Here is a 56,299-nt window from a genome sequence, read left to right on the forward strand (position 1 = left end):
CCGACACTGACCGCTCCAGTTGCAACGCCTGCTGCGCAACGCCCCGTCGCCGGATCCGACTCGGCCGCCGTGGGCACTGCTGCGCTCAGCGAAGCAGAGCCCACCGCACCGGCCCACGCCGCCTCGGCAGCCACCACCAGGGAAGCGTCCGCGCCAGTCCGTAGCCTGGCTCAACGCTGTCCGCACCAGGTAAAGCCGGTTTTCCCGCCTCTGGCCCTGGAGGATGGCGTGGAGACCGGCCGCGTCACCGTGCGCCTGCATCTGGACAGCGAGGGTCGGGTGCGTGAAGTCAGCCTCGTGGAGGCCAGCCCACAAGGCTATTTCGAAGCGGCCACACGCCGCGCGGCCCTGCAGTGGCGCTGTCTGCCACCGGCCGAGGCGGGCGAAACGCTGCGGGTGCCCTTCGAGTTCGGGATCGCTGCACACTGAGACTGACGCGGCTGAATGCACCTGGCGGGTGCTACGTCTGGCAGACCGGTGACGCCACCGACGACGATGAGTTGATCAATGCCGGCATCGAGCGTGCTCATGGCGTGTTTGCCGTTACCAATGACGAAGCCCAAAATATGATGATCACATTCACGGCGCGTCAATTCACCGAGTACCACGCCCGCTCACTCTGGGAACTGAGCCTGCGCAGCCCGGAATACATCCTCGTGGCGATCCGCGTAGGACGCGACTGGCGCTTCAATCTACAGAACGACTTCGAACTGCAACCGGGCCATATCCTGGTTGCGAAGGCCACACTGGCAAGCCGGTACGAGTTCGAGGCCGCCGTGGGTGGCATCTGACGCCAAACGCAAGAAAGCCGCCCGAAGGCGGCCCCTATCATCCTGCAAGCGCTTCAGCGCAGCGCTTGCACAGTCATCCGCTCATCCACAGTCCGGATGGGTACATCCGCCTCTCGATCATGCCGCCCGATTCTGGCCGAACGCGTCAGCGCAAAACCTATTGCCAAAACAGCCAGCGCGCAGAGCAGGAAGGTCATCCGCCCCCATAAGGGGTTCGGAATCAGCAACATAGCCAGCATGCCGACACCGCCAACCGTTACGATACGGCCCAGCTTGCTGCGCTGATGCAGGTCGGCCTCGGTAGGTCGATCATCCGACAGCTCCGGCCGCTCCAGATCGGCAAAGAAGGCGTCCGTCTCGCGCTGCACCGGCGTTTCCTCACGCTTGTAAAACAAAGTGGTGAGGCAGAAGAAACCGCCTGTCAGCACCAGATGCGCAGCGATGTTGATCATCACCGAGAGATCAGCCATCTCGCGCCTGGTAAAGGCAATCCCCAGCCACTCGGCAAGCAGCGCCGGCTTGAGCCAGCTCACCAGCATCCAGGATACGCACAGCCCCACCACCACCGTGGCCCAGGGCGCCCACTTCGGCGTACGACGGACGAAGACGCCGAAGAACAGCGGCACCAAGATAGGCGATTGCAGCAGCGTAGCCACTTGCATCATCAAATCGAATAGCGACAAATGCTTGAGCGACTGGAAGAACTGCGCCATCAGGATCACCAGGATGCCGTTGACGATGGTGACCAGCTGCCCCACGCGCAGCAGCTGGGCATCCGTCACATCCCGCTTCTTTGCCAGGATTGGCTTGAAGAAAGAGCGTACGAAAATGCCTGAGTTGCGGTTGAGCGCCGAATCCATGGAGCTCATGGTGGCCGCGAAGAGGCCCGCCAGAAGCAGGCCGACCGTTCCCAGCGGCATGAACTTCTCGGCAAAAGCCAGATACACGCCATCGGCAGCCTTGGCGCCCAGTTCAACCGCGTGGAGGCTTGCTGCGTCCGGCATCAGCGAAGCGGATACCCAGGGCGGTACGAACCAGATGAAGGAGCCAATCAGCATCATGCCCAGCGCCATCAACGCAGCCTTGCGCGCATGACGCGAATCCTTGGCGGAAAGGAAACGGTAGGACTCCTGCAGATTGTTGATGCTCTGCATCTGCTTGACGACGAAGAACAGGAAAGTTCCCACGGTCAGCAGCGGGTAGTTCATGTCCGGCCCTGTCACAAACCCGCCGGGGAAGTTCGCCACCATTTCGCCCGGGCCACCCACCGCGATCAAGCCCACCACCGCACAGGCAATCGACAGCACAGCCACGATCAGCGATTGCACGAAATCACTGGCCACCACACCCCAGGCTCCGGAAAGCAGAGAGATCAGCAGCACCACGAGGCCCGTGCCCCAGATGGTCAGCACGATATCCACCTTGAATACCGCGCTGACAAAGATGGCCAGGCTGTTGAGCCACACCCCTGCATTGATGACAGAGAGCGGAATGATCACCCAGGTGAAGAACTGCTCATTGCCCGGCCCGAAGCGCCGCCGCACACCCTCGGTGGGCGTATCCACGCGGATCTGGCGCATGCGCGCCGAAAACCAGGCCCAGGACACGGCATACGCAATCACGTTGCCGACGAATACCGCAATTGCTGCAAGCCCATCGCTATAGGCCTTGCCCGCCGCGCCGGTAAAGGTCCAGGCGGAGAACTGGGTCATGAAGGCCGAGGCGCCCACCATCCACCACAGCATCTTTCCACCGCCACGAAAGTAGTCACTCGCCGAATTGCTGGCCATTTTCCGGAAAGCCAGACCGATGCCGATCATGAAGGCGAAATACGCCAGCACGACGGCTGCATTGATATCCAGATTCATTAAAACACTCCTGCCCGATATGAAATCGATGTTGCTTAAGGGACCGGACTCTGCGGACGGGGTTCCAGAAAAGTTCATCTCCAGCTCTATTTCTGGATCTGGATCAACCCCGTTTCATCGCCTCGCCCGTTTCAGTCTCACCCCCTCAACGGAGCCTGAACATGAAGCCACGCCTTGCATTCGCCCTCCTCGCCACCCTCCTGGCAGCCTGCGTCAGCACCCAATCCGAAAACCCACCCTCGTCACAGACTGCAACAAACACACAGGCCCCCAGTGATCCGGCAAGAACGCCGACAGCGCCCCCCGCGCCTGCTGCCGCCAAAGTGGCCGAAACACGCTCAGTCAGCGCCGACATGGTCCGCATGATCGCCATGCCGGCGCCCATTCTGATGCAGGCGCCAGCACCGGATCGCGAACGCTATGGCGCGCTCACAGACAACCCGGTGAAGCGGGTGGCGGAAGCCCCGGTCTCCACCTTCTCCATAGACGTGGATACCGGCAGCTACAGCAATGTGCGCCGCATGCTGAACGCCGGGCGCCTGCCGCCTGCCGACGCCGTGCGGGTCGAAGAGCTGATCAACTACTTCCCGTATGACTACGCTCAGCCACAGGATGGCCGCCCGTTTGCGGTGCACACCGAACTCGCGCCGGCGCCGTGGAATTCCGAGCGGGTGCTGCTGCGAATCGGCATCAAGGGCATGGATGTAGCCAAGGCCAGCCTGCCGCCCGCCAACTTGGTTTTTCTGGTCGATGTTTCCGGCTCGATGAACAGCCCCGATAAGCTCCCGCTGCTCAAGTCTTCACTGAAGCTGCTGGTGAATGAACTGCGCCCGCAGGACCGCATTTCCCTCGTCACCTACGCTTCGGGCACTCAGGTGGTGTTGCCCCCGACTGCGGGCAGCGACAAGGCCACGCTCATTGCCGCCATCGATGGCCTGCGTGCCGGCGGCAGCACGGCGGGCGCCTCAGGCATCCAGCTCGCTTACACGGCTGCGCAGCAAAGCTTCATCCCGAACGGCATCAATCGCATCCTGCTCGCCACCGATGGCGACTTCAACGTCGGCCTCAACGACACACGCCAGCTCAAAAGCCTGATCGAAGAAAAGCGCCAGAGCGGCATCTCGCTCTCCACGCTGGGCTTCGGCACAGGCAACTACAACGAAGCCATGATGGAGCAGATTGCCGATGTGGGCGACGGGGCGTACTCCTACATCGACAGCCTGATGGAAGGCCACAAGGTGCTGGTGAACGAGATGACGTCCACGCTCGCCACCATCGCCCGCGATGTGAAAGTGCAGATCGAATTCAACCCGGCCGTGGTGCGCGAGTACCGCCAGATCGGCTACGAAAACCGCCAGCTGGCACGCGAGGATTTCAACAATGACAAGGTCGATGCCGGCGACATTGGCGCGGGGCATACGGTCACAGCGCTGTATGAACTCACCCTAGTCGAGGGCAAGCCCAGTGTGGATGACCTGCGCTACGCACCGCAGCCGCCACGCGAAGGCCCACTCGCCAATGAACTGGGGCATCTCAAGCTGCGCTACAAGCTGCCCGCAGCCTCCAGCAGCCAGCTGATTGACTTCGCCCTCCAGCGCAGCGCGATCAAGCCGCTCGCCGCCGCCAGCAGCGAGTTCCGCTTTGCCACCGCCGTGGCCGGTGTCGGCCAACTTATGCGCGGCGGCAAGTACACCGGTGACTGGGGCTACGCGCAAGCGCGCGCGCTGGCTGCAACGAATCTGGGCCAGGACCGCTTCGGCTACCGTGGTGAATTCCTGCGCCTGCTGGATCTGGCGACGGCACTGGGGACGAGACCGGTGCAGTAAGCGTGCGGCCTTGGGGCGCGAGCCGATGCCGGAGCGAGCAATCCCTCGACCAGCGCAGGGCAGGCTTCCAGTCGCGCGCAGCCAGAGGCCGCGCCTACAAGAGGAAAGGCGCGGTCTATACTCGCGCCATGAGCACCGCCGCCCCCGCCGATCTCGCTGCCCTGCCCGATGAAGACCTGATGCTGCTGGTAGCCAGCGGCATCATCGAAGCACCGGCCACCGAGCTGTTCCGCCGCCACAACCGCGCCCTGTTCAACTTCATTGCCTGGCAATGCCAGGGCAATCTCGCTGAGGCGGAAGACATCGCCCAACGCAGCTGGGAGAAGCTCATGACGCGCTGTGCCGATTACCGCCCACAGGCCGCCTTCCGCACCTTCCTGTTCCAGATCGCCCGCAACCTGTGGCTGGACCTGCGCCGCTCAGCGGGCGAGAGCCTGCGCGAAGAACTCGACGAGCAGCAGCCCGACATTCCCGCCGACTACCTCGATCCGGAGGCTGAACTGGCCCTGCATCAGGATCTGGGGCGGGTGCATGAAGCCCTGCTGGCCCTGCCCGCCAATCAACGCGAAGTGGTGGTACTGCGCTTCTTTGCCGAAATGAGTCTGGAAGAAGTTGCGCATACCGTCGGCGAAGGTTTCGAAACCGTGAAAAGCCGCCTGCGCTATGCCTTCGCCCGCCTGCGCCGTGAGCTGGAGGGTGCCACGTGAGCGAGGCCTGCGAAGACTTCCTGCGCGGTCAAGGCCGCCTCGCCGGCCTGCTCTGGGAGCTGCCGCCCTATGAGCCGCCGGCCAGCCTGGAAGCCCGCTTCCTCGCCGCCGCCCGGGCGGCTCAGGCTTCTGCAGGCGCGGCCTCTGGCCGCTCCTCCGCAAACCAGATACCCCCCGCCGCATTTGAAGCCCCGCCGCAGATGGCTGCCCGTTTCGGTCAGCTTGCCGCTACGCTGGAGGCCGCCCAGGCGCCACGCCGCGAGGCCGTACTGACCCAGATTGCCCAAGGCGAAGCGCCACAGGACGTGCTCGGTGCGCCGATCCAGCCTGCCACCGCAGCCTGGCTCCAGGCGCAGGCTGCCAGCAAAGCCCCGGTACGAGCAGCCAAGCCTGCCCGCAAACCAGTGCTCTGGGGCTTTTCCTGGTTCGATCTACGCCTGGCCGCACTGGCTACCGTGCTGGCGGCGGTCAGCACCCAGTGGCTGCAGCAGCATGCGCCCTCCTCGGTCGAGCTGGCCCTGCTCGAAGCCTTCCAGCGGACCCGCCAGCCTCTCGCTGAAGCTCAGCCGGATCAACCGCAGAACCCGCTCAGCGCGGCTCGTGCAAAATCGATCAGACCACCTGCCGCCCTGCCCGCTGCCCCGCCACCGCCGGCCCCCGAGCTGGCCCGCGAAGAGATCGGCCCGCCGGCACATCTGGTGACACCGATCGAACTGGCCAACCCGTCCACCGCAGAATCCATCCATGCTCAGCAGGCGGAAAACCGGGCCGCCGCCCCAGTCATTAGCAGCGAGCAGCTCCGCGAGCACAGCCCGCTCGCCGATGCACAACCCGCCCCGCTGATGGCGGCAAGGAAAGCAGCGCCCCCCGCCCCGCGCCTGGAGGAGGCCAGCCCCCCGCCACCCGCCTTGGCTGCGGCTGAAAAGCAACTCGCTGAACCGAAGCCTATGGCCTCAAGATCCGCGCCCCTCGTCGCCGCGCCGCCCCCGGCCAAACCTGCAGCCCCCATGCCGGCAGCCTCCCCATCCACCAGCAGCGCTGGCCCGGCGCGTATCGAGGCCTCCCTCCAGGACGATCCCGCCCTCATCGCCGCCCGCCTGCCAACCCGCCCCGCCAGCCACAGCTGGCTGGTCTTCAGCGCCACACCGGCCGCACCCGAAGTGCAGGCCTGGCTAAGCAAGCTGCGCGCCGCCCTGTCCGCCAGCCCGGCCCTGTTCGAGCCGCGCCTCGACCCACGCCTGCCGCCCGGCCAGTTACGCATCGTAGTGCCGGCCGAGGCTCCCTGACGCGCTGCGCGAGATTGCGCCGCATCAGGGGGAGCGAATCTTGATCGGTCTTTTAAGGCCACAACACCTTTTAACGTTTCTGAATCGGAAAATACGCGCCTGTGTCACCCTGAACGCGCGCAATGAGAAGCAGATTGTCCGGCCCCACCAGCGGCCTGAAATACACGCAATGGACCGCCGCAACCCTGCTCGGGCTGAGTGCCTGCGCTCAGGATCCGTCCCTGGTGCGCGGCCCCACGACCAACCGGCCGCAGGCCCAGATGGCCAGCGTGGAGCGCACCGTGAACCCAGGCTCGATCTTCCAGCCTGGCAACCCGAACGGCATGGTGATGTTTCAGGAAGAGAGCAAACCGCGCCGCATCGGTGACAGCCTGAAGATCGACATTTCCGAATCGCTCAGCGCCAGCAACAAAAGCACCACCACCACCAGCCGCGCCAACAAGGTCGCCACCAAAGGGCCGGGTGGGGCGGACACGATGAGCAGCCTGATCAACCAGATCATCAACGCGGATCTCAGCGCCAGCGGCAGCGATTCCTACCAGGGCTCGGGCAAAGCCGAAAACACCAGCAAGCTGCAGGGCAAGCTGGCCGCCTCGGTGGTCAATGTGCTGCCCAATGGCAATCTGGTCGTGGCCGGCGAAAAAAGCATCGCCATGAATGGTTCAGTCAGCACCCTGCGCTTTTCCGGCGTGGTGGATCCGGCCGATATCAAGGCCGGCCGCACGGTCAGCTCCAGTGATGTGATCGATGCCCGCCTGGAGCAGCTTGGCTCCGGCCAGCTCAAGGACACGGAAGGCCGCAGTGGTCTGCAGCGCCTGCTCACCGACTCCCTCACCATCTGGTAAGCAGGGCTCACAATGCAAAAGCCCGCGAGCGCCGCACACGCGGCAGCCCACGGGCCTATAAGAAGTGGCAAGCGTCAGGCGCGCGCCGGATCACACCTTGCAGTCGACGACGCTTCCAAGCGTACGCCCGCCGCCTGCTTCTGCCGAATTGGGGCTTGCCGGCGCAATCATCGCGGCGGCCGAAGAGCTCGCAGTCTTGCCGGCAGCGGCCACATTGCTTGAGGCCGGACTGACGCCGGCGGACGACGCAGCGGCGGCCTTCGGGCTCTCGGTCGTGCGGGCCGCACGCGGCATGCTGCTCACCGGATCGCGGAAAGCGGCGCTGACAGAACTGATGGACGTCATGGTTTCTCCTTTTGCTGGTTGGAAAACGCGGTCTGCACCGAGCCGGCGCCTGGCGCTGAGAGCCGGCTGGATGAAGTCTGGCGAGGTTCGCTGAGCCCGTTGGCAATGGCCTTCACGGAAGGCGACAGCTTCTCGCGGGTACTGGCCCATTTATCGAATCCCATCATGCCCAGGCGATAGCTCGCAGCAGCCAGCACCCGGCCCTGCTGGCGCAGCTCGACGCGGGCAGCGCTCATGTAGGGCTGGTACTCGCTGGAAAACAGGGCCTTGCCCCATTCGAGCTGAGCCATGTAGTGAATCGAGTGGCGACAGGTCTCGGGCAGCACGGTTTCATACACCCGGCTGCGGACCCCGTTTTTCTCCAGCTCGGCCTGCAGGGCTGGCACAAAGTCCGCCAGCGCAACCGCGCGGTTCAGTTCGATGCAGGCGCCGTCAAAGCGCTCATAAGCATGGATCACCGGGCTGTCGGGCTCACTAGGCAGCAGCACGGATGCATTACTCACGGTGAGCGTTGCCAGCTCCAGCGCCTTGAGTGCCGGGCTCGGCGTCATCACCACACAGGCATTCAACAGCAGGGCCGGAATCAAACAGCACGCACGCACTTTCAGAGCTCCCGAAACAATCATTGGCAAGGTTTGTTGAGCCGATCTTAGCGGTCAGGCAGGCCCTTCCCGAACGGGTTTTGCGCCGTTTTACGCCTTTCTGAAATAGCGGCAAAGCCTGCCGCAGCAAGGCGGCAAGGGCTGCCGGAAAATCCTGAAAACAGGCAAATATGTCGTCCCCCAGTGCAAGCCTGACAAGATTTTCAGGACAAGCCCGACACGCATCCGCTACCCTGCGCCCCTATCCAAGGAAAATGACCATGCATCCGATCTTCGACGCCGACGCCCTACTGCTCCTGGCCCTTGTGCCCGCCTCCAAGCGGCGCCCCGCCACGCTTGAGGAGATCGTCATCGCGCTGGCTTCGGTGCGCCCCGAGCTGCCCGGCGCCGCCCGCCTGCGCGACGCCTTCGCGCGCCTCTCGGCCCACGGCCTGCTGCTGGCTCAAGATGGCGGCTACACCCTGAGCACTGGCGCTCAGGCACTGCTCGCCAAAGTGCCCAAGAAAGGCGATGCGGGCGAGCGCGTGTTCTCACTCAAGCAAGCCCTCACGGATTTCGATTCGCCGGCCGATCAGCCAAAGATCGAACTCAGCGCAGCCGAAGTCGGCGAAGCTGTGAAGGTCTGGCAAGCCAGCTTGCCACCGCCGACCAAGTCCGAGAAATTCACCGCCCGCACCGGCATCAAGAAGGGTCCGGCCGCCGCACGCTCGGGCTCCTTCAAGCCGCCGCGCAAGCGCGACTTCGAGTAAGCGCGATGGCCAGCTTCAGCGAACTCGGCCTCGCCCCCGAACAATTAGCCGTTCTGCAGCAGCTCGAATACTTCGAGATGACGCCGATCCAGGCCGCCAGCCTGCCGCTGGCCTTGGCGGGTCACGACCTCATCGCCCAGGCCAAGACTGGTAGCGGCAAGACCGCCGCCTTCGCCCTGCCGCTGCTCGCCCGCCTCAACCCGCGCCACTTCGGCGTGCAGGCCATGGTGCTGTGCCCGACGCGCGAGCTGGCCGAACAGGTCGCGCAGGAAATCCGCCGCCTCGCCCGCGCGCAGGACAACATCAAGGTGCTCACGCTCTGCGGCGGCGCGCCGATGCGCGCGCAGATGACCAGCCTTGAGCACGGCGCGCACATCGTGGTCGGCACACCCGGCCGCCTGATGGACCACATCCAGCGCGAGAGCCTGAAGCTCGACGGCCTCAAGACTCTGGTGCTGGACGAAGCCGACCGCATGCTGGACATGGGCTTCTTCGACGACATCAGCTGGGTCGCCAGTCACTGCCCGCCCGGCCGCCAGACTCTGCTCTTCTCCGCCACTTATCCAGACGGCATCGCGAGGCTGGCCGCGCAGTTCCTGCGTCATCCGCAGGAAGTGAAACTGGCCGAAACGCACGAGCCCGAGAAGATCCGTCAGCGCTTCTACGAAGTCGTGCATGACGATCGCCTGAAAGCCGTCGGCCAGCTCCTGCGACACTACCGCCCGACCAGCACGCTGGCCTTCTGCAACACGCGCCAGCAGTGCAAGGCGCTGTTCGAGCAACTGCGCAGCGAAGGCTTCCATGTGCTGACCCTGCACGGCGAGCTGGAGCAACACGAGCGCGATCAGGTGCTGATCCGCTTCGCCAATCGCAGCTGCTCGGTGCTCGTCGCCACCGACGTGGCCGCACGCGGGCTAGACATCGACCAGCTCGAATGCGTGATCAATGTCGACATCACGCCGGACCCCGAAGTGCACGTGCACCGCGTGGGCCGCACCGGCCGCGCTGATCAGAACGGATGGGCGCTGAGTTTATCGAGCGAACCGGACAAGCGACGCGTCGGCGACATCGCCCGCATGAGCAACTTCGTGCCCGAATGGCATACGCTGGAATCCTTGGTCGTAACCGACGACAGCCCGCTGCTGCCACCGATGAGCACCCTGCAAATCCTCGGTGGCAAGAAAGACAAGATCCGCCCCGGCGATGTGATGGGCGCGCTGGCGGCCGAAGCAGGTTTGACACGCGAGCAGGTCGGCAAGATCAACGTCACCGATCAGACCACCTATGTGGCGGTGGAGCGCAGCCTCGCGGGGGATGCCGCCCGCAAACTCGGCGCCGGCCGCATCAAGGGCAAGGCGGTGAAGGTGCGCAGGCTCTGAGCCTCATGCTCAAGGTTACGTTTTCGCCAGGGCGACTTCATTCGCTTCCCCCACGCGTGGCATGCGACTGAAGTCGCACCTACGCCAGCCCACCTCTTCCTGCAGGACTTCCCCATGCCCATGACCTACGAGCAATACCTCGACGAAGTCACCACCCTGATCGTTGAAAAATACGGCACCGCTGACGCGACCGCGATCAAACAGGTCATGGACGCACAGGAAGCGGGCTTCTTCATTACCCATGATGATGACGAGCGCTTGCGCAACCTAGATCAGGCCCACAAGGATGCGGCCACCATCGGCAAGCCGCGCAAGCCGGGCCGCACGCCCAAGCACTGAGAAGCTGTTCACGGCCTATAGCGAGAGGCCGTCAGCAGGGTGAAGAGCCGCACAGGAACCGGAGTTCATGTTGATCAATGAGGATTCCGAGCAGCGCATAAGCCCTGATCACGGCCTCGCAGGCAGATCGGGAACGGCTTCTGAGCCCCACCCGGATGCCGGCGTCAGGCCGGGCCTGCTCAGAAACGGAAACCCGCCTTGGCGCTATAGCTGTTGGCGTGCCCGGTACGATCAATCTCGAGCGCAAGATTGAACAGCCCCAGATTCAGATTCGCGCCAGCGAAGAATTTCCGCTGCCACTGCGAAACCTCAGCCAGCCCGCTGACAAGAGGCGTGCTCGTGCCATGGACCAGCCCAGCGCCCACATAAGGCTTGAAGAACAGGAAGCCCTTGGAGACCACGATTTCGGCATTGGCAGCATGGAAATCAAGCTGCTCGGAGCCGCTTAACACGGTGTAAGCCCCGCGCAATGAAACCGCCGGCAACACCAGGCTCCCCTCCATGGGCGACCAGCGCAGCTCGGCGCCGTAGAGTGAAGCGTCCATCCCCGGCACCGGAGCGTAGAAAGCACCGACATCCAGCGCCAGGGGCAGGCCCTTGTGCACATCCAGCCTCGGCAGCCCGAACAACTGATAGCCCTGGCCACCCGCCGCCCTCATGACATCCGGATTGGAGAGGCGGGTAGCGGTCGCCTCCAGCGCTACATCAAACCCCAGCAGACCCAGCGGATCGCCCGGTGAAATGGCTTTGTAGCTGAGCGCGGAAACAAGGTCGCCGGAGAGTTGCTCGAACTCCGTCTGGCTGAGTTGGCCAAGATTTTCGAGACCCGCGGCAGAAGACGCGGCAGAGAATGCGGCCAGCAAGGCCGCCATGAGTTTCGACATGGTGATTCGTTCAGTGACATCAGGATTGAAAATCCGCCCTTAGCGGAGCCTGGTAACTTAACGTCACCCGAAAGAGCATCTGCAGCCCTAAAAAGTTAAAGAATCATCAAGACAGCTCAAGCCAACTCTGGCTGCGGTGGCACGACACAGACACGCCTACAAGCAGGCCCCGGCGATAAGATGCATGTTTTCCGACCGGCCCTTCGCCATGAGCCCCCCTCCTTCCGCCACGAATCTCCGCCCATGGCTGCGCAAGGCCGCACTTCTGCTGCTGGCAATCGGCCTGCTTTACGTTGCCCTTATCGCCGTGATGCTGACGCGCCAGGAGAGCCTGCTGTTCTACCCGGTAAAGCTGCCTGCAGATTTCCGCTTCGACAAACCGGATGTGTTCGAGCGCAAGCTGGAAGTGCCCGGCGCCACACTGTCTGCCCTGCACTTGCGGCAGGCAAACGCCAAGGGCCTGATCTTTTTCCTGCATGGCAATGCCGGCAATCTGGATATCTGGTTGCCCAGCACCGAGTTCTACCGCCGCGCCGGGTATGACCTGTTCATGATGGATTACCGTGGTTTCGGCAAAAGCACCGGCCACATCGAGAGTGAAGCTCAACTGCATGCCGATGTGCGCGCAGCCTGGGACACCGTGGCGCCGGAATACGCTGGCCGCCCTATCGTGATCTATGGCCGCTCACTCGGCAGCGGCCTCGCCACCAAGCTGGCCAGCGAAGTGGAAGCGGCCCAGCTGATCCTCGTCTCGCCCTACAGCAGCTTCGTGCAGCTGGGGAAAGACCACTTCCCCTGGGTGCCCTCGTTCGCCACGCGCTATCCGATGCGCACCGATGAGTGGCTGACCAGGGTCAGCGAACCGGTGCTGCTGATTCATGGCGCACAGGACACACTGGTCAGCGTGAAGCATGCCGAAGCACTCAAGGCCGGGCATCCCGCGGCGGATCTGATCGTGTTGCCACAAGCCGGCCACGAGGATGTGCACACTTTCCCGGCCTACACCTACAGCCTGCTGCTGAAGCTGGCGGATCTGGCAGCCGCGCACTGACGACCCGCGCTTCGCTTACTCCAGTGCCGCGAAGCTGAACTCCAGGCGCCAGCGGGACTTCACCGGCTGACCGTCGAACATCCCCGGCGCCAGCCTGAGTGCATCGAGGCGCTGCACGAAACGGCGAGTGCCGCGCGGACTGAGTTCACTGCTTTCAACGACCACCCCGTCCACCTCACCGCCCTCGCTGATCAGCACCTGCAGCACGATGCGCCCGACCTCGTGCTCATCCAGCGAGGCCGGCACATATTCACGCATATCCATCAGAAAGCGCGGCCGGCTCGTGAGCTGCTCGACCGGGGTGTAATCGCTCAAGTCCGGTGGGGCGACGCGACCTGCCGGGTGGTGCGAGGCGCCGCCCTCCTCGGCAGGCAGCGGGGCAGATCCGGCCCGCGCGGCGGCGCTGGCAGCAGGCTTCACTCCGGCCATGGGCAGCGCCAGTACAGGAGGATCCAGCTGCGGCGCTGCAGTGATGCTGCGCAGGCGGGCACTCACGCTTGCTACGCCCACTCGCCCGCCCGGCTGCGGCCATAGCCAGAGCAGTGCCAGATGCGCGAGCAGCGAAGTCAGCGCACACACGCCCAGCACCCATTGCTGCTCACGGCGGACCTGGCGGGCGAAGTCTGTGCGAAGAGGTGGCAGAGCATCGGACATGGCGGCGAGTTTAACGCAGGCTCACCCTTGCCAATCAGGCTCATAGCCCTTGCCCGGCTTCGGAAAAAAGGGCTTTTGTGATAGTTTCGCGGGTCCGCCGTTCCGGGCGGATCGCCCCGCAACTCCAGCCCCAAGATCATGAATACCAAGGTTTTTGCCTACGACACCACCCTCCGCGACGGCTCTCAGGCGCAAGGAATTTCCTTCTCGGTGGAAGACAAGCTCAAGATCGTGCGCAAGCTCGACGAGCTGGGCATTGCCTATATCGAAGCCGGCAATCCGGGGTCGAATCCGAAGGATCTGGAGTTCTTCCGCCGCCTGGGCGAGCTGAACCTGAAGCACGCTAAGATCACCGGCTTCGGCAGCACCTGCAAGGTGGGCGCGAACCCGGCCGAAGACGCCCAGCTCGCGTCCCTGCTGGGCGCCAACACGCCCGCCGTGGCGATCTTCGGCAAGACCTGGGATTACCACGCCACGGCCATCCTGCGCACCACGCTGGATGAGAACCTGCGCATGATCCGCGAGACCATCGCCTTCCTGAAGGGCAAGGGCAAAGAGGTCATCTTCGACGCCGAACACTTCTTCGACGGCTACAAGAGCAACCCGGACTACGCCCTGCAGGCGCTGGCCGCAGCGGTGGAAGGCGGCGCGGACAACCTCGCCCTGTGCGACACCAATGGCGGCAGCTTTCCGGACGAGATCTTCGAGATCACCCGCACAGTGGTCGAACGCTTCCCCGGCGTGTCGGTGGGCATCCACTGCCACAACGACTGCGAGCTGGCGGTGGCCAACTCCGTGCGCGCGGTGCAGGCCGGCGCTACCCAGGTGCAAGGCACCATCAACGGCATCGGCGAGCGCTGCGGCAACGCCAACCTGTGCGCGATCATCCCGAACCTGCAGTTGAAACTCGGCTTCGAGGTGATCCCCGCCGCCAACATGGCCACGCTCACGCCCATGGCCCGCTTCGTCTCCGAAGTCGCCAACATGGAGCACAACGACAAGGCCGCCTACGTGGGGGGCGACGCCTTCGCGCACAAGGGCGGCATGCATGTCGATGCGGTGAACAAGAACCCGGTGAGCTATGAGCACATCACGCCGGACACCGTCGGCAACGCCCGCAAGATCCTGATGAGCGAAGTCGCCGGCCGCGCCACCATCCTCGGCAAGATCAACGAAGTAGATCCGGCGCTGACCAAGGATTCCGCCGAGACGAAAGCCATCATCGAGCGCCTCAAGGAACTCGAACACGAGGGCTACCAGTTCGAAAGCGCGGAGAGTTCCTTCGAACTCTTGGTGCGCAAGATGCTGGGCAAGTTCACGCCCTCCTTCGAACTCAAGGAGTTCAAGGTGATGGTCAATGAGCCGAGCCTGAACGGAGTGAATTCCTCGGCCATGATCAAGATCCATGTCGGCGGCGAAGACGAAATCACCGCCGCCGAGGGCGATGGCCCGGTTAACGCGCTGGACCGCGCACTGCGCCGCGCGCTGGACCGCTTCTACCCGGAACTGCGCGAGATGAAGCTCACCGACTACAAGGTGCGCGTGCTCGATTCGACGCAGGCTTCGGCCGCCAAGGTACGCGTGCTGATCGAATCAGCCGATGCCGGCAGCTCCTGGACCACCATCGGCGTCTCCACCGACGTGATCGACGCCTCCTGGCGCGCGCTGGTGGATGCGGTGGAATACAAACTGGCGCGCAGCCGCCAGGGCTAGGGCCCGAAGGGTCGGCCAGCTTGAGTACGGCCCAGCCCTGAACCATCGTCGGGGAGCCGTCTTCCAAAGCTCCCTGCCATGCCAGTCCTGCAAGGTTTTGTGCTCCCCCTCATCACTTGCCTGACGCTGCACTGCGCCGCTGCCAGCGCCGAGGCGCTGAAGCAGCTCAGCGTCAGTGGCCCGCCCACCGAAACCGCCTACAGCTAATTAGCTTTCACCCGCGAGCACGATCACAGCGCCACAGCGAGCACCTTCGACAAAGCCATGAGCGGCATGAAGAAAGACGCTACGCTGAGCCGCCTCCTCGCTCCCTTCCGCTGACGCCTGCCAAGCCTCCGCCGCGCTACACTCCGGTTTCCACAAACCGCATCGTCACCGCGCCATGTTCGCTCGCGTCATCCAGGCCTGCCTGCGTTACTTCGACCGCACCTTCCTCGATCTCGGCCGCCAGATGCGCTGGAGCTATCTGCCGCCGTTGATGGTGTACATGGCCTACGGCGTGTCAGGCATCACCGGCATCGTCGGCACCTTCTACGTCAAGGAATACCTCAGCCTGTCGGCGCAGGATCTGGCCGCGCTGGGCTTCTGGGCCATGCTGCCGTGGGCCATCAAGCTGCCAATCGGCCATGCGGTGGATCTCTTGTGGCGCTGGAAAGCCTGGCTGGTGTGGGCCGGCGCCCTGCTGGTGTTCGCGAGCTTCTCAATCATGGTCGGCCTGATCGGCGAACGTGCCGCGATGGAAGCCATCATGCCGGCCAACAGCTGGTACCAGCTCTCGGTGCTGATCGCCCCGCTGGGTTTCGTGCTGCAGGATGTGGTGGCCGACGCGATGACAGTCGAAGCCGTGCCGCATTTCGATGCGCAAGGCAGCCCGATAGACCCCGCCGCACGCCGGGCCATGAACACCACCATGCAGACCCTCGGTCGCGTCGCCATCATCGGCGGCCTCGCCGCCGTAGCGCTGGCCAATGTGGCGATGTTCGAGGGGGTGGAGAAACTCGATGCCGCCGCCAAACAGGCCATTTACCTGAAGATCTACAGCGTGGCCCTGTGCGTGCCGCTGCTGTCGGTGGCCGGCGTGCTGCTCGCCAGCTGGATGCGTCGCCGCGAAGAAAAACGCCTCGCCGCACTGGGCATCGATGCCAACGCCATGCGCCACGGCTTGCCGGATGAAGGCGACGAAGGCATCACTCGGCCGAACTGGCTGATCCTCGGCGGCTCCATTGCCTTTGCCGGCATCTCGATCGGGCTTGGCATGGCGCGCGTGAAATACGGTCAGGAACTGATCTTCGTGCTCTCGGCCTCGGTGATCCTGTTCCTGATGTGGCGTCTGGCGCGCGAGATGACGCCTGAAATGGGCGCCACCCTGATCGGCACCAGCCTGATCACCTTCGCCTTCCGCGCCACACCCAGCACCGGCGCCGGTGTGGGCTGGTGGCAGATCGACGTGCTCGGTTTCGACCAACAATTCCTCTCCATCCTCGACCTGATCGCCTACGGCCTGACGCTGGCCGGCCTCTTCGGCTTCCGCCGCCTGATGGCCGAAAAATCGATCGCCTGGAACGTGATCATGCTTAGCGTAGTCGGCACCGTGCTTTCGCTGCCGACGCTGGCCATGGCCTTCAACCTGCATCACTGGACCGCCGCCATGACCGGTGGCGTAGTCGATGCGCGCTTCATCGCCGTGTTCAACACTGCGCTGGAATCGCCACTCGGCCAGATCGCCATGGTGCAAGGCCTGGCCTGGATCGCCATCACCGCCCCGCCGCGCCTGAAGGCCACCTACTTCGCCGTGATGGCCTCCTTCTCCAACCTCGCCCTCTCGGCCGGCCAGCTCGGGACCAAGTACCTCAACCAGATCTTCGTGCTGACCCGCGAAGTGAAAGACGCCAACGGCCTCGTCACCACCCCGGCCAACTACGACAATCTGCAAGCGCTACTGATCACCGCCGTCCTACTCGGCCTGCTGCTGCCGATCGGCGCCGTCGCTCTGGCTAAACTGCGACGCTGGCAGAGCGGCTAAGCCCCCCTGCACGGAGGCCTGCGCCTTAGCGTAGCCACATCGGGGCCTCGAAAAGCTTGTGCGGGGGCCGCCCACGGCCGCGATGCCCCCACGCGGCCCACGTGATCGACTCAACATCCAGGCATGGATCAGGCCTCATGTGCCGCCTGAAGCCGCACCAGCAGGTACGCGACGAATTTCCGTAGCGGCGACTTCAGCCGCCTGTCGCGCCCCTGCAGCCCAAACCATGCAGAACATCAGCGCTGTTTGTAGGTAAAACAGGAAGCCCACAGCTACTTGTTGTAGCCATGCAACAACTCTCAGGGCAGTCAGCCCCTCTTGTGACATTCGTCACGTTTTCGCAATACCTCCACGTATCGAGCCCCCAAGCCGCACCACATCTGGCTTGCGTGTGACCGGAATCACATCCCCCTGCTTTACACCTGTGTGTTTGTGAAAAATTTTGCAATGCCGCACATGAATTCTGTGCAAACGAGTTCGCGTTTGTAAGAAAAATTCCTATAAAGTCGCGCCACAAACCGGACAAATAACCGGATTCAATAAATTTATCGCTTTTAACGGGTAAGAGGAGCAAACATGTCAGCATCACGCAGTATTAATCTGGCTGCGCTCGTTGCGGCCGTCAGCGTTCTAAGCGCTTGCGGTGGCGGTGGCGGCACGGGTAGCACCACTTCGGCAAGCAACAGTTCGACGGCAGCCTCCAGTACGGCAGTAGCAGCTTCGTCTGCAGCGACGGCCTCGTCAGCTACTGCAGTGAGCTCTGCTGCAGCAAGCTCCCAAGCGACCACATCAACAGCCGCTACTTCTTCGACTGCTGCAACCTCCTCAGCAGCCGCTTCGTCTGCTGTGATTTCGTCAGTAGCCAGTTCAGCGGCCTCATCAGCCACAGCCTCCTCAACCAATGGCGGCATCATCGACGCCCTCACACTAACCAGTACTTCAAGCGAGCCACTGAATGGCTGGTCAGGCTGGAGCAAGATGGGCGCACGTTCGTATCTGGCAGCTAGTGATCCGGTGAACACGGCCAATCACGTCTCGACAGCGACTCCTGCTCCTGGCACACCGACGGCATACCCGAGCATTTCCAGCGATCCCAGTGGCGGCGAATTCACCATCGAACGCGAAACAGCCCCGCTGGATGGCTGGCATAGCTACTACCGCGCAGGCGGCACGCTGGGCAACCACCAGCAGGTACGCGTAACTGGTGGCTCATCGGCCACCGCCAACCGGATTTATACCTGTGGCACCAAAAAGTGCATCTTCGACGCTTTGAAGGAAGCCAAGAACGAACCCAAGATCATTCGGGTGTACGGCAACATCGACATGAGAATTGATGACGATGGCGTATTCCGTGATTTTACAAGCTGGGATGATCAGAAAGCTTCGTCAATCGTCATTCCATCAAATACCACCTTTATCGGCATCAACGACGCCAGCGGCAATCCGGCGCGCCTGATCTCAGCCCAAATCGAAATCGGCAAGGAGTTTGCCAGTACGGTCGACAGCGATCTTGCGGACTACGAATACTGGATCAAAACGCTTGGCAAGAGCCAGGAAAGCTATCCGGGCTGGACACGTAACGTGATCGTGCGCAACCTTTGGATCCAGACGAACTTCGATGTACAGCCTGAAGGCAGCTCGGACGCCTACTACGACGGTATGGTCGTAGCCATGGCGCAAAACGTGTGGATCGACCACGTCACAGTTACTGACGGGCAGTACAAGGACAAGGATCTGTCCGGCACGCGTCACGACGGCGCGCTCGACATCGTGCGCGGCTCGGACTACATCACCGTTTCCAACAGCGCTTTCATCGAGCACGGCAAGACGACCCTAGTCGGAAACGCCGATTCGCGCGACTGGAGTGACCTTAACCGCCTGCATGTCACCTTCAAGGCCAACTATTACGCTGACGTCGCGAGCCGCCTACCGCGCGTGCGCTTTGGCCAAGTTCACGTCTTCAACAACTACATCGAGGGCGACCGCGAGTCTTCCACCGCAACCAAGTTCGAGAACGGCATCGGCATGGCCATCAAGGGCGATGTGCTTATCGAAAGTACGCTGTGGGAAATTCAGCCAACCAAGGAGTCCGAAGCCTGCAAAAAAGTGGTAACAGACCACGGCAGCAGCCTGGCCTTCCGCCAGAACCGAAGCTGGATTAAGAGCAGCAAGTATCTGCCGGCCGGCGCGGACGTATCAAACATGCTGACGGGCTGCGGTTATGCAAGCACTAAAAACTGGACACCGCCATACGCCTATCAGGTTGAGTCCGCGCCGCTGAACCTGGCCTGCATCGTCAAGAACGGCGCGGGGGCCGGCAAGGTTGGCCTGAACAACACCAGCACGGCAGGAGCCTGTAACACCGCGCCGGTAGCCGGTTCAGGTGAAAACCATTCCAGCAGCGCGACAAGCAGCTCGGCTGCATCCTCCTCGGAAGCCAGCAGTTCGGCTTCGTCCGCAACGAGCTCAAGCACGGCAGCGAGTAGCTCCACAGCCTCCAGCTCGGCCAGTGGGGGTAGCGCTACGACGATCACCTATCCGTGGTCGGACGACTTCTCACTGGCTACTACGGCAACTCTGTTCACGACTGGTTATGCCAAGTTCACCAATGACGCCGGAACAGAAGTATCGATGTATGTAAAGACAGGTGGAAGCCCGACAGTTTCCGGTGGCGTAATTACCCTGGCTGGCGCTCGTTTCACAATCGGGGCTCTGGGCACAGGAACAACGACGGGGCCCACAGGCTCGCCGGCTAACTACACTCCAGGCGGTATTTTCAACATCATCGGCAAGACCTGCACCCTGACGATCAACGCAAGCCAGGCAGGTACCGGCAGCACCTTCCAGGTATACGTTGATAACAACACGACGAGCACCGGGAACTCACCGCATGCTACGTCCACGCTCTCAAGCACCGGGACAACGACCACGAAAAACACCTCGGTGGTTGTTTCTGTTGCGGCAACGAGCATCGTGGCTGGAGACAACACCTTCACCTGGAAGCTCGACAACGCAAGCTACACGGGCGGTTCCTTCCTGCAGATCCGCACCGACTCTTCCTCAGCGGTCTACATCAACAGCATCAGCCTGAGCTGCCTCTGATCTTCCAATCAGCACTCACCTGAAACGGCAACGGCAACCGTAAGGTCGCCGTTGCTTCATAACCACCATTCCCCGATTTCGAACCGGCACAGGCTCCGACTATAGAAGCCCAAGTCACCCAAGCAATCTTCATCCGTTCCCGCAATACAAGCCGACCACAGAGCCGGTTTTTCGAACGTTAGTCAATACACAATCAGGAGGAGTCAAGATGTCTGTTTTACGTAGCATGAATCAGGTCGCCATCGTCGCTGCCATAAGCACACTCACGGCCTGTGGTGGTGGTGGTGGCGGCACCACTTCGGCAGGCAGCAGCACGGCAGCAGCAACCTCATCTGCCGCCACCTCTACCGCAGCTTCGTCGGCAGCAACAACATCCACCGCGACGTCGTCGACTACGACGGCCAGCTCCGCCGCAGCAGCATCCTCCGTAGCCGCCAGCAGCGTAGGTGCAGCACCACCTACTGCGGCTTCATCCTCCTCTGCAAACTCAAGCCTTGCCTCAAGCTCCGCAGCTTCGTCCGCCATGGCGTCCTCGGCCACCAGCTCCTCGGCAAGCAGCGGCAACTTCATCGACGCACAGGTCGGCTATTCGACCGAGAATGGTGGCACCACGGGCGGCGCCGGCGGTGCGGAAGTCATCGTGACCACGGGTACCGAATTCAACGCAGCCCTGTGCAATCGCACCACCAAGACCACCCCGATCATCATCAAGGTCAACGGCACGATCAATCACGGCAACACCACCAAGCAAAGCGGTCAATGCGACACAGTGGCAGACGCCATCCAGCTCAAGGGGGTGCAGAACGTTTCCATCATCGGTGTGGGCAGCAATGCGGTCTTCGATCAGATCGGCATCCACATTCGCGATGCGAAGAACATCATCATCCGCAATGTGCACGTGAAGAACGTGAAGAAGTCCGGCTCGCCCACCTCCAACGGAGGCGATGCAATCGGCATGGAAACGGATGTTTCTAACGTGTGGGTTGACCATTGCACACTCGAAGCCTCAGGTGGAGAGTCGGACGGTTACGACGCATTGTTCGACATGAAGGACACCACCAAGTACGTCACCCTCTCCTGGACCATTCTCACAGGCTCCGACCGCGGTGGCCTGGTCGGTTCCAGTGACAGTGACGACCAGAACGGGCCGGTCACTTACCATCACAATTACTACAAGAACCTCCATTCACGCATGCCGCTGCTGCGCTGGGCGACCGCGCACTCGTTCAACAACTACTACGACGGCATCATCGAGTCGGGTATGAATCCGCGCATGAACGGCAAGATCAAGGCGGAGAATAACTACTTCACCAACGCCAAGAACCCCATCGGCACCTTCTACACCGACGTGATGGGCTACTGGGACGTGGCTGGCAACATCTTCGGGGCGAACGTGACTTGGTTGGCCGATGCAACCAACAAGGAGTACCCGGCCGGCCCGGATGTGAAGTCGACCACCTCCATCACGATCCCCTACGCCTACACCCTGGATGATGCGGCGAACGTTCCGGACCTCATCAAGAATGGCGCTGGTGCGGGCAAGATGCCGGATGGCGCTTCTTCGAGCAGTGCCTCCAGCGGCGGTGCTGCTTCGTCGGTAGCCGCCAGCTCTGCTGCAGCCAGCAGTTCAGCTGCTTCGTCGGATGCCTCGAGCAGCACCGCAGCCTCCAGCTCGGCCAGTGGGGGTAGCGCTACGACGATCACCTACCCGTGGTCGGATGACTTCTCACTGGCTACTACGGCAACTCTGTTCACGACTGGTTATGCCAAGTTCACCAATGACGCCGGAACAGAAGTGTCGATGTATGCAAAGACAGGTGGAAGCCCGACAGTTTCCGGTGGCGTAATTACCCTGGCTGGCGCTCGTTTCACAATCGGGGCTCTGGGCACAGGAACAACGACGGGGCCCACAGGCTCGCCGGCTAACTACACTCCAGGCGGTATTTTCAACATCATCGGCAAGACCTGCACCCTGACGATCAACGCAAGCCAGGCAGGTACCGGCAGCACCTTCCAGGTATACGTTGATAACAACACGACGAGCACCGGGAACTCACCGCATGCTACGTCCACGCTCTCAAGCACCGGGACAACGACCACGAAAAACACCTCGGTGGTTGTTTCTGTTGCGGCAACGAGCATCGTGGCTGGAGACAACACCTTCACCTGGAAGCTCGACAACGCAAGCTACACGGGCGGTTCCTTCCTGCAGATCCGCACCGACTCTTCCTCAGCGGTCTACATCAACAGCATCAGCCTGAGCTGCCTCTGATCTTCCAATCAGCACTCACCTGAAACAGCAACGGCGACCATAAGGTCGCCGTTTTTCATTGCACCACCAGCCCTGCTAGACCGGCACCACCCGCCGAGTGAAACAGGCTTCATCAAGCAGGCGCGAGCTGCTGGCCGAGCTGCGGATCAGGCCGCTCACTTCACGCAGATGCAGGCCCCAGTGATCGAGCGCATCCCACAACAAGATGGATTCCGCGCGGACCAGACGATGGTCGCTGCTGAAGATATCAAACAGCAGGGCCGCTACTTCGCGCTGCAAGGCCGGGGCCTGGATCTCGTCGAGCATGGCGCGAATCTGGGAGCGTCCGAGGGATCTGAACCCGCGCCGGTCCGTCGGGGTGCTTTGGCGTAAATCCGCACACAATGCGTCCATCACATCATCAAAATCGTCGCGGCTAAGCCTCAGGGCCTGCAGCACACCGCGCTGCTCCAGCGTGCGCAGCTCGGCATCGGAGGGTACGCCGTCAATGGTCACCGCCAGCGCCAGCAGGCGCACCACAGCATGCGGGCTATCAATCGGATAAGGGTTCATTATTGTTCTCCTGTGTTTCCTCGCCTTAGAGGAGCGAAGTGCGCAGCGCACCCGGAGCGGCAGTGCGCTACGCCGGCACTCTCAGCCAACGATGGCCGGCACCTGCAGCATCTCGCGCATCTCCGGGTGACGGCGGTGACTGCGACGCTCAATGCGGCGCGCCGCCAGATGGCTCGCCACGCTGAATGCGCGGTTGATCGCGGCATAGGAATCTTCACTGGTCTCTGCCACGACCAATGCTGGCTCGCCCGCCAGCTTCACTTGGACCTGGCAGCACTTGTCTATCCCGCCGCGCGGGCCATTGAGATCGATCAGCCCTACCTGGACCTGCTGCACATGCAGCTTCAGGCGCGCCAGCGCGAACTCGGCGCGGCGCTCGATATGGGCGATGACGGCATGATCAAGCGGGGTGCCGCTGATTTTCTTGATGGCCAGTTTCATGATGCGTCTCCTTGATAGCTTGGCTTGTATCGCTGTTCGCATCAGCGATGGAGCCACTTTAGAGACGCCGTACCATCCTGTATATTCGAATATATATGCTTTTATATTCGGTTTTACCGAACATTTAAAGGAGCCGATGAGCGCATGAACTACAAGCATCTGCACTACTTCTGGAAGGTAGCCAGCTGCGGTGGTGTGCTGCGCGCAGCCGAGGCGCTGAATACCACGCCGCAGACTGTCAGCGGACAGATCAAGTTGCTCGAAGAGCGTCTGGGCAAGGCCCTGTTCCGCAAGGACGGGCGCAAGCTGGCGCTCACCGAGGCGGGTCGGATGGCGCTGGGTTATGCGGAAGAGATCTTTTCGCTCGGCTCAGAACTACAGGAGCAGCTCGCCAGCGAGGCCGCAGAAGGCATGCCGATGGAATTCCGGGTGGGCATTTCGGACGCTATCCCCAATGCCGTTGCCGAGCGCCTGCTGGAGCCGGTGCTGGCCATGGATGTACCTGTGCGCATGATCTGCCGCGAATGGCGGATCGATCGCCTACTCTCCGAACTGGCCCTGCACCGGCTGGATCTGGTGCTGGCCGATACCCCGGTACCGCAGGGCTTGAGCGTAAAAGCCTGGAGCCACCGCCTGGGCGCCTCAAAGATGGGTTTTTTCGCTCGCCCGGAGCTTGCCGAACGCTGCCGGGAACAGCCTTTCCCGCAGCGCTTGCATGCCATGCCGCTCCTGCTGCTGGGGGAGGATTCCGCCGTCAGCAGTCAGTTCCGTCAGTGGGCCAGCATGCACAAGATCCGTCCTCGCATCGTCGCCGAGTTTGACGACGCAGGCATGCTGGCCGCTTTCGGCGGGAAGGGGCGCGGCATTTTTCCGGCCCCGATGGTGCTCAAGGACATGCTCTGCCAGCAACTCGGGGTGGAGTTGATTGGCGTGGCAGAGGGCATCGAGCAGGCCTGCTACGCCATCACGGTACAAAAGCGGATCACCCATCCTTGTGCCGAGGCCATCGTGCGCGCAGCCCGCGAGGGGCTGTATCCGCTGGCTTGAAAGCTTTGCGCCGCAAAGCAGCTTCCTGCCGGGCAAGCGGGTGAAATCATGACAGCGGGTCAGAAGCGGCCTGAGGCCGCCCCCATGAGGCCATGCTTCAATCCCGGCCCGGCCAATGCTGCACGCTCAGGCTGGCACACCCGCGGACTGGATCGGCGAATAGTCGCCATAGCCATCCGGCCAAGGCGTGAGCACTTCGAAGCCATCATCAGTCACCGCCACCATGTGCTCCCACTGTGCAGAAAGGGAGCGGTCTTTGGTCACCACCGTCCAGCCATCGGGCAGCAGCGTGGTGGCCGCCTTGCCGGCGTTGATCATCGGCTCAATGGTGAACACCATACCGGACTTCAGCACGAGGCCTTCACCGGGTCGGCCATAGTGCAGCACCTGAGGCTCATCGTGATAGATATCGCCGATACCGTGGCCACAGTATTCGCGCACCACGCTGAACCCCTCGCGATGGGCCACACTCTGGATTGCATAGCCCACATCGCCCAGGGTCGCGCCAGGACGCACACGCTGGATGCCAGCGCGCATCGCCTCGTAAGTGGTGCGAACCAGGCGCCGGGCCAGGATGGAAGGCTCACCCACGTAGTACATGCGGCTGGTGTCGCCGAACCAGCCGTCCTTGATGATGGCCACATCGATATTCACGATATCGCCGTTCTTCAGCACCTTGTCGGACGGGATGCCGTGGCAGATCACGTGATTCACCGAAGCGCAGATGGTCTTGGTGTAGCCGTGGTAGCCGACATTGGCCGGAATCGCCTTCTGCACATCGACGATGTAGTCGTGGCAGAGGCGGTCCAGCTCATCGGTGGTAACGCCTGCCCGCACATGTTCGCCGATCATCTGCAGGACATCGGCGGCCAGCTTCCCGGCCTCACGTGCCAGAGCGATCTCGGCAGGCGTCCGGATAGTCACAAATTTCGAAGCTTTCATGCTGCCCTCGCCGGAACGGCTGCCATCAGCTCACTCACGCTTTGCTGCTCAGCCTGGATCAGGAGCTGACAGATCTCTGCGTAAGCCAGATTCGGATTCAGCTCCGCCAGCATGCCCACCCGCAGCCAGTGCTCAGCCTGGGCATTGATGGAGCGGCTCAGGGCCCCACTGGTAAGACGCAGATTCTCATGCATCTGCTCCGAGATTTTGACGATTCCCACTAGCGGCTCCGGATATATGTTTTATATACAAATCGTATATTACCAGATCGTTCGGGGCTTGCCGACAGATCAGCCGGCGGGCCTCAGAAGTTGTTCACGATCTGGAGCGAGAGGCCGTCAGCAGAGGCGAGGCTGGGGAAGCGCAAGAACCGGAGTTTATGTTGATAAATGAGGATGCCGAGCAGCGCCTGAGCCCTGATCACGGCCTCGCAGCCAGATCGTGAGTAGCGCCTCAGAACTGTGCGCTCTTGTTCACCGCATCCAGTTCCGCCAGCACCTTGGCAATGCCTTCAGTCCCCAGTGCAGCCTCGACCAGAATCGAAGAGACCTCCCCGGCCGATTGCTCCTGCTCGACGATCGAACTGGAAATCCCGGCAGCCAGCTCCGACACCTTGCTCATGATCTCGCTGATGCCGGACATCGACCCCACCACCAGCTGAGTGCTCTCCTGCACATTGCCGACCATCGCACGGATGCTGGCCGAGGAGGTCACGGTGTTCATCGCCAGGGTCTTCACCTCCTGCGCCACCACGGCGAAACCACGCCCGGCCTCGCCCGCCCGGGCGGCTTCAATGGCAGCGTTGAGCGAGAGCAGATTGGTCTGCTCGGCAATCTCGGTGATCAGGCCAAGAATCTTGGTGATCTCGCCGGACTGCGCGCGCAGGGTCGCCATGTCACGATTGGCCGCGGCGGTCAGATCCACTGCCTTGCGGATCACATCCATCACCTCGCGGATATGCTGGGCGATGCCATGCATGGCGCTGGCCACGCCTTCCATGGCGTCCGAGCCGCCCTGCACGCTGTGATTGATCTCCTCGGAATTCACCGACACTGCGGCCACTTTCTCCTCAAGCATGCCCAGGGTGCTGGACAGCGTCTGGCGCAACAAGGCGCCAAACATTGAGCTGGAAAGCTGGATCTTGATGGCCTCATAAACACCACCATCACGCGGCCCCACACCGAACACGGCAAGGCCGATCTGGGTCTCGGTGAAATGCAGCGGCATCACCATCACCGCGAGGCGCTCATTGTTACCCGCCAGCAACTCCGGCAACAGGGCTTCGCAGGCCAGGCTGGTCTTGCTGCCCTCGAAGCGTTTGCCGAACTTGCCGAAAGAGGTCAGCACCTTGAGCTGAGAGGGAATGCTCTTGTGGTCCCAGCCGGGCCCACCTTCATACACGGCGAGGCAGAAGGCAGGGATGCCCAGCTTGGGAATATCCTGCTCGAGCAGTTTGACGATGGCCGGAATCTCGTGAGTCGTGACCAGCTTGGCCCCCAGCTGGCTGATCGCCCGCTCTTGAGCCACGGCACGCAGATTGGCGGCAGCGCGGATGCGGGTTGCCGCTTCACTCAGGGCAACCCGCCCCTGGCTCCAGATATCCTCGGCGCGAATCATGCGCCCGCGCCACCACAGGCTCGGCAGGCGGCGACTGCGCAAGGCGGAGATGCAGTTGTGCAGATCCTCTATCTGCAGCTTGTTGTCGGCAAAAGCCTTGGCCGCCACATTCAGGGCCTTGATGAAAGCACCACGGTGGCGACTCCAGGCAAACTCCTTGGCGAAGGCCGCCACCAGCGCTTCAGCCTGCTGGCGGACTACCGCCTTGCGGGCCTCCGAGGCTTCCGGCCCCAGATCCACGGCAGCGCACATGGTCTCGACCGCACTCGCCTGGCTGAAGAAGCCAAACATGCGTAGCAGCGCCTTCGCCCGCGCCAGCAGTCCGAAGGGCTGACCGGCCGCACTGAGGCCGGAGAGTGCAGTCTGCACATTGTGCGAGGAGCAGCCGCAGGACTGCGCCAGCACCAGCCGCGCCGGCAGCTTGGCCTCGTTCCCGGCACGCCCGCCGGAGGCCAGTTCATTGACCAGATCCAGCGCCTTGGCGATCTGCGCATCCCCCGGCAGAGCCACTGTGCTCACCGGCGGTGTCACCGTGCGGGCCTCGAAAGCATCGTTGCAGCCGGTGACCGCTACATCCTCCGGCACCCGGATGCCGCGCGCCTGGAGCGCTTCGATCGCGCCGATGGCGATGTTGTCATTCACGCAGACCAGCACATCCCAGTCCGCCCCAGGGCGTTGCTTGCGCTCGTCGATCAGCAGACGCACCACGATCTCGCCCTGATCCTTGCCCCAGGTCAGGCAGGGCGACACCAGTTGCGGATCCGCCGAGAGCCCCGTCTCGCGCAGCACATCCTGATAGGCCTGATAACGCTCGCGCGCGTAGGGATGGCTCTCAGGGCCGCGTGCAAAGGCCAGGCGACGCTTGCCGTGATGCTGGATCATGTGATCGAGCATCAGGCGCATGCCGGCATAGCTGTCGATCGTCACCACCGGGCGCGCGGGCACTGGCAGGGTCAGGGTCACCACCGGCAGTTTCCCGTAGCGCTCGTAATAGCTGCTGGTGATCTTGTCGGCATCCGACGAGGCCCAGGAAATCACGCCTTGATAGGCCGGGCCGATCAGATCGTAAATCGCCGCGCCAGCATCCTTGCCAAGATAGCCGCCACGGAACACGGCCAGATGCTGCCCCTGTTTCTCGGTGGCGTTCAGAATGCCGTCCAGCAATTGGTCAGGCATGCCCCCGCCGCCCATCTCGCGCGCCAGATAGGCCACCGGTTTCTTGTTCGTCACCATGATCAAAGTCCTGTACTCAAGCCGGCCGCCTGCCCCTGCTGGTGGCCGTGGCACGCGTGCCACACGCCTGTCGCATAGCAGGCCGGGCAGCACAGCGCCCCACTCTGGAAATAACGGACGCAGCCTGCACGAACTTGAACCGCCTTGCAGCGCCCCCAGGCACTCAGGAAGACCTGACCTCACAAGCAAAAGCCCCGCGCCACCTTGCGGTGGCGCGGGGCTCGGATGGGCAGATGCTGCGGGCTCAGGGCACGGCAGGTGTTACGCCAGAGTAAGTCAAGCCGCTGGAGTTCGCGATCGCCCAGGGGGTGGTGGCCGTGCCCCAGTTGGTGATCGTCACGTTCGTGAAGCGACTGTCCTTGAGGCGGCTGATGCTCATCGGCAGGGCATTGGTGATCTTCACCGTGTCGAACAGGATGTTCTCCTGGAAGGTCTCCGCGTAGCCCAGCGTGGCGTCGGTCCCGTCATAGCCATCCACCTTGATCATGGCGCCACCGCTGCTGGTGCTGACGTTATCCACCGTCACATTACGGATCGTGATGTCACGGAACTGCGCCGAGGCACTGGCCTTGTCGAACACATTGCTGCCCGCCGAGTAAGCCAGGGTGAAGATGAAGGGATTGCCGTTGGTATTGTTGCTGAGCGTGCGGCCACTGATCGTCACCGAATTCTTGGTGCCAACGTTGCGCATGGCGTTGTCGCGGAACACTACCCGACGCGCGCCACCTCCGGTAGCCGGCGTGCTCTTCATGCGCAGGCCGTTGTCAGTGAGGAACATCACGTTGTCTTCGGCCAGGATGTCCTGGATCCAGGCACCGGTATGGCTACCCGCCACCACCCCGCCATGCCCTTCGCGCAGATAGTTGTTGAAGATCCAGGCATTCTGCTGCGGCGTGACGCCCTCGTAGTTCTTGCCCTGGCCGGCCGCGAAGTTGATGTTGTCATCTCCGCTATCGACGAAGTTGTTGAACACGAAGGCGTTGTCGCTATTGCCGAACTCGACACCATCAGCATTGTTGATGTCGAAGGTCTGGGTCACGGTATTAGCGAACACCATGTTCTCGCTCTCCAGGAACATGACGCCGTGATAGGCCGGATTAGTCAGCTTCAGCTCGCCCAGATAGATGTTGCGCACCCCGCGGAAGGTAGCGAGGCTGGAGCGACGATTGCTGTAGTAGTTATCGTGCGCCGTGCTGCCGACCGTCGCCCCGGTAGCCGCCAGCTGGCTCTTGGCAAGGATGCCCAGGCTGGCCACCTTGCTGGCACTGCCACCGGCGAAATTGGCAAGACCATTGCCCAGCTCATCGGTGGTGTCGGTGGCAGAGCGGGTCCAGCCATTGCCATCCAGCGTGCCCTTGCCGGTGATACGGATGTTCTGGAACACGCCGCGCGTTTCGTCGTAACCATTGTGGTCGACAAGTGCTGCAGTACCGTTCATGTGCGCAGGATTCAAGGCATTGAGCAGCGACGGAGGACGACGATCATCAGTGCTGTTAGTGAAATAGCTGTAGAGCTGATAGCCCTTGGCGAGCGGATAATCCGCCGAGTCCGCCGACCCCTTGAGGGTGGCGCCTTCAGCGATCTCCAGCGTCATGTTGCTCTTGAGGAACAAGGCCCCGGTCAGGAAGACCTTGCCACTGGCCGCATCCCCCGGAATCAGCACCTTGCAACCGTAAGCGGAGCTTGAACCAGCGGCGCAATCATCGATCGCATTCTGGATCACCGTCGTGTTGAGCGTACTGCCATCACCCATCGCACCGAGTTTGGAGACGTCATAAATCCGCGTATAGGCGGGTGCCGTGCGCACCGTGAGCGGCTGACTGTCGGCTGACTCCTTGCCCGCCGCATCCACCGCGCGCACGGTGAAAGTGTAGGCCGTGTCCGGTGCAAGGCCCGTAACCTTGAAGTTGTGGAACAGTACCTTGACGTGAAAACCCGCCGTATCGGCCGCGTAAAACTGGTCGATATAGGGCTTGGCCGGCGAGTTGAGCGTGTTGTTGGCAGCGGCGCTGCCCAGCTTGCTGCCGTTCATGTAGACGTTGAAATCAGCCAGGGCACTGTAGTCCGCCGGCTTCTTCCACACCAGGGTCAGACTGCTGTCGTCATAGGCCAGCGGCGGCACCTGCAGACTCAGATTCTCACCGCTCGCGCCGCTGCTCACGGCTGCGGACGAAGCCGCCACGCTCGCCGCAGAGGAAGCCGACTGGCTGCTCGCCCCCGACGCTGCGGCACTACTGCTCGCGCTGCTGACAGCCGCCCCCGAGGACGCCCCCGCTGCACCGCTATTCGTGCCTGCGCTGGAACCTCCAGCATCTGAACCACCGCCCCCGCAAGCGCCCAATACCAACGCACAGATGAGTGCTGCGGCCCCTGCCGGCATCCCTTTGTTTTTCATGTCTCACTCCCGATTGCAGCCAGGAGTCACCTGAGCACAGGCCTTCGGAACACCGAAAAACTGCCGCCGCAAGAACCCCTGATACGCCTCCAAATCGCGCGATACAAACCTTGCGCGACTCCCCCGAAAACCAGCCAATAATTAGTTGAAAGGCTACATTAAACGGCGGGGGACGATAGTCCGTATTTCTGCTTATCCGGCTTGAGATCTTTCAGCGCCGCGCCTTGGCAAAGGCGGCCGCCAGCGCATTATTGGCAGGCACCTTTTCCTGCCGGGCTGCCTGCTGCGGCCTGCCACGTGGCGCATCGCGGCCGGGCTGCTCACCCGCCGGCTTGCGCACCACTTCGTCCGACAGCCGCATCGTCAGCGCGATGCGTTTGCGCGCCAGATCAACCTCGACCACCTTCACCTTGACGATATCGCCGGCCTTCACGACCTCGGCCGGATCTTTCACGAAGCGGTTGGACAGCGCCGAGATATGCACCAGCCCATCCTGATGCACGCCGATATCGACGAAGGCGCCGAAGGCGGTGACGTTGGTCACCACGCCTTCGAGCTGCATGCCCGGCTCCAGATCCTTCAGCGACTCCACGCCTTCGCGGAAAGAAGCCGTCTTGAACTCGGGACGCGGATCACGGCCGGGCTTGTCCAGCTCGCGCAGGATGTCCTGCACCGTGGGCAGGCCGAAGCGCTCATCGGTGTATTTCTTCGCATCGAGGTTCTTCAGGGTGACCGAATCGCCGATCAGCTCGCGTGCCTTCTTCTGCACGTCGGCTAGGATTTTCTCGACCACCGGATAGGCTTCCGGGTGGACGGCGGAAGCGTCGAGCGGATTGCTGCCGTCCGTTACGCGCAGGAAGCCGGCGCACTGCTCGAAGGTCTTGTCGCCCAGACGCGGCACTTTCTTCAGCGCCGCGCGGCTGGCAAAGGCGCCGTTGGCATCGCGATGCGCGACGATGTTCTGCGCCAGCGTGGTATTCAGCCCCGAGATGCGCGTGAGCAGCGCGGCGGAGGCGGTGTTCACATCCACGCCCACGGCGTTCACGCAGTCTTCCACCACCGCGTCGAGCGACTTGGCGAGCTTCGACTGATTCAGATCGTGCTGGTACTGGCCCACGCCGATGGCTTTCGGCTCGATCTTCACCAGCTCAGCCAACGGATCCTGCAGGCGACGTGCAATCGACACCGCGCCACGCAAGCTCACGTCCAGCTCCGGAAATTCCTTGGCGGCCAGTTCAGAGGCCGAATACACCGAGGCGCCGGCTTCGGACACGACGATTTTTGTGATCGCAAAACCACGCCCTGTAGGTCCGGCTTCAGCCGGAGGCGATGCCTCGCGTGCGACTGAAGTCGCACCTACACGGGCAATCAGTTCACCGGCGAGCTTGTCGGTCTCGCGGCTGGCAGTACCGTTGCCGATCGCGATCAGCTGCACGCCATGCTTCTCGACCAGCTTCGTCAGCGTATGCAGTGCGCCGTCCCAGTCCTTGCGCGGTTCGTGCGGATAAACCGTGGCGGTTTCCAGCAGCTTGCCGGTGGCATCCACCACCGCCACTTTCACGCCGGTGCGGATACCGGGGTCGAGACCCATAGTCGTTTTCGCGCCGGCCGGCGCGGCGAGCAGCAGGGCCTTCAGGTTCTGGGCGAAGACGCGGATCGCCTCTTCCTCAGCGCGCTCGCGCAGCTTGCCCATCAGGTCCAGATCCATCGACAGCGCGAGCTTCACGCTCCAGGTCCAGCGCGCGGTATCGACCAGCCACTTGTCCGCCGCGCGGCCCTGATCGCGGATGCCGGCGGCAACCATGATCTTGCGCTCGCAGGGATTCGGCTCGGCCGAGCGCGAGCCGTCTTCCGGATCGGTATCCAGCGCCAGCTTCACGCGCAGGAAATCTTCATTGCGGCCACGGAACAGGGCCAGCGCGCGGTGCGAGGGAATGTTGCCGAGCTTCTCGCTGTAAGCGAAATAGTCGCGGAACTTGGCGGCTTCCTGATCGTTTTCCTTGCCCTCGGCCACCGTCACGCGCACCTGGCCGTGTTCGCTGACGTATTCGCGCAGGCTGCCGACCAGCTCGGCGTTTTCGGCGAAGCGCTCCATCAGGATCTGGCGCGCGCCATCCAGCACCGCCTTGGCGTCGGCAAAACCGGCCTCCACATTCAGGTATTGCGCGGCGGCATCTTCCGGCTTCTGGGTCGGATCACTCAGCAGCGCATCGGCCAGCGGCTCGATACCGGCCTCGCGGGCGATCTGGGCCTTGGTGCGGCGCTTCTGCTTGTAGGGCAAATACAAATCTTCAAGACGCTGCTTGGATTCGGCGTTCTCGATGTCGGCGCGCAGTTGCGGCGTCAGTTTGCCCTGCTCCTCGATGCTCGCCAGCACCGCGCCGCGCCGCTCCTCTAACTCACGCAGATAGCCCAGACGCTCTTCCAGCGTACGCAGTTGGGTGTCGTCCAGCCCGCCGGTGACTTCCTTGCGGTAGCGCGCGATGAAGGGCACCGTGGCCCCGCCGTCGAGCAGCTCGATGGCGGCGATGACCTGACGCGGCTGGGCGGCGAGTTCGGAGGCAATGCGAAGTTCGATCGAGGGCAGCATGAGGCAGACGCGCTTGAAAACAAGGGAGGCGCGACTATGCCCAAGCCAGCGCCGGTGGGCAAGCCGGGCGGGCATTCCTCGGCCCGGCGGCCACATCCTCGCGGGAGCGACGCAGCCGTCGCCCCCAGCATCAGGCCTTACTGCAGCACGCTTTCGGCAGCCGTATACGGCAGCACCAGCGCGTCAGCCACTTCCTTGCAGGTCAGCTTGCCTTCGCACACGTTCAGGCCGTGACGCAGATGGACATCGTCCTTCAAGGCCTGCTTCCAGCCCTTGCCAGCCAATGCCAGGGCAAAAGGCAGGGTCGCAGCATTCAGCGCGTAGGTGGAAGTGCGGGCCACCGCGCCAGGCATGTTGGCCACGCAGTAGTGCACCACGTCATTCACCACATAGGTCGGCTCGGCATGCGTGGTGGCGTGCGAGGTCTCGCAGCAGCCGCCCTGGTCGATGGCCACATCGACGATCACCGAACCCGGCTGCATGCGGCTGAGCAGCTCGCGGCTGATCAAACGCGGCGCCGCAGCGCCCGGCACCAGCACCGCACCGATCACCAGATCGGCTGCGCAAACAGCGGCTTCGAGCGCCTCGCGCGTCGAGTGCAGGGTTTTGACCGCGGTGCCAAACTGAGCGGCGACACGCTTAAGCACGGCAGGGCTGCGATCCACCACAGTCACATCTGCCCCCATGCCGGCTGCCACCAGCGCCGCATTGCTGCCGACCACGCCACCGCCCAAGATCACCACCTTGCCCGGCAACACGCCCGGCACGCCCGGCAACAGCACGCCGCGCCCGCCCTGAGCTTTTTCGAGGCAGTGCGCGCCGGCCTGCACACTCATGCGCCCGGCCACTTCAGACATTGGCGCCAGCAGCGGCAGGCTGCCATCCGCAGCGGTCACAGTTTCGTAAGCCACACAGATTGCGCCGCTGGCCAGCAGCGCCTTGGCTTGCTCGGGATCCGGCGCGAGGTGCAGATAGGTGAACAGGATCTGGCCCGGTCGCAACATGGCGCACTCGGCCGGCTGAGGCTCCTTCACCTTGACGATCATGTCCGCCGTGGCAAACAGCTCGGCAGCGGTGGGAACAATTCGTGCGCCGGCTGACTGATAGTCCGCATCCGTCGCGCCGATGCCGAGGCCGGCAGATTGCTCCACCAGTAGTTCATGTCCTTGCGCGACCAGCTCGCGCACCGAGGCCGGCGTGAGGCCGACCCGGTATTCATGGTTTTTGATTTCCCTCGCTACGCCTACCCGCATGATGTCTCTCCCAGTTGCTCACGATGACTGCCTGCCTATCAGATCAGTCTCTTTCGGCCGCGCAGAATTGCTTCAGTCGATAGGTCAATCTTAGGAACACCATTCAAGTGAATATCGCTTTAATATTGGTGATTCGCAGTGAATACAGAGCACAATTTGCCCTAACAACCAGGTAAGCAGTGAATGATCGAACTCGACAAGGCTGACCGCAAAATTCTCGCCGTCCTGCAACGCGAAGGGCGCCTGCCGATCACTGAGCTGGCCCAGCGCGTGGGGCTATCGGCCACCCCGGTGAGCGAGCGGGTGAAGCGTCTGGAACGCAGCCGGGTCATCACCGGCTACCACGCCCGGATCGACCCCGAGGCGCTCGGGCTGCGTGTGCTGGTCTTCGTGGAATTGCGTCTGGCGCAGAAATCCGCCGAGATCTTCGACTCGGTCAAGCAAGCCCTGAGCTTCGTGCCAGAAGTGCTTGAATGCCATCTTGTCGCTGGAGAGTTCGATTACCTGATCAAGGCGCGCATTCCGGACATGCGCGACTATCGCGACCTGCTCGGGCGCATCCTCCTCAAATTGCCGAAGGCTGTGGAATCCCGCAGCTATGTGGTGATGGAAGAAATCAAGGAATCTGCCGAGCTGCCGGTTTGACGCAGCACACATAAAAAAGGCGCTCCCGCAGGAGCGCCTTTTCAGCTAGCTTGCCGGCTCACTCTTCGAGCAGGGTGCGCAGCATCCAGGCCGTCTTTTCGTGCAGATCCAGACGCTGGGTCAAGAGATCCATGGTCGGCTGGTCATTAGCCTTGTCAGCCAGTTCCAGCAAACCACGCGCGGTACGGGCAGTAGCTTCCTGCGCGGCGACCAGCAGGGCCACCATTTCCATGGCTTTGGGTTCGCCCTTCACTGCGGGAATGGTGGTCAGCTTCTCGTAATCGGCATAACTACCCGGGGCTTTCACACCCAGGGCCCGGATACGCTCGGCGATGATATCCAGCGCATTCCACTGCTCGGTGTACTGGCCCATGAACATCACATGCAGGCTGTTGAACATCGGCCCGGTCACGTTCCAGTGGAAGTTGTGGGTCATCAGGTAGAGGGTGAAACTATCGGCAAGCAGTTTGGAGAGGCCGCCTGCAATCGCAACGCGGTCCTTCTCGGAAATGCCGATATCGATCTTGCTCACGGACGTGCTTTTCTTGGCTTTCATGGCAGAACTCCTGAGTGATTGAAGGGAAACCGGGGGCACCGACCAGACGGCCGGTGCCGATATGAAGACACTATCGCAGAAAAGGTTTTTGATCCAATTACAAAATAGCAACATCAGCATAGCCTGCCGCCATCCGGCAGTGCAGCCAGACGCTGCCCTTCCCTGCAACCCATGCTGACACGTACACTTGCGGGATGACCGACACCGCCCTGCCCATCTCCCTGCGCGGCGACCTGCTGCTGCGCAAATCCCGCCGCTGGGGCCTTTTCGCCCTGCTGGCTCTGCTGCTGACCCTGCCCTGCGTACTCTTCATGAAGCCCTTGTGGTCTTTTCTGATCACCCTCGGCTCCGGAAGTTTCATGCTGATGGCCGGCCTCTGGGGGCTGATCCTCGCTGCCGGCCCGCTGGCCTTTCTGGCCTGTGGCCTGGCCGCCCTGTTCCTGCGCGTCGAAGCGCGCTTCGCCCCGCGCAGCCGCCAACAGCCCTTCAGCGATACGCTGGCGATCAGCTTCGCCCTGTTGTTGAGCTTCCTTCCAGCGCTGGCCGCACTTTACCCGCCCGTCAAAGCCATTCTTACCGGCTACATCGGCTTTCGCGGTCTGGGCCAGCAATACCCGCTGGCCTCTGACCCCTATGGTTTCTGGCAGGCGGTTGCCTTCTGGTTCATGGGTGCCGCGACCCTCGCCTTCCTGGCGGGCCTCTACTGGCGCGGCAAGTGGCGCGCCCACCGCACAGCTACGACAACGGCTGCGGCATGAGCCGCAGTAACTCGTTGTATCGGGCGATCCTCGCCCATGCCGGCCCCATCCTGATCGCCCAGCTCGCCTCGATGAGCACCACGCTGGTCGACACCCTGATCAGCGCGCGCGTGAATACCGTGGATCTGGCCGCCGTAGGCATCGGCGCCGGTCTCTACATCTCGGTGATGCTGGCCGCCGCCGGCGTGGTGCAGGGGCTCACGCCGATCGCCGCGCATCAGGTCGGCGCCAGGCAATTCGACCGCCTGCCCGCCACCTTCCAGCACGGCCTGATGCTTTGCGCGCTGCTGGCGCTGGGCTGCTTCGCGATTCTGGCCACGCCGGGCTGGATGCTCACGATGAACGCGGTGAGCCCGGAAGTGGCCGAGCGCACCCGCGCCTATCTCTTCATTCTCGCCCTGAGCCTGCCCGGCACCCTGATCTACCGCGCCTGCGGCGGCATGCTCAACGCCCTCGGGCGGCCGCGCGCGCTGATGTTTCTCGGGCTGGCCAACGCCGTCAGCCATGCCCTGCTGGCCCCCGCTCTCGCCTTCGGCTGGCTGGGCCTGCCGGCGCTCGGCGCGGTCGGCTGTGCGGCCTCGGTGGCGATCAACACCAGCCTCTTGGCCATCGCCGGTCTGCTCTATCTGGCCCGCTCGGAGGTGAGTCGCGACTTGCATCTCTTGCGCGGCTGGCAGCGCCCGCAATTCAAGCAGCTCGCCGAGCACCTGAAGCTGGGCCTGCCGATCGGCATGTCGATGTTTGTCGAGATGAGCAGCTTCGCGCTGATCGGCCTCTTGGTCGCCTCGCTCGGCGCGGAAGCCATCGGCGCCAACCGCCTGCTCGGGAACTTCGCCGGCACCTGCTACATGCTGCCGCTCTCGATCTCGATTGCCACCCTGGCGCTGGTGGGTCAGGCCGCCGGCGCGCAGGACTGGCCGCGCGTGCGGCGCACTGCGCTGACCGGGCTTTTCCTGGGCTGCAGCATCTCCAGCGTGATCGGCCTCCTGCTGTGGCTCTTCGCCGGGCCGCTGGTGCACGGATTCGTGCCGGACCCGGCGGTGCAAAACATGGCCCTCGGTCTGGTAGTACTGATCGCGCTGTACCAGTTCTGCGACGCCGCCCAGACCATCGCCGCCCAGGCCCTGCGCGGCCTGAAGATCACCACCCTGCCGATGCTGGGCCACATCCTGAGCTTCTGGGGCGTAGGCCTCGCCGGCGGCTGGTGGCTGTGCTATCACGGCTGGAGCGCGCCGCTGGGCCTGGCCGGCTTCTGGATTGCCGCCGTCGCTTCCTCCGGGCTGGCCAGCGTATTGTTCGGCGCCATGCTCGCATTCGCGCTGCAAAGGAGAGCCTGATGAATCCGCTGCATGACACGCTGGACCTGCCGGATCTGAATACCGTGGTCACCCGCCTGCTGGCCGCGAAGCGTGTGCTGGTGATCACCGGCGCCGGCATCTCGGCGGACTCGGGCCTGCCCACCTATCGCGGCATCGGCGGGCTCTACAACGACCAGCACACCGACGACGGCCTGCCGATCGAGGTGGCACTGTCCGGCGAAGTCATGGAGGCCGAGCCCTCCATCACCTGGAAACATCTGGCCGCCATCGAGGCCAACTGCCGCGGCGCGCACCCCAACGCCGCCCACAAGGTGATCGCGGCAATGCAGGAGGTGGTGCCGACCACGGTGCTGACTCAGAACATCGACGGTTTTCACCGTCAGGCCGGCAGCCGCGACCTGATCGAGATCCACGGCGATCTGTTCGAACTCGAATGCGTGCATTGCAGCCACCACGAAACCGTGGCCGACTACAGCCGCTTCAAGCAGCTGCCGCCCCCCTGCCCGCACTGCCTGGGGCATCTGCGTCCGGCCGTGGTGCTGTTCGGCGAAGCGCTGCCGCGCCCGGCCATCCAGCGGCTCGAAAAGGTCCTGCAGGAGGGTTTCGATCTGGTGTTCTCGATCGGCACCACCAGCGTCTTCCCCTACATCGCCCAGCCCTTCACGGCGGCCCGCCATTTCGGCGCGCTGGCGGTGGAGATCAATCCAGGCGATACGGAAGTGAGCCGCCACGCCAATGTGCGCTGGCGCTGCGGCGCGGCCGCCGCGCTGGAGCGGCTGTGGCAGGCAGTGTCGGTCGCACGCCATGCGGCGCACGCCTCGCGCGCAGCCCCACAGTCCTGAGCGAAACGCGGCTCAGAGCGGGTCCTGGCGCAGGTTGCGGCGCGCAAACTCGGCGCAGCGCTCGGCGAATTCCTCGGTGCTCTTGGGCATCGACACGCGGGCGCGGGTAATGTCCGAAATCAGGTCGCGAGCCTGGCGAATCAGGCGCACGCCATGCTCGGCCTCCAGCACCACGCGCTCATTGGCATACTCGGGCAGGACCGGGCTGAAATCCCACAAGCGCTCGCCGGCAACCGCGAACCGCGCCCACACATCGAAAATGTCGGCATCGGTGCGTAACACCTCGCTCTTGATGCGAGCCGTTTCCGCGTATGCGGCCGCCAGCTTGTCCACCCCGGCAAACATCGGACGATCGACAAAACTGGCCGACAGGGCATTGGCGATCGCATCGATATCGCGCATCGCCGCCGCAATCTTGTTGTAGCGACTCTCGTAGAAGGCCTCGACCGGAATCGAGAAAGCCTTGAAAGGCTCGCCCCACAGCTCGTCGATGCCTTCATCGCCGCTGCGGTGCTGCACTGTGCGGCCCAGTTGCAGCGCATCCTGCAGGCAGCGGCCACATTCGCGCATCAGGGCGTTGTCGGTAGCGATCTCCACGCCCACCGCCTGCAGATCGACCAGCTTGGTGAAGATGTCGGTGGCGCGGTTGAACAGCGCGCCCGCCAGCATGGCGCCCTTCACACGCTTGAGTTCCGGATCGGTCTCGGCCTCGAAAGCCGCACGCGCCTCACCCAGGCGCCGGCCCGGGATGTTGATGCCGTGCTCGACGTGGTTGAACAGTCGCCGCGTGAGGGCCTCGATCAGGCGCTTCTTGGCGTCCAGCGTACTCGCCGGGGCCTCGTAGGTCTTGATCCAGTAACCGTAGTAATAGACCCGCTCGACGCCGTCGATGATCCGCTTCGTGCCGCAGGGAGTGTCTTCGTTCATGGTGCCGCTTCTACCGCCAGATTCATGCGGGCGTAACTCTACTGTGTTTCGCAAGGTGGGCAGCAGGCAGCGTTGTATTGCTGCCAACTTTGCCACACTGAGTCACACAGAGGCGCTGCAGCTATACTCGGCCGATGCCCGCATCCTCCCTGTTCCAGGGCCTCCTCTGTGCGCTGGGTGCCGGCGTTCTATGGGGCCTGGTGTTCATCACTCCGGCGATCCTCACCGATTATCCGCCCGCCCTGCTCGCCTTCGGCCGCTATCTCGCTTTCGGTCTGGTGTGCCTGCCGCTCGCCTGGCGCGACCGCCGCCGCCTCGCGCCCCTCAGCCGGGCGGACTGGCTGGCCGCCTTCGAGCTGGCCCTGATCGGCAACATCCTCTACTACCTGTGTCTGGCTGCCGCCATCCAGCGCAGTGGCGTGCCCCTGCCGACGCTGATCATCGGCACCCTGCCACTGGTGATTGCGATCGTTGCCAACCTGCGCGAGCGCCTGCCCTGGCTGCGTCTGCTGCCTTCCCTGGTGCTGATCGGCAGCGGCCTGTTGCTGGCCCGCCTGCATGAGTTGCCCGCCGGCGATAGCGGCCCGCTCGGCAGCGGCCTGATCCTGGCCGTGGCGGCCCTGGCTTGCTGGACCTGGTATCCGCTGCGCAATGCGCGCTGGCTCAAGCGTCACCCAGCGCTCGCCTCCAGCACCTGGGCCACCGCCCAGGGCCTTGCCACCCTGCCGCTGGCCTTGCTGGGCATGGCTGGCAGCCTGGGGTGGCAAGTCGGCGGAGCCAGCTTCAGCCAGCCTCTGGGCCCGCGCCCGGCACTCTATGTGGGCCTGATGCTGGCCATCGGCCTGCTCGCCTCGTGGCTCGGCACCTTGCTGTGGAATCGCGCCAGCCGCCTCTTGCCGACTACCCTGAGCGGCCAGCTGATCGTTTTCGAAACCCTCGCCGCCCTGCTCTATGCCTATCTGTGGCGCGGCGAAGCGCCGGGCCTGCTGACCGCCACGGGCATCCTGCTGCTGATCAGCGGTGTGCTGGCCGGCGTGCATGCCTGCCAGAATTCCGGACGCACTGGAGACAAGACATGATTGAAAGCCTTATCGCTCTGCTGGCGCTGTGTGCGCTCGGCTGGTACTGGCAGGATTCGGCGCATGCGCGCGAGTTCGGCGTAGCCGCAGCACGGGCCGCCTGCGCCCGAGAGAACCTGCAGTTTCTGGACGACAGCGTGGCTCAGCGCGGCCTGCGCTGGGTGCGGAATGCTGCCGGCCGGCTGACCTTGCAGCGCAGCTACGCCTTCGAATACAGCCTCACCGGCGATGATCGCCAGCCGGGCCTGGTCGTGCTGCAGGATCGTGAAGTGGTGCTCCTGCAGCTCAGCCCGGCGACAAGATCACCGGGACCGATGCTGCACTGATTCAGAGCGGCAACAACAGCTTGTGCAAGACCAGCGCCGCGGCGCCGGCCGGCACCGCCTGGGCACCGAAGCGCGCGTGCTGCAGCACCGGCATTTCGAGGCCGGCGGCCTGCGCCAGAGCGTCGAAGCTGCGCCGCGCCGAGTTCAGGAAGGCCTGCCCAAGCTCGGTGGCCGAGCCGCCCAGCACGATCATGGCCGGGTCCAGAGTGGTCCACAGATTGTGGATCAGCAGGCCCAGGCGCTGGCCTGCGGTCTGCAGCGCCTTGACGGTTTCCGGATCCGCATTGCGGGCTCGCTCGAACAGCTCGGGCACGCTGCAGTGCTGCGCATTGGCCAGCGATTGCAGACCGAAATAGGATTCGGCGCAGCCATGCCGGCCACAGGAACAGAGCGGGCCATCGGCCTGCAACTGGATGTGCCCGACCTCGCCGGCAAAGCCGCGGCGGCCCAGCAGCAGGCGCTCGCCCACCACCACACCGGCGCCCACACCGATGCCGAGGCCGATGAAGAGCAGCGGATCGCCCATCTCACCGGCGGCAAACTCCACTTCGCCCAGTGCGGCCACATCACAATCGTTCTGCACCCACAGCGGTAGGTCAGCAAGGCCACGGCTGCCCAGCACGCGCAGCAATTCGTCGCGCACCGGCACATTGCGCCAGCCCAGGTTCGGCGCCACCACCAGCAGGCCATCCGCTTCCTGCACGGCACCTGGCAGGGCCACGCCAATACCGAGCAGGCCACGCCCCTCGCCACGCAGGCAGCCCACCATGTCGGCCAGCATGCCGGCCAGCGTGCCGAGAATTTCGCCCGGCCGCTCGCTGCTGCTGAAGCTCTCCTCCAAGCGGTGCAGTACCTCGCCATCAAGCGACATGCCCAGCACGCACAGCTTGCCCACCGCCAGCTCCGCACCGATCAGGGCCAGACGGCGCCCGTCGATACGCAGCGGGGTCGGGCGGCGGCCGATGGCACCGGTGACCAGCACCTCCTCCTCGCGCAGCCAGCCCTCGTCCACCAGTTCCTGCACCAGCAGACTCACGGTGGACTTGGTCAGCCCGGTCTCCACCGCCAGTTCTGCACGCGAGAGCCCGGGGCGCGCGCGCACCAACCGGACCAAGGCCATGCGGTTGATCCTTTTAAGGAGCCGCTGGTCACCTGTTATTGCCATCTTTGATCTGCCTCCAAGCCATGTAATTTTTTTGTTTTCCGGCCGATTGTTTCACACTACCTTGCCCGAAAGGGCGGCAACTTATCATCCGCCACGAAACATGTCACACCCGTTTGCATTCGCTCAGAACTTGCCTTCACGCTGAACTGAAGATACTGATTTTTTTGGCAAAATCGCAAACAATTCGCAGCCTTTCGCACTATCCCCCTCCACTCGCGGTTGCAGCCGCGTTTTTTTACAGGAGCAAGCCCAGCATGCAAGACACCCCCTCCCACAACGGACCGGTCTGGCGCCAAGCCATTTCCGGGGCCCAGATCCTCTTCGTCGCCTTCGGCGCACTGGTCCTGGTGCCCCTGCTGACCGGCCTGAATCCGAGCATGGCCCTGCTCGGCGCCGGGGTGGGTACCCTGCTATTCCAGCTGGTCACCCGCCGCCAGGTGCCGATCTTCCTCGGCTCTTCCTTTGCCTTCATCGCCCCGATCATCTATGCCACCCAGCACTGGGGCTTGCCCGCCACGATGGGCGCACTGGCCTGTGTGAGCGTGATGTACTTCATCTTTGCCGGCCTGATTGCCCGCCACGGCGCCGGCATCGTGCACAAGTTCATGCCACCGGTCGTGATCGGTCCGATCATCATGGTGATCGGCCTCGCCCTGGCCGGCGTGGCGGTGAACATGGCCATGGGCAAGGACAATCCGATCGGCTATGGCCCCTCGCTGCTGCTCGCCGCCGTGTCGCTGGGCACCACCATCATCGTATCGATTTTCGCCCATCGCTTCCTCAAACTGATCCCGATCCTGATCGGTGTGGGAGTCGGCTACGCTCTGGCGGCCGTCCTGGGCTATGTGGATTTCGGCAAGATCGCGGCCGCGCCCTGGTTCGCCCTGCCGAATTTCGTGGCACCTGAATTCAACCTCTCGGCCGTACTTTTCATGCTGCCGGTCGCGCTGGCGCCGGCCATCGAGCACGTCGGCAACGTGATCGCCGTGGGCGGCATCACCGGCAAGGATTACACCGAACAGCCGGGTCTGCATCGCACCCTCGCCGGTGACGGCCTCGGCGTGCTGTTTGCCGGCCTGGTCGGCGGCCCGCCGATCACCACCTATGCCGAAGTGACCGGCGCACTGACGCTGACCCGCAATTTCAACCCGGTGATCATGACCTGGGCGGCCGGCCTCGCCGTCGCGATGGCCTTCGTCGGCAAGTTCAACGCCATCCTGCAATCCATCCCGGCACCGGTAATGGGCGGCATCATGATCCTGCTCTTCGGCTCGATCGCCGCCATCGGCCTGAAGACCCTGATCAGCGCTCGCACCGATCTGGAGCAGCCGCGCAATCTGGTCATCGTATCCACCGTACTGGTGCTGGGCATCGGCGCCTTCAGTGTGGAAATCGGCAGTTTCGTGCTGCAGGGCGTGAGCCTGTGCGGCGTAGTCGCCATCGTGCTGAACCTCTTGCTGCCCAAGCCGCGCAGTTAAGCCAGCACAGCCTGCCCCTCAAGCCCCGCCGCGTGCGGGGCTTTTTCTTGTCCTTCGGGCAGCCCCTCGGTGCGCTTCAGGGCAAAGCCGCCAGGGTCGTTAGCAAACCAGACGCCTGCGCATGGCGACGCCCCGCTTCTGTCTCCGCCCCCCGGCTGCCGATCATGAATCTGCTCACCCAAACCCTCGCTCTCGCCCGCATCGAGCTGTGCTTCTTCACCCGCTACCCGCGCATGCTGCTGGCCGCTGCCGTGGTGATGGTGATCCCGGCACTGTATCTGGTGATCTACCTTGCCAGCGTCTGGGATCCGGGTGCCCACACCGGCGAGTTGCGCGTGGCGCTCGTCAATCTCGATCGTGGCGCGTCCCTGCAGGGGCACAGCATCAATCTCGGTCAGGAAATCGTGGCCGCACTGCGTGCGGAGCGGCGCTTCGGCTATCTCGAAATGCCGGATGCTGAAGCCGCCCTCGCCCGCGTACGCAACGGTCAGCTAGCCTTTGCACTGATCCTGCCAGCCGATTTCAGTGCCGCCAGCCTGCCAGGCAGCCAGCCCGGCGCCGGGCAACCGCTGATCCACGCCTCGGAAGGCAACAACTATCAGGGCGCGCTGCTCGCCCGCCACTTCGCCGAAACCCTCGGCCACAAGATCAATGAAGAACTCAATGCTCAGCGCTGGCAGCGCGTGATTGCGACAGCGCAGGAGGCGCACCTGCGCTTCAGCGAATTCCGCCAGCACATGGAGAGCCTGCGCGAAGGCGCCCGGCGACTCAGCCAGGGGGCCGGCCAGACTGCCAGCGGAGCACAGGATCTGGCTTTTGGCGGTAGCCGCCTGAACGCTGGCGTGGAGCAGCTCACTTCCGGCGTGAAGCAACTCGGCAGCGGCCTCAAGACCATGGACGCAGCCCTGCCACCGAGCACCGAGCTGCAGCGCCTTGCTAGTGGCGCCGAACGGCTGGCCAGCAGTCACGAGGAGTTCGGCAACGGACTCTTCGCCCTGCAGCGCGGCGCCAGCCAGCTCAACTCCGGCTTGCTGGCCTTCAAGGATGAATTCGAAGAGAGTCTGTTCATCCCGACCAGCGTCAGCCAGGGCGTGGCGCAATTGGCTGGCGGCCTGTCGCGCGTCGATCACGGCCTGACCGCCGCCACCGAAGCCGAGCAGCGCCTGGCCGACGGAGCCCTGCAGCTCAGAAGCGGCGTGGACGCCCTTACCCAGGGCATGCAGCAAGTGGGCAGCGGCATCCAGACCATGGTGCGGGTGCTGCCCCAGGATCAGCAGCTCGACGAACTCTCCAGTGGCGCCGGCCAGCTAAGCCACGGCGTGCAGCGGGTTTCCGGTGCCAGTCGCCAGGTCGCCGGTGGTGCGCAGCGCCTGGCCGTCGGCATTGAGCAGCTGGCCAGCGCGCTGCCCGCCAGCCTGCCCTGGCCCGCCGGCAATCCGCTCGGGCTGGCACGCTCGGTAGAGCCACGGGTGGAACGCGTAGCCCCGGTCGCCAACAGCGGCAGCAGCTTCGCCCCCAATGTGCTCGCCGCCGCGCTGTGGCTGGGTGCCGGGATCGCAGCCTTCCTGCTCCACGCCCGAGTGCTGCCGCAGGAAGCACAGGCCTTCAGCCGGCCGGCCCGCCTTGCCGGCAAGCTCGCCCTGCCGGCAGGCGTAGTGCTGGCCCAGGCGCTCGTCGCAGGCATGGCCCTGCACAGCCTGCTGCGGGTCGACATCCAGCAGCCAGCCGCCTTCGCCCTGACCCTGGCACTGGCAGCAATGTGTTTCCTGCTGATCGTGTTCGCCCTGACCCTGGCCTTCGGGGACGCCGGCAAGGCCATCGCCATGCTCTTGCTGGCGGTGCAGCTTTCCTGCTCCGGCGGCGTGTTGCCGGTGGAGCTCAACGGAGGCCTGTTTGCGAGCATCAGCCCGTGGCTGCCGGTGACCTGGACCGTACGGGCCCTCAAGGCCAGCCTGTTCGGCGCCTATGCCGGAGCCTGGCAGGCGCCGGTGCTGCAGCTGGCGCTCTGCAGCCTGCTGTGCGCCGTGCTGGCCAGCCGCTTTGCGCGCTGGCGCTTCACCTGCCCGAGCGCTGTGCGGCCGGCAGTCGATATTTGACAAGGGACATCAGGCAGACCTTCGGACCCATCATCTCAACTTGCCCCAAACCCAACCGTAAGCCCTCCATGAAGCCGGCGAGCCGGTAAGCATCGACGAGGGCATCACCATGAACCAAGCAGCCAGAACCGCCGTATTCGTGCTTGAGCAGGACAGCGCCATGCGCCAGGAAGTGTGCGCCGAACTGGCCCGGATCTGCCCCGACGTGCGCGGCTTCGGCCTCCAGGAGGAGCTCCTACCGGCGCTCGAAATCGCCCCGGCGGTGTGCCTGCTCGACATGGATTCACCGGAAGCCGGCGGCCTTGAGATCTGCCGCCATCTGCGCGCCCAGGGTGACGATCAGGCCCACGTGATCCTCAGTTCACGCCACGACAATATCCAGCTGCGCCTGAACGCCTACGACGCCGGCTGCAATGACTACATCCAGCGCCCGCTGATTCCGGAAGAGATCGTGCGCAAGGTCGACAGTGTGCTCAAGGCCCACGCCCAGGTCGCCGCCCTCTCCTCACAGCTCGACTACGCCATGAGCACCGCCTTCAGCGCCATGAGCACGATGGCCGAGATGGGCACGGTGATGAAGTTCATGCGTGAAGTGTTCGCCTGCGACACCCCCCAGCAGATCATCGACCAGACCATCGCCGCGTGCCGCGACTACGAGCTGAACACCCTGGTCGCCTGCCGCCTCGGCGATAGCTCACAGGCCCACAGCGAGCACGGCCCGGCCAGCCCGCTCGAATGCTCCCTGCTCGAACACGCCCGCAACAACGACCGTATCACCCAGTTCTCCGGGCGTCTGTCAATCAGCTATCCGCACCTGACCCTGCTGGTCACCAACTGGCCGAAAACTGACGAGGACCGCGCCGGCCGCTTGCGTGACCATCTGGCCTTCGTGGCCGAGGCGGCGGACATCCGCTGCAAGGTGCTGGAACACGACACGCGGCGCCTGCAGCGCACCGAAACCATCCTCGAAGCGGTCAATGGCCTCATGCGCATGGTCGATTACCTGCGCGAGCGCCAGCAAAGCCAGCGCGAAAGCGTGATGCGCATGGTGGCCGACCAGGGCGACGAGATCGCCCGCTCCTTCTACCGCATGGGCCTCACCGACGCGCAGGAAGGCGTCATCCTGAACCTGGTCAGCAGCCGAGGCGCCGAGATCTGCGAACAGATGGCCGGCTTCGGCCTCGAACAGGAACGCATGCTCGAAGGCATCATCGAGACCATGAAGAGTCTCGCGGAGGACTAGGCCTGCTCAGGCCTCACCGCCCCTGCACGGACGGCCTGGGGGCACAGACCGCGCAGTCAAAACGCTTTGCCCGGCGCCACGCCGCTCAGGCCAGTGAATGACCGGAACGGCGCTCACGCGCTCAGTCCCAGCGCCAGGCATCCATGGCCAGGGTGCCACGCTCGAACGCCTCATGAAAGCACTTGCCCTGCGCGCCCTCACCGGCCGCTCCCAGCGCCACGAAGAGCGGCAGAAAGTGATCCGGCGTGGGATGGGCGCGCTGCGCATGCGGCGCCTTATAGGCCCACTCCAGCAGGCTGCGGCTGTCACCGCTGGCCAGACGCGTAGCCACCCAGTCGCGAAATTCGCGTGCATAAGCCCCCGCGCCGCCACTGGCGCCATGAAACCAGTCGCGCAGATTGTGCGTCATGTGGCCCGAGCCGACGATCAGCACGCCCTGCTCGCGCAACGGTGCCAGTGCCGCGCCAAGCGCCAGATGGTGAGCCGCATCCAGGCCGGGCTGCACCGAGAGCTGAAGAACCGGCACATCGGCTTGCGGATACATTTTCATCATCGGCACCCAAGCTCCGTGGTCGAGCCCGCGGCAACCTTCGATCCCGGCCGGGAAACCGGCCTCGCGCAGCAAGGCCAGCGCCTGCCGGGCGATTTCCGGGGCCCCCGCGGCGGGGTAGCGCAAACGGTACAGCTCGGCCGGAAAACCGCCGAAATCATGGATCGTTTCGGGCGCTGCGGCGCCACCCAGCAAGGGCAGATTGCTTTCCCAGTGAGCAGACACCATCAGCACCGCTGCCGGTACCGGCAATTGCGCCGCCTCCACCGCCCAGGCCGTGGCGGCCGCACTAGGCTCCACGGCATGCATGGGCGAGCCATGGGAAAGGAAAAAAACGGGCAGACGGCTGGCCATGATCAACTCCTGTACGCGGCTGCCGGCCGCGCCTGAAATACGCAGAAACAAAACCTGCAAGAGAAAAACGGCCTCCCCGGCAAGGAAGCTGCAAGCATTGTCTGCCCGAGCCGATCAGGGATAAAGCAGCTAAACTGCGATGAATTCCTGCCTGATTCGCAACAATCACTCCGGAGAGCCCGCATGGACCGCTTCGCCGCCATGAACGTTTTCTGCAAGGTCGTCGAGCTTGGCAGTTTTGCTGCAGCCGCCGAGCATCTTGAAATGTCCACCTCGGCCGTTTCGCGCCAGCTGGCCCAACTCGAAGCCCTGCTCGACGCTCGCCTGCTCAACCGCAGCACCCGTCGCCTGAGCCTCACCGAGAACGGCCGCGCCTACTATGAGCGCTGCCTGCAGCTGTTGGCCGAGCTTGAAGAAGTCGAGGAGATGGTCGGCAACGCCGATGCCAGCCCGCGCGGCACGCTGCGCCTGACCGCCCCGATCAGCTTCGGTGCCACCCACCTCGCCCCGGCACTGGGCGAGTTCGCACGCCTGCACCCGGCCATGAAGTTCGACGTTCAGCTCTCCGACCGCCCGGTGGACCTGATCGAGGAAGGCCTTGATCTCGCCATCCGCATCGGCCGCCCGGCCCATCAGAACCTGGTGGCCCGGCGCATCGGCAGCACCCACTTGCTCACCTGCGCCAGCCCGGACTACCTCGCCCGTCATGGCACGCCGCAGAGCCCGCAGGAGCTGACGCAACATGCCTGCTTCGCCTACGCCTACGCCGAGGAAGCCAATGCCTGGCGCTTCCAGCGCGACGCGGAAACCGAGCTGCAGGTGCGCTTCGAGGCCAGCATCGGCGCCAACAACGGCACCGTGCTCGCCGAACTCGCGGCCGCCGGCCACGGTATCACCCGCGCCCCGGAATTCATCCTCGGCCCCTACATCGCCAGCGGGCGCCTCAAGGCCATCCTGACCGACTGGCCCGGGCCGGCACTACCGATCTCGGCCATGTACCCGAGCCGCAAGCACCTTGCCGCCCGCGTGCGCAGCTTCGTCAGCTTCATGGAGACCTGGCTGGCGCGGCAGCCGGCCCAGGCCTGAGCCGGCAGGGCCATCGGTGACACAGCCGTGCAACATGCCGTCTGCTTTAATGAGTCTGCATACTCCCCGCTCAGGCCTCAGACCATGCCCTTGCTCCGACTCCTTTCCGTCTGCGCTGCCCTGCTGCTTGCCGGCTGCGGCAACTTCCTCAACCTGAAGCAGAACCTGGAGGAATACCAGAGCCACTACACGGCGGCGCCGATCAGCGTTCGCGCCGAGGACTGTGCGAACTGCCTCCTGTTTGCCGTCATCATGGCGCGCGACGAACCGGGCAAGGTCCTCAGCTTCCGTCTGCTCACGCAGGATGAGAGCTGGCGCGCGCTGCTGCCGAAAAATGCCGGCAGCGTGTTTGCCTTCCGTGATCTCGACCAGGACTTCACTTACAGCGCGACCGAGCCATACGCGGAATTCCCATTGCCCGTCAGCGTAAGCGCGGGACAGGCACCGGACGCCATGCTCCTGCACATCCCAGCACGCCCATCCGCCCCGGCCGGCAACCCGCCAGGCAGCAGCCTGCTCGGTGCGCTGGGCGCCATTGCCGATGGCTTTCATCTGCACAGCGGCAGCCTCACCACCCTCGATGATCCGCGCTTCAGCGCCGAGTTCGCCCGCCAGGGCATGTGGGAAGCGCTGGACTTCATCCGTCAGGAGCGGGCCGGCATCTACTTCCTGGAGCCCTATGATGCAACGCGCACGCCGGTACTCTTCGTGCACGGCATCAGCGGCCACCCGGGCGAGTTCAAGGCCTTACTGGCAAGCCTGGATCGCCGCCGCTTTCAGCCCTGGTTCTTCTATTACCCTTCCGGCCTCGAAATCCCCACCGTCAGCAGCGGCCTGCACAGCCTGCTGAGCAAGCTCCATTACCAGCACCGCTTTACCGATCTGCACATCGTTGCCCATAGCATGGGTGGGCTAGCCGTAAGAGCCTTGCTGGCCGATTGCGAGCAGGCGCGCAGCTGTCCTTACCTGCGCAGCTTCATCTCACTGTCCTCACCTTTCGGCGGCGATTGGGCGGCGCAGAGCGGCGTCGATCATTCACCGGTGGTGATGCCGGTCTGGCGCAGCATGGCCCGGCAAGGTCCGTTCATGCGCACGCTGTTCGCGCGCCCGCTGCCCCGGCAGCTTAGCCATCACGCAGGTTTTGGCTTCCTGAACGAAGGCCTGTTCAGCCACAAGAGCGGAGACGGCGTGATTCCGCTGGAGAGCCAGCTCCGCGCCGAAATGCAGCAGCAAGCCACGAGTATTCGTGGCTTCAATACGACCCACGCCGGCATCCTCGAAGACCCTGCTGCAATCGCCTGGGTAATGGCACTGCTGGAGCAGGCCGCGCACTGACGACGCGGCCCCTGATAGGCTCAGAAGCCTTTCAGGCCCTGCAGCGGCTGGCGCAAGCGGATCAGCCAAAGAGAGGTCGGCTCATGATTTGGCTCGACGCTGAGCTGGCCGCCTGCGGTGAGCTTGCCGTTCTCGACCCGGTAAGCCCCGACATTGTCACCCTGTGCACCGCTCAGCCGAGTCTGCAGGCCGAAATCATTGTCGTTGATCACCGCGATGCCATCTTCCAGCAGCGCCAGGCCCTCGGCCTTCTCAGCCTGCCAGCCCAGCTCGCGCAGATCCAGCAAGGCTTTCACCTGCACCATGCGCACGCCCTTCAGCTCGGCCTCGCTGGCAAACTCGAGGGCCTGCCCGCTCTGCGTGCGGCGCTCGCTGATGTCCTCGGCATCACGGATATCGATCAGCTGGATCAGGTTGCGCATGCCGTTCTTGCCAGCGCCCTGATCGATCAGGGCGAAGCGCCCATCGTCGATGGCCACCAGATCGCCAATCTTGGCGTCGCCAGCGCGCCGGTAGTGCTTCAGATCAAGCGGGTAGGCAAACTGGCGGGTCTTGCCGCTGACCGGATCGAGTTCGACGATGCGCGTGAAGCGGGCCTGGTGCTTACTCTTGCCATCGATATCGAGCGTGGACTGCACGGCCGCATAAACCTTGCCGGAAGGGCTCAGCGCCACGCCCTCGAAACCGCGATTGGGCTGACGCGCTGCGAGGATCTCCGGCAGGCCCTTGCCCGGCGCATAGTGGCGCAGCACCTGGCCGCGCGCATCGAGCTGGGTCAGGAAGGGACCGTATTCGTCGACGATCCAGAAATTGCCCGCGCGATCGCGCACGATGCCTTCCGGGTCCAGTCCGCGCAGGCTGAAGGGCAAGGGCTGCAAATGATCATCAAGCGCTTGCTCGCCGCTGGCGCCAGTCTGGCCGACCGGAATCGGCAAGCCAGAGGCCGGCTCGGCGCCAAAATGGATCGGCAGCGTACGCAGCACGCGCGCGCCCTCGCCCGGTCTCACCCGGATCTCGGCCAGGCGCGGCACGAAAGCCGGCACCAGGAAAATCTTGCTGGCCTGCTCACGGCCCGCCTTGCGAACGGAGGGCGAATCCGCGTTGGGGCCGCGATCACCGATGCCCCAGAACACCAGCTCGCCCTCCGCGGAGCGGCCCGCATAGCTCAGGCCGGAGCCGGGCGCGTAGGGCAGGCTGCCATCGAAGGCCGCCGCAAAAGCGCCGGCGTAAGGCAGGCGCTCGCGCTGCGGCAGGCGCACTTCGTAGCGCTCCACGCTGCGCACCGCCGGATGAGTGGCTGCAACCTGTTCGAAGGCTTTGCCCTGCAAGGGCGACAGCGCATCGGGGCTATGCGCACAGGCAGCCAGCAGCACGGGCAGAAGGGCAAGGCTTGAACGCATGGTGTTCTCCGGACAAAAGGCGAGAGTCTCTGCCTGACAGCTTACAGGCGGATGACAGGCCCTTGCCTGTGCAGCTGCCCTCTGCCCACACCCACCCGCCGCGTGAGACGGGTAACAGCTCCACAGACAGCAGCTTTCGATGCTCAGGCATGCAGTCTATGCTGAGGACTCACCCTGTTCGCGAGCCTTCTCCATGCTCCGCTGCCGACCTTGCTGCCTTCTGCTGCTCCTGCTCAGTCCACTTCTGCGCGCGGCCGAGCCAGCTGCAGAAGTGATCTGGTACTACCCGGATTTCCCGCCGACCTACATCGTAGCGGGCCCCTACAAGGGCGAAGGCCTGGCAGACAAACGCGAGGCCTTCATTCTCCGGGCGCTGGGTGAATTTCGTCACAGTCGCGTGATGGCCAACACGGCGCGCATGATGCAGGACATGAGGCAACGCGAGATCTGTCAGAGCGCCATGCTCAAGACGCCCGAACGCGAGACTTTCATGGTGTTTTCCGAACCCGTTGCTGAACTGCTGCCCGCCGGGTTGATCGTCAGCACCGAGCGCAAGGCCGAGATTGCGCCACACCTGAATCCGCGCGGTGAAGTTCGCCTGCCCGAGCTGCTGAAAGCCGGCAGGCTGAAAGTGCTGATGGCGGCAGGGCGCAGCTATGGCGAGCATGTCGATGCAGCCCTGAAACTCGGCCGCAACAAGCGCAGCGTGGAAGCCTTCTATGCGCCGGATCTGTTTGTGAGCGGCCTGCTCACGGTCGTGCGGCAGAAAAAAGCTGATGCCGTGGTCGGCTATCCGATCGAACTCATCTGGGCCCAGCAGCAGTTCGAGCTCGCGCCAGACACCCTGCTGTTTCTGCCGATAGAAAGTGAAACCCAGCTCCTGCAATCACGCGTGGGGTGCTCACGTGGCCCTACGGGTGAAGCGGTGGTGGCCCACGTCAACGAGCTGCTGCGCAACGGCCAGCTCGCTGAGGTGGCCGAGCGTGCCTACCTGGAGTGGGTGCCGGAAGCCAATCACGCCTACTACCGCCAGTTGCGCCAGACCAGCAAGCGCGAGAGCGCCCCCGCCCGCTAGATGCGAAAAGGGGCGCAGCACGCTACGCCCCTTTTTCCCTGCCCTGGCTTCGATCAGCCCAGATGGCGCTTGAGGAAATCCAGCGTGCGCTGCCAGGCCAGCTTGGCCGCAGCTTCGTTATAGCGCGCGGCGCCGGTGTCATTGTTGAAGGCGTGATTCACCCCCTCATACAGGAACAGTTCATATGGCTTGCCAGCGGCCTTGAGCGCCGCCTCGTAGGCCGGAATACCCGCATTGATGCCCTGATCGAGGCCGGCATAGTGCAGTTGCAGCGGCGCCTTGATCTTCGGCACATCCTCGGCCTTGGCCTGGCGGCCATAGAAGGCCACGCCAGCGTCCAGATCCGGCGCCAGTACCGCCAACTGGTTGACCGCTGCGCCACCCCAGCAGAAGCCGACCACGCCGACCTTGCCAGTGGACTGGGCGTGGCCCTTGAGGTACTTCAGCGCAGCCAGCGAAATCGCGCCAATGGTGGTGGCATCGAGCTTGCCGATCAGGTCGCGGGCATTGTCTTCATCCGCCGGGGTGCCGCCCAGTGCGCTGAGGTAATCCACACCAAGCGCCAGATAACCCGCCAGCGCGAGGCGACGGGTGATGTCCTGGATATGAGGGTTGAGGCCACGATTCTCGTGGATCACGATCACCGCTGGCAGTTTGCCGCTCACGCCTTTAGGTGCCGCCAGGTAGGCATTGAAGTTGCCGCCGGGGCCGGCAAAGCTGACAGTCTGGGTGCTGATGCGTACATCGTCCGGCGGCAGGATGGCGGCCTGGGCGTAGTTATTTTCAAGAATGGGCAGCAGCGCACTGGCGGCCACCGTGCTACCCGTGATCGCGCTGAGGCGCTTCATGAACACACGGCGCGGCAAAGGCGCATGGGTGTATTCGTCGTAGAGCGCGATGATTTCCTGATTGATGGCCGGCTCCTGGCCCTGCAGCTTGCTCATGCGGCTTCCTCTCGTATCGTGGGTTGGCGGTAGGTCATGCACTGGCTGTTGCAACAGCTCTGCTGGCCAGGGGTAAGCCAGCCTCCGCTATGGATACAGGGGAGAGGAATAAGTTTCAAGCACCAAGGGGCATAGCGCGAGGCTATTGCCCGATCTCAACCGAGCCTTCAGTTCTCGTAGCCCGCATCCAGCGCCGCCCAGTCCACGTCCCCGCAGAGCACGAAACGCTGCGCGCCCTGCTCAATGCAGATCGACACCGTGGCACACAGGCGGCCGCTGGCCACCGACAGATAGGGGCGGGTGGCCTGGGCTTCGCCCGGTGCCCGTATGGCCTTGACGAAATACTCGCGCCGCGACCAGCGTGCGCCCGGCTGGTGACCAAGACGGAAGCTCATTTGTGAATCCGCCACGCGGCCGGCTTCGATGCTCACACCCAGCTGGCAGCCTTCCTGATCCAGCAGATAGAGGCTGTTGGCATAAGGCAGATGCTGCCAGCAGGCCGCCGCCGATTCGAGCGCCTCGCCCCGCCCCAGACGCCAGGCCGCATCACGGATGCAGCGCAGGTAATCGCTCAGGGGATCGAGCCGCGCTTCCGGTTGCGGTAACAGCTCGGTGCTCTGGTGCTGCCAGATCGCACCGATGCGTGCATCGAGCAAGGCATCCTTGCTCACCGGCTGGCTGATCGGGTGGGCGAAATACCAGCCCTGACCGAAATCGATATTGGCATCCATGGCAATCCAGGCCTGATCCAGGGTCTCGATCCCTTCGAGCAGCACCAGGGTGCCGGCCTCGTGCAACAAACTCACGATCTGCGGCAGCAGGCGGCGCACCGAACGATCCTCCGCTGCGCGCGCGGCGAAGGAACGATCGAGCTTGACGACCTCGGGGCGAATCTTCCACACCCGGTCGAAATTCGAGTGGCCGGCACCGAAATCGTCCAGTGCAATCCCCAGCCCCACATCCCGCAAGGCCGCCACACCCTCCTCGAAATGGGCATGGTCGGTGATTTCCTCTTCCACGATCTCGATCACGAAGCGCGACTCGGAACCCTCGACGAATTCGCCGATGGCGCGTGCGGCCTCCAGCGAATCGCCGTGGCGCAGGCTGTCGAAAAGCTGCGGATGCAGGTTCAGAAAGAAGCGCCCGGGCAGGCGGCGCGAATTGATGATGTGCATCAGGCGCGTGGCGCGGTCCAGATGCAGCAGATCGTCCTGACCGAAGAGCGGACTGAACAGGGCGGACGGCGACATGCTGCGCCCGCCGGGACCGACGACGCGCAACAAGGCCTCGTGCGCCACGATGCTGGCGTGGCTGAAACTGACGATGGGCTGGAACACGCTGGCGAGGCGATAACCGCCCCAGTTCAGCTTGAGCTGGCCGTGCTGCCAATCGCTGCCCGCCAGATAGGGGTGCAAACGCTCGGGAACACCGGCCAGCTCCGGGCGGCGCGGCGGGACGGGAGCGGCCGGCCCGAGGCTGCTGAGGATTCCTTCGCTGTTGATGAACATATGGCGGCGGCCCTTCCGTGATGCTGGCGGGCCGGGGCGCACACAGGCGCACCGGCAGAGTTTTATGGTCAGCGCAGATGATCCGGACAGGGCCCCGGCCCGTCTAGAACTTTAGTTATAAATTCGTGAAAAGTTACAAAGTAAGCACACCAACTCCCGACAAACGGCAGCTCACCCCGCCGGCCCGGCGCCTGCCTCACTCGGGCAACCCCAGCGCGGCTCGCGCATTGGCACTGGTGGCGCCCACCACGCTGCTGACATCAAGCCCGCGCAGAGCCGCCAGCTCAATCGCGAAACGCGCCACAGCAGCCGGCTCGTTGCGCATCTGCGCAGCCCAGGCTGGCGGAATGTCTGGCGCGTCAGACTCCAGCACCAACGCTTCGAGCGGCAGGCTGGCCGCCAGCTGGCGGATGCGTGTCGAGCCGGCGTAGGTCATTGCACCACCGAAACCGAGCCGGAACCCCAGCCCGATGAAGGTCTGCGCCTGCTGCAGGCTACCGTTGAAGGCATGGGCGATGCCGCCACGCACACGGTGGCGGCGCAGGTACTTGAGCACCCGGTCCTGGGCGCGGCGGATGTGCAGGATCACCGGCAGATCGAACTCCCGCGCGAGCTTCAGCTGCTCGGCGAAAAACCATTCGCGCCGCGCCGGGTCCGGCTCTGCCTCAAAGCCATCCAGGCCGATCTCGCCGACGGCCACGGCGCCGCCTTCGGCCAGCTGGGCCCGCAAACGGTCGATATCGCCCTCAAGCGCACGATCCACGTAGAGCGGATGAATCCCGCAGGCAAAGGCACTGCCCGGCAAGCTGGCAGCCAGGGCACGCACCGCGGGGCCATTGGCGATTTCGACGGCCGGCAGCACGAAGCGCGTCACACCCGCGGCGCAAGCCCGCGCCACGACCGCAGCACGGTCGGGATCGAACTCGGGAGCATCCAGATGCAGGTGGGTGTCGATCAACATCCGGCGCTCACCCGTTGAAGGACCTCAGGGCTGCAGGCAGAACTGCTCGATATCGCCGCTGATCCAGGCACTGGTGATCTCCGCGAGCTGGATCACGGCCTGGCGCTCACCGATGGCCAGCGCGGAGGGCTCCACCTTCTCCAGCG

General features: G+C 63.8%; 52 protein-coding genes (2 of these 52 cut by a window edge). 28 read left to right on the plus strand and 24 right to left on the minus strand.

Annotated features, from left to right (window positions below; translation table 11 throughout):
* Both C0V76_RS17170 and C0V76_RS20350 read left to right on the plus strand, forming a co-directional pair.
* Window positions 1–429, plus strand: the 3' portion of a protein-coding gene (locus C0V76_RS17170) for an energy transducer TonB (protein ID WP_101944132.1). 258 nt of this gene lie to the left of the window's left edge; only the last 429 of its 687 coding nucleotides appear in the window; its start codon lies off the left edge, out of view; its stop codon occupies window positions 427–429.
* The gene (locus tag C0V76_RS20350; RefSeq protein WP_101944133.1) at window positions 354–791 is read left to right on the plus strand and encodes an NAD-binding protein; all 438 of its coding nucleotides are present in this window, start codon (window positions 354–356) and stop codon (window positions 789–791) included. The genes C0V76_RS17170 and C0V76_RS20350 overlap by 76 nt, the downstream gene beginning before the upstream one ends.
* Window positions 792–844: 53 nt before the next feature.
* Here the strand turns inward: C0V76_RS20350 and C0V76_RS17180 are convergent, their stop codons facing one another.
* Window positions 845–2,659: a sodium:solute symporter family protein gene (locus C0V76_RS17180; protein WP_216821787.1), complete on the minus strand. Its 1,815-nt coding sequence runs from the start codon at window positions 2,657–2,659 to the stop codon at window positions 845–847.
* A gap of 161 nt (window positions 2,660–2,820) precedes the next feature.
* Here C0V76_RS17180 and C0V76_RS17185 point away from each other — a divergent pair, with 161 nt between their 5' ends.
* The 4 genes from C0V76_RS17185 (at window position 2,821) to C0V76_RS17200 (ending at window position 7,323) form a co-directional block, all read left to right on the plus strand.
* Window positions 2,821–4,485 carry a VWA domain-containing protein gene (locus C0V76_RS17185; RefSeq protein WP_101944134.1) on the plus strand — a complete coding sequence of 555 codons (1,665 nt, stop codon included), beginning with the start codon at window positions 2,821–2,823 and terminating at the stop codon, window positions 4,483–4,485.
* A 128-nt stretch (window positions 4,486–4,613) separates the two neighbouring features.
* Entirely contained in the window at window positions 4,614–5,192 is a 579-nt protein-coding gene (locus tag C0V76_RS17190) for a sigma-70 family RNA polymerase sigma factor (RefSeq protein ID WP_101944135.1), read from the plus strand.
* Window positions 5,189–6,478 (plus strand): hypothetical protein, encoded by a 1,290-nt coding sequence (locus tag C0V76_RS17195; protein WP_101944136.1) that lies wholly within the window; start codon window positions 5,189–5,191, stop codon window positions 6,476–6,478. Before C0V76_RS17190 ends, C0V76_RS17195 begins: the two co-directional genes overlap by 4 nt.
* A gap of 122 nt (window positions 6,479–6,600) precedes the next feature.
* Complete coding sequence (locus tag C0V76_RS17200) at window positions 6,601–7,323, plus strand: flagellar basal body L-ring protein FlgH (RefSeq protein ID WP_101944137.1); 723 nt, start codon at window positions 6,601–6,603, stop codon at window positions 7,321–7,323.
* A 90-nt stretch (window positions 7,324–7,413) separates the two neighbouring features.
* On the opposite strand, the gene C0V76_RS17205 is transcribed toward C0V76_RS17200, so the two are convergent.
* Both C0V76_RS17205 and C0V76_RS17210 read right to left on the minus strand, forming a co-directional pair.
* Window positions 7,414–7,668: a hypothetical protein gene (locus C0V76_RS17205; RefSeq protein WP_101944138.1), complete on the minus strand. Its 255-nt coding sequence runs from the start codon at window positions 7,666–7,668 to the stop codon at window positions 7,414–7,416.
* On the minus strand, window positions 7,665–8,270 hold the full coding sequence (locus C0V76_RS17210; RefSeq protein ID WP_143707454.1) for a cell division protein FtsI: 606 nt from the start codon (window positions 8,268–8,270) through the stop codon (window positions 7,665–7,667). Before C0V76_RS17210 ends, C0V76_RS17205 begins: the two co-directional genes overlap by 4 nt.
* Before the next feature lie 260 nt (window positions 8,271–8,530).
* Between C0V76_RS17210 and C0V76_RS17215 the strand changes: the two genes are divergently transcribed.
* The 3 genes from C0V76_RS17215 to C0V76_RS17225 all read left to right on the plus strand — a co-directional run bounded on the left by C0V76_RS17215 (window position 8,531) and on the right by C0V76_RS17225 (window position 10,737).
* Entirely contained in the window at window positions 8,531–9,019 is a 489-nt protein-coding gene (locus C0V76_RS17215) for a hypothetical protein (RefSeq protein WP_101944140.1), read from the plus strand.
* A gap of 5 nt (window positions 9,020–9,024) precedes the next feature.
* Entirely contained in the window at window positions 9,025–10,398 is a 1,374-nt protein-coding gene (dbpA, locus tag C0V76_RS17220; RefSeq protein WP_101944141.1) for an ATP-dependent RNA helicase DbpA, read from the plus strand.
* 114 nt (window positions 10,399–10,512) lie between these two features.
* A complete protein-coding gene (locus tag C0V76_RS17225) occupies window positions 10,513–10,737 on the plus strand; it encodes a hypothetical protein (protein ID WP_254048287.1) in 225 nt (74 codons plus the stop codon).
* Window positions 10,738–10,916: 179 nt separating this feature from the next.
* Here C0V76_RS17225 and C0V76_RS17230 read toward each other — a convergent pair whose 3' ends face one another.
* On the minus strand, window positions 10,917–11,621 hold the full coding sequence (locus C0V76_RS17230) for a DUF6588 family protein (protein WP_101944142.1): 705 nt from the start codon (window positions 11,619–11,621) through the stop codon (window positions 10,917–10,919).
* Between the two features lie 208 nt (window positions 11,622–11,829).
* On the opposite strand from C0V76_RS17230, the gene C0V76_RS17235 reads away from it, so the two are divergent.
* Window positions 11,830–12,672, plus strand: coding sequence for an alpha/beta hydrolase (locus tag C0V76_RS17235; protein WP_254048288.1), 843 nt, complete (start codon window positions 11,830–11,832; stop codon window positions 12,670–12,672).
* Between the two features lie 15 nt (window positions 12,673–12,687).
* Here C0V76_RS17235 and C0V76_RS17240 read toward each other — a convergent pair whose 3' ends face one another.
* The gene (locus tag C0V76_RS17240; protein WP_101944144.1) at window positions 12,688–13,326 is read right to left on the minus strand and encodes a hypothetical protein; all 639 of its coding nucleotides are present in this window, start codon (window positions 13,324–13,326) and stop codon (window positions 12,688–12,690) included.
* 138 nt (window positions 13,327–13,464) lie between these two features.
* Here C0V76_RS17240 and cimA point away from each other — a divergent pair, with 138 nt between their 5' ends.
* The 3 genes from cimA (at window position 13,465) to C0V76_RS17250 (ending at window position 17,062) form a co-directional block, all read left to right on the plus strand.
* On the plus strand, window positions 13,465–15,039 hold the full coding sequence (gene cimA / locus C0V76_RS17245) for a citramalate synthase (protein WP_173894014.1): 1,575 nt from the start codon (window positions 13,465–13,467) through the stop codon (window positions 15,037–15,039).
* A gap of 78 nt (window positions 15,040–15,117) precedes the next feature.
* Window positions 15,118–15,246, plus strand: a complete 129-nt coding sequence (locus C0V76_RS20355; protein WP_256376434.1) for a hypothetical protein — start codon at window positions 15,118–15,120, stop codon at window positions 15,244–15,246.
* Window positions 15,247–15,421: 175 nt separating this feature from the next.
* Window positions 15,422–17,062, plus strand: a complete 1,641-nt coding sequence (locus C0V76_RS17250) for a hypothetical protein (RefSeq protein WP_101944146.1) — start codon at window positions 15,422–15,424, stop codon at window positions 17,060–17,062.
* 554 nt (window positions 17,063–17,616) lie between these two features.
* On the opposite strand, the gene C0V76_RS19960 is transcribed toward C0V76_RS17250, so the two are convergent.
* Window positions 17,617–17,976 (minus strand): hypothetical protein, encoded by a 360-nt coding sequence (locus tag C0V76_RS19960; RefSeq protein WP_158239269.1) that lies wholly within the window; start codon window positions 17,974–17,976, stop codon window positions 17,617–17,619.
* 64 nt (window positions 17,977–18,040) lie between these two features.
* Between C0V76_RS19960 and C0V76_RS17255 the strand changes: the two genes are divergently transcribed.
* Window positions 18,041–20,164, plus strand: coding sequence for a polysaccharide lyase family 1 protein (locus C0V76_RS17255; protein WP_158239270.1), 2,124 nt, complete (start codon window positions 18,041–18,043; stop codon window positions 20,162–20,164).
* Window positions 20,165–20,395: 231 nt separating this feature from the next.
* Here the strand turns inward: C0V76_RS17255 and C0V76_RS17260 are convergent, their stop codons facing one another.
* Window positions 20,396–20,734 (minus strand): hypothetical protein, encoded by a 339-nt coding sequence (locus tag C0V76_RS17260; RefSeq protein ID WP_143707455.1) that lies wholly within the window; start codon window positions 20,732–20,734, stop codon window positions 20,396–20,398.
* On the opposite strand from C0V76_RS17260, the gene C0V76_RS17265 reads away from it, so the two are divergent.
* Window positions 20,688–22,436 (plus strand): polysaccharide lyase family 1 protein, encoded by a 1,749-nt coding sequence (locus C0V76_RS17265; RefSeq protein ID WP_101944149.1) that lies wholly within the window; start codon window positions 20,688–20,690, stop codon window positions 22,434–22,436. The genes C0V76_RS17260 and C0V76_RS17265 overlap by 47 nt on opposite strands.
* 75 nt (window positions 22,437–22,511) lie before the next feature.
* Here C0V76_RS17265 and C0V76_RS17270 read toward each other — a convergent pair whose 3' ends face one another.
* Both C0V76_RS17270 and C0V76_RS17275 read right to left on the minus strand, forming a co-directional pair.
* Entirely contained in the window at window positions 22,512–22,988 is a 477-nt protein-coding gene (locus C0V76_RS17270) for a hypothetical protein (RefSeq protein WP_101944150.1), read from the minus strand.
* An 81-nt stretch (window positions 22,989–23,069) separates the two neighbouring features.
* A complete protein-coding gene (locus C0V76_RS17275) occupies window positions 23,070–23,429 on the minus strand; it encodes an HPF/RaiA family ribosome-associated protein (protein ID WP_101944151.1) in 360 nt (119 codons plus the stop codon).
* Between the two features lie 144 nt (window positions 23,430–23,573).
* Here C0V76_RS17275 and C0V76_RS17280 point away from each other — a divergent pair, with 144 nt between their 5' ends.
* Window positions 23,574–24,476 (plus strand): LysR family transcriptional regulator, encoded by a 903-nt coding sequence (locus C0V76_RS17280; protein ID WP_101944152.1) that lies wholly within the window; start codon window positions 23,574–23,576, stop codon window positions 24,474–24,476.
* Between the two features lie 126 nt (window positions 24,477–24,602).
* On the opposite strand, the gene map is transcribed toward C0V76_RS17280, so the two are convergent.
* From map to ald, 6 genes are all read right to left on the minus strand, one after another.
* The gene (gene map / locus C0V76_RS17285) at window positions 24,603–25,418 is read right to left on the minus strand and encodes a type I methionyl aminopeptidase (protein WP_101944153.1); all 816 of its coding nucleotides are present in this window, start codon (window positions 25,416–25,418) and stop codon (window positions 24,603–24,605) included.
* On the minus strand, window positions 25,415–25,639 hold the full coding sequence (locus tag C0V76_RS17290) for a ParD-like family protein (RefSeq protein WP_101944154.1): 225 nt from the start codon (window positions 25,637–25,639) through the stop codon (window positions 25,415–25,417). The genes map and C0V76_RS17290 overlap by 4 nt, the downstream gene beginning before the upstream one ends.
* Window positions 25,640–25,871: 232 nt before the next feature.
* On the minus strand, window positions 25,872–28,268 hold the full coding sequence (locus tag C0V76_RS20395) for a methyl-accepting chemotaxis protein (protein ID WP_101944155.1): 2,397 nt from the start codon (window positions 28,266–28,268) through the stop codon (window positions 25,872–25,874).
* Between the two features lie 244 nt (window positions 28,269–28,512).
* Complete coding sequence (locus C0V76_RS20400; protein ID WP_101944156.1) at window positions 28,513–30,663, minus strand: glycosyl hydrolase family 28 protein; 2,151 nt, start codon at window positions 30,661–30,663, stop codon at window positions 28,513–28,515.
* Between the two features lie 211 nt (window positions 30,664–30,874).
* Window positions 30,875–33,253, minus strand: a complete 2,379-nt coding sequence (locus C0V76_RS17305) for a Tex family protein (protein ID WP_101944157.1) — start codon at window positions 33,251–33,253, stop codon at window positions 30,875–30,877.
* Window positions 33,254–33,390: 137 nt separating this feature from the next.
* Entirely contained in the window at window positions 33,391–34,506 is a 1,116-nt protein-coding gene (ald, locus tag C0V76_RS17310; RefSeq protein WP_101944158.1) for an alanine dehydrogenase, read from the minus strand.
* A gap of 183 nt (window positions 34,507–34,689) precedes the next feature.
* Here ald and C0V76_RS17315 point away from each other — a divergent pair, with 183 nt between their 5' ends.
* Window positions 34,690–35,151, plus strand: a complete 462-nt coding sequence (locus C0V76_RS17315) for an Lrp/AsnC ligand binding domain-containing protein (RefSeq protein ID WP_101944159.1) — start codon at window positions 34,690–34,692, stop codon at window positions 35,149–35,151.
* 58 nt (window positions 35,152–35,209) lie between these two features.
* Here C0V76_RS17315 and C0V76_RS17320 read toward each other — a convergent pair whose 3' ends face one another.
* Window positions 35,210–35,707 (minus strand): Dps family protein, encoded by a 498-nt coding sequence (locus C0V76_RS17320; RefSeq protein ID WP_101944160.1) that lies wholly within the window; start codon window positions 35,705–35,707, stop codon window positions 35,210–35,212.
* A 194-nt stretch (window positions 35,708–35,901) separates the two neighbouring features.
* Here C0V76_RS17320 and C0V76_RS17325 point away from each other — a divergent pair, with 194 nt between their 5' ends.
* Genes C0V76_RS17325 through C0V76_RS17335 form a run of 3 tightly spaced genes read left to right on the plus strand, consistent with a single transcriptional unit; the run spans window position 35,902 to window position 38,626 of the window.
* Window positions 35,902–36,465, plus strand: coding sequence for a hypothetical protein (locus C0V76_RS17325; protein WP_101944161.1), 564 nt, complete (start codon window positions 35,902–35,904; stop codon window positions 36,463–36,465).
* On the plus strand, window positions 36,462–37,802 hold the full coding sequence (locus tag C0V76_RS17330) for an MATE family efflux transporter (RefSeq protein ID WP_254048289.1): 1,341 nt from the start codon (window positions 36,462–36,464) through the stop codon (window positions 37,800–37,802). The genes C0V76_RS17325 and C0V76_RS17330 overlap by 4 nt, the downstream gene beginning before the upstream one ends.
* Entirely contained in the window at window positions 37,802–38,626 is an 825-nt protein-coding gene (locus C0V76_RS17335) for an NAD-dependent protein deacylase (protein ID WP_101944162.1), read from the plus strand. The genes C0V76_RS17330 and C0V76_RS17335 overlap by 1 nt, the downstream gene beginning before the upstream one ends.
* 12 nt (window positions 38,627–38,638) lie before the next feature.
* On the opposite strand, the gene C0V76_RS17340 is transcribed toward C0V76_RS17335, so the two are convergent.
* Window positions 38,639–39,553 (minus strand): hypothetical protein, encoded by a 915-nt coding sequence (locus C0V76_RS17340; RefSeq protein WP_101944163.1) that lies wholly within the window; start codon window positions 39,551–39,553, stop codon window positions 38,639–38,641.
* A gap of 134 nt (window positions 39,554–39,687) precedes the next feature.
* Here C0V76_RS17340 and C0V76_RS17345 point away from each other — a divergent pair, with 134 nt between their 5' ends.
* Both C0V76_RS17345 and C0V76_RS17350 read left to right on the plus strand, forming a co-directional pair.
* Window positions 39,688–40,632, plus strand: coding sequence for a DMT family transporter (locus C0V76_RS17345; RefSeq protein ID WP_254048290.1), 945 nt, complete (start codon window positions 39,688–39,690; stop codon window positions 40,630–40,632).
* Entirely contained in the window at window positions 40,629–40,958 is a 330-nt protein-coding gene (locus C0V76_RS17350) for a DUF3301 domain-containing protein (RefSeq protein ID WP_101944164.1), read from the plus strand. The genes C0V76_RS17345 and C0V76_RS17350 overlap by 4 nt, the downstream gene beginning before the upstream one ends.
* 1 nt (window position 40,959) lies before the next feature.
* Here the strand turns inward: C0V76_RS17350 and C0V76_RS17355 are convergent, their stop codons facing one another.
* Window positions 40,960–42,078, minus strand: coding sequence for an ROK family transcriptional regulator (locus C0V76_RS17355; protein WP_158239271.1), 1,119 nt, complete (start codon window positions 42,076–42,078; stop codon window positions 40,960–40,962).
* A gap of 299 nt (window positions 42,079–42,377) precedes the next feature.
* Here C0V76_RS17355 and C0V76_RS17360 point away from each other — a divergent pair, with 299 nt between their 5' ends.
* From C0V76_RS17360 to C0V76_RS17370, 3 genes are all read left to right on the plus strand, one after another.
* Window positions 42,378–43,601, plus strand: a complete 1,224-nt coding sequence (locus tag C0V76_RS17360) for a uracil-xanthine permease family protein (protein ID WP_101944166.1) — start codon at window positions 42,378–42,380, stop codon at window positions 43,599–43,601.
* A 164-nt stretch (window positions 43,602–43,765) separates the two neighbouring features.
* Window positions 43,766–45,697, plus strand: a complete 1,932-nt coding sequence (locus C0V76_RS17365; RefSeq protein WP_101944167.1) for a YhgE/Pip domain-containing protein — start codon at window positions 43,766–43,768, stop codon at window positions 45,695–45,697.
* 109 nt (window positions 45,698–45,806) lie between these two features.
* A complete protein-coding gene (locus C0V76_RS17370; RefSeq protein ID WP_101944168.1) occupies window positions 45,807–46,940 on the plus strand; it encodes a PleD family two-component system response regulator in 1,134 nt (377 codons plus the stop codon).
* 121 nt (window positions 46,941–47,061) lie between these two features.
* Here the strand turns inward: C0V76_RS17370 and C0V76_RS17375 are convergent, their stop codons facing one another.
* Window positions 47,062–47,844: a class III extradiol ring-cleavage dioxygenase gene (locus C0V76_RS17375; protein ID WP_101944169.1), complete on the minus strand. Its 783-nt coding sequence runs from the start codon at window positions 47,842–47,844 to the stop codon at window positions 47,062–47,064.
* Window positions 47,845–48,027: 183 nt separating this feature from the next.
* On the opposite strand from C0V76_RS17375, the gene C0V76_RS17380 reads away from it, so the two are divergent.
* Window positions 48,028–48,930 (plus strand): LysR family transcriptional regulator, encoded by a 903-nt coding sequence (locus C0V76_RS17380; RefSeq protein WP_101944170.1) that lies wholly within the window; start codon window positions 48,028–48,030, stop codon window positions 48,928–48,930.
* Window positions 48,931–49,014: 84 nt separating this feature from the next.
* Entirely contained in the window at window positions 49,015–50,265 is a 1,251-nt protein-coding gene (locus tag C0V76_RS17385; protein WP_101944171.1) for an alpha/beta hydrolase, read from the plus strand.
* A gap of 20 nt (window positions 50,266–50,285) precedes the next feature.
* On the opposite strand, the gene C0V76_RS17390 is transcribed toward C0V76_RS17385, so the two are convergent.
* Window positions 50,286–51,665 (minus strand): esterase-like activity of phytase family protein, encoded by a 1,380-nt coding sequence (locus tag C0V76_RS17390; RefSeq protein ID WP_101944172.1) that lies wholly within the window; start codon window positions 51,663–51,665, stop codon window positions 50,286–50,288.
* 193 nt (window positions 51,666–51,858) lie between these two features.
* Here C0V76_RS17390 and C0V76_RS17395 point away from each other — a divergent pair, with 193 nt between their 5' ends.
* The gene (locus tag C0V76_RS17395) at window positions 51,859–52,740 is read left to right on the plus strand and encodes a TIGR02285 family protein (protein WP_158239272.1); all 882 of its coding nucleotides are present in this window, start codon (window positions 51,859–51,861) and stop codon (window positions 52,738–52,740) included.
* 53 nt (window positions 52,741–52,793) lie between these two features.
* Here C0V76_RS17395 and C0V76_RS17400 read toward each other — a convergent pair whose 3' ends face one another.
* From C0V76_RS17400 to C0V76_RS17415, 4 genes are all read right to left on the minus strand, one after another.
* Window positions 52,794–53,684, minus strand: a complete 891-nt coding sequence (locus C0V76_RS17400; protein ID WP_101944174.1) for a dienelactone hydrolase family protein — start codon at window positions 53,682–53,684, stop codon at window positions 52,794–52,796.
* Between the two features lie 167 nt (window positions 53,685–53,851).
* Window positions 53,852–55,192: an EAL domain-containing protein gene (locus tag C0V76_RS17405; protein ID WP_101944175.1), complete on the minus strand. Its 1,341-nt coding sequence runs from the start codon at window positions 55,190–55,192 to the stop codon at window positions 53,852–53,854.
* Window positions 55,193–55,388: 196 nt separating this feature from the next.
* Window positions 55,389–56,153 (minus strand): TatD family hydrolase, encoded by a 765-nt coding sequence (locus C0V76_RS17410; protein ID WP_101944176.1) that lies wholly within the window; start codon window positions 56,151–56,153, stop codon window positions 55,389–55,391.
* Window positions 56,154–56,177: 24 nt separating this feature from the next.
* Window positions 56,178–56,299: the end of a hypothetical protein gene (locus C0V76_RS17415; protein ID WP_101944177.1), read on the minus strand. The gene runs 454 nt beyond the window's last position; only the last 122 of its 576 coding nucleotides appear in the window; the start codon falls outside the window, past its right edge; it ends in the stop codon at window positions 56,178–56,180.

Origin of the sequence: Uliginosibacterium sp. TH139, assembly GCF_002855595.1 — a bacterium.
Classification (GTDB): Bacteria; Pseudomonadota; Gammaproteobacteria; order Burkholderiales; family Rhodocyclaceae; genus Uliginosibacterium; species Uliginosibacterium aquaticum.

Coding starts and splice junctions, on each gene's coding strand:
- C0V76_RS17355 (WP_158239271.1), bottom strand. CDS start 42,078: ATGGCCTTGGTCCGGTTGGTGCGCGCGCGCCCCGGGCTCTCGCGTGCA.
- dbpA (WP_101944141.1), top strand. CDS start 9,025: ATGGCCAGCTTCAGCGAACTCGGCCTCGCCCCCGAACAATTAGCCGTT.
- C0V76_RS17380 (WP_101944170.1), top strand. CDS start 48,028: ATGGACCGCTTCGCCGCCATGAACGTTTTCTGCAAGGTCGTCGAGCTT.
- C0V76_RS17395 (WP_158239272.1), top strand. CDS start 51,859: ATGCTCCGCTGCCGACCTTGCTGCCTTCTGCTGCTCCTGCTCAGTCCA.
- C0V76_RS17350 (WP_101944164.1), top strand. CDS start 40,629: ATGATTGAAAGCCTTATCGCTCTGCTGGCGCTGTGTGCGCTCGGCTGG.
- C0V76_RS17200 (WP_101944137.1), top strand. CDS start 6,601: ATGAGAAGCAGATTGTCCGGCCCCACCAGCGGCCTGAAATACACGCAA.
- C0V76_RS20355 (WP_256376434.1), top strand. CDS start 15,118: ATGCCAGTCCTGCAAGGTTTTGTGCTCCCCCTCATCACTTGCCTGACG.
- C0V76_RS20395 (WP_101944155.1), bottom strand. CDS start 28,268: ATGGTGACGAACAAGAAACCGGTGGCCTATCTGGCGCGCGAGATGGGC.
- C0V76_RS17225 (WP_254048287.1), top strand. CDS start 10,513: ATGCCCATGACCTACGAGCAATACCTCGACGAAGTCACCACCCTGATC.
- C0V76_RS17190 (WP_101944135.1), top strand. CDS start 4,614: ATGAGCACCGCCGCCCCCGCCGATCTCGCTGCCCTGCCCGATGAAGAC.
- C0V76_RS17330 (WP_254048289.1), top strand. CDS start 36,462: ATGAGCCGCAGTAACTCGTTGTATCGGGCGATCCTCGCCCATGCCGGC.
- C0V76_RS17270 (WP_101944150.1), bottom strand. CDS start 22,988: ATGAACCCTTATCCGATTGATAGCCCGCATGCTGTGGTGCGCCTGCTG.
- C0V76_RS17390 (WP_101944172.1), bottom strand. CDS start 51,665: ATGCGTTCAAGCCTTGCCCTTCTGCCCGTGCTGCTGGCTGCCTGTGCG.
- C0V76_RS17250 (WP_101944146.1), top strand. CDS start 15,422: ATGTTCGCTCGCGTCATCCAGGCCTGCCTGCGTTACTTCGACCGCACC.
- C0V76_RS17325 (WP_101944161.1), top strand. CDS start 35,902: ATGACCGACACCGCCCTGCCCATCTCCCTGCGCGGCGACCTGCTGCTG.
- C0V76_RS17265 (WP_101944149.1), top strand. CDS start 20,688: ATGGCGTCCTCGGCCACCAGCTCCTCGGCAAGCAGCGGCAACTTCATC.
- C0V76_RS17255 (WP_158239270.1), top strand. CDS start 18,041: ATGGGCGCACGTTCGTATCTGGCAGCTAGTGATCCGGTGAACACGGCC.
- C0V76_RS17335 (WP_101944162.1), top strand. CDS start 37,802: ATGAATCCGCTGCATGACACGCTGGACCTGCCGGATCTGAATACCGTG.
- C0V76_RS17370 (WP_101944168.1), top strand. CDS start 45,807: ATGAACCAAGCAGCCAGAACCGCCGTATTCGTGCTTGAGCAGGACAGC.
- C0V76_RS17230 (WP_101944142.1), bottom strand. CDS start 11,621: ATGTCGAAACTCATGGCGGCCTTGCTGGCCGCATTCTCTGCCGCGTCT.
- cimA (WP_173894014.1), top strand. CDS start 13,465: ATGAATACCAAGGTTTTTGCCTACGACACCACCCTCCGCGACGGCTCT.
- C0V76_RS17315 (WP_101944159.1), top strand. CDS start 34,690: ATGATCGAACTCGACAAGGCTGACCGCAAAATTCTCGCCGTCCTGCAA.
- map (WP_101944153.1), bottom strand. CDS start 25,418: ATGAAAGCTTCGAAATTTGTGACTATCCGGACGCCTGCCGAGATCGCT.
- C0V76_RS20400 (WP_101944156.1), bottom strand. CDS start 30,663: ATGAAAAACAAAGGGATGCCGGCAGGGGCCGCAGCACTCATCTGTGCG.
- C0V76_RS17275 (WP_101944151.1), bottom strand. CDS start 23,429: ATGAAACTGGCCATCAAGAAAATCAGCGGCACCCCGCTTGATCATGCC.
- C0V76_RS17410 (WP_101944176.1), bottom strand. CDS start 56,153: ATGTTGATCGACACCCACCTGCATCTGGATGCTCCCGAGTTCGATCCC.
- C0V76_RS19960 (WP_158239269.1), bottom strand. CDS start 17,976: ATGATGCCGCCATTGGTTGAGGAGGCTGTGGCTGATGAGGCCGCTGAA.
- C0V76_RS17360 (WP_101944166.1), top strand. CDS start 42,378: ATGCAAGACACCCCCTCCCACAACGGACCGGTCTGGCGCCAAGCCATT.
- C0V76_RS17305 (WP_101944157.1), bottom strand. CDS start 33,253: ATGCTGCCCTCGATCGAACTTCGCATTGCCTCCGAACTCGCCGCCCAG.
- C0V76_RS17385 (WP_101944171.1), top strand. CDS start 49,015: ATGCCCTTGCTCCGACTCCTTTCCGTCTGCGCTGCCCTGCTGCTTGCC.
- ald (WP_101944158.1), bottom strand. CDS start 34,506: ATGCGGGTAGGCGTAGCGAGGGAAATCAAAAACCATGAATACCGGGTC.
- C0V76_RS17400 (WP_101944174.1), bottom strand. CDS start 53,684: ATGAGCAAGCTGCAGGGCCAGGAGCCGGCCATCAATCAGGAAATCATC.
- C0V76_RS17375 (WP_101944169.1), bottom strand. CDS start 47,844: ATGGCCAGCCGTCTGCCCGTTTTTTTCCTTTCCCATGGCTCGCCCATG.
- C0V76_RS17365 (WP_101944167.1), top strand. CDS start 43,766: ATGAATCTGCTCACCCAAACCCTCGCTCTCGCCCGCATCGAGCTGTGC.
- C0V76_RS17240 (WP_101944144.1), bottom strand. CDS start 13,326: ATGTCCGATGCTCTGCCACCTCTTCGCACAGACTTCGCCCGCCAGGTC.
- C0V76_RS17405 (WP_101944175.1), bottom strand. CDS start 55,192: ATGTTCATCAACAGCGAAGGAATCCTCAGCAGCCTCGGGCCGGCCGCT.
- C0V76_RS17215 (WP_101944140.1), top strand. CDS start 8,531: ATGCATCCGATCTTCGACGCCGACGCCCTACTGCTCCTGGCCCTTGTG.
- C0V76_RS17180 (WP_216821787.1), bottom strand. CDS start 2,659: ATGAATCTGGATATCAATGCAGCCGTCGTGCTGGCGTATTTCGCCTTC.
- C0V76_RS17260 (WP_143707455.1), bottom strand. CDS start 20,734: ATGAAGTTGCCGCTGCTTGCCGAGGAGCTGGTGGCCGAGGACGCCATG.
- C0V76_RS17235 (WP_254048288.1), top strand. CDS start 11,830: ATGAGCCCCCCTCCTTCCGCCACGAATCTCCGCCCATGGCTGCGCAAG.
- C0V76_RS17340 (WP_101944163.1), bottom strand. CDS start 39,553: ATGAACGAAGACACTCCCTGCGGCACGAAGCGGATCATCGACGGCGTC.
- C0V76_RS17345 (WP_254048290.1), top strand. CDS start 39,688: ATGCCCGCATCCTCCCTGTTCCAGGGCCTCCTCTGTGCGCTGGGTGCC.
- C0V76_RS17205 (WP_101944138.1), bottom strand. CDS start 7,668: ATGACGTCCATCAGTTCTGTCAGCGCCGCTTTCCGCGATCCGGTGAGC.
- C0V76_RS17185 (WP_101944134.1), top strand. CDS start 2,821: ATGAAGCCACGCCTTGCATTCGCCCTCCTCGCCACCCTCCTGGCAGCC.
- C0V76_RS17320 (WP_101944160.1), bottom strand. CDS start 35,707: ATGAAAGCCAAGAAAAGCACGTCCGTGAGCAAGATCGATATCGGCATT.
- C0V76_RS17280 (WP_101944152.1), top strand. CDS start 23,574: ATGAACTACAAGCATCTGCACTACTTCTGGAAGGTAGCCAGCTGCGGT.